45 protein-coding genes (1 of these 45 only partly in view) are annotated in these 57,671 nt (G+C 31.9%); 41 read left to right on the top strand and 4 right to left on the bottom strand.

Going from position 1 to position 57,671, the window contains the following annotated elements; genetic code table 11:
• From DWV06_RS13955 to DWV06_RS13835, 25 genes are all read left to right on the top strand, one after another.
• A protein-coding gene (locus tag DWV06_RS13955; protein ID WP_115482804.1) for a glycogen/starch/alpha-glucan phosphorylase crosses the window boundary here: on the top strand, positions 1–1,279 show its 3' portion. It extends 977 nt beyond the left edge of the window; 1,279 of the gene's 2,256 nt are visible here — the last part of the coding sequence; its start codon lies off the left edge, out of view; the stop codon is at positions 1,277–1,279.
• A gap of 76 nt (positions 1,280–1,355) precedes the next feature.
• Positions 1,356–2,954 carry a response regulator gene (locus tag DWV06_RS13950; RefSeq protein ID WP_115482803.1) on the top strand — a complete coding sequence of 533 codons (1,599 nt, stop codon included), beginning with the start codon at positions 1,356–1,358 and terminating at the stop codon, positions 2,952–2,954.
• Complete coding sequence (locus DWV06_RS13945) at positions 2,947–4,746, top strand: sensor histidine kinase (protein WP_115482802.1); 1,800 nt, start codon at positions 2,947–2,949, stop codon at positions 4,744–4,746. The genes DWV06_RS13950 and DWV06_RS13945 overlap by 8 nt, the downstream gene beginning before the upstream one ends.
• The gene (locus DWV06_RS13940) at positions 4,743–6,002 is read left to right on the top strand and encodes an ABC transporter substrate-binding protein (RefSeq protein ID WP_162300650.1); all 1,260 of its coding nucleotides are present in this window, start codon (positions 4,743–4,745) and stop codon (positions 6,000–6,002) included. The genes DWV06_RS13945 and DWV06_RS13940 overlap by 4 nt, the downstream gene beginning before the upstream one ends.
• Positions 6,003–6,119: 117 nt before the next feature.
• Entirely contained in the window at positions 6,120–7,394 is a 1,275-nt protein-coding gene (locus tag DWV06_RS13935; RefSeq protein WP_115482800.1) for an extracellular solute-binding protein, read from the top strand.
• 21 nt (positions 7,395–7,415) lie between these two features.
• Positions 7,416–8,804, top strand: coding sequence for a carbohydrate ABC transporter permease (locus DWV06_RS13930; RefSeq protein WP_328587647.1), 1,389 nt, complete (start codon positions 7,416–7,418; stop codon positions 8,802–8,804).
• A 17-nt stretch (positions 8,805–8,821) separates the two neighbouring features.
• Positions 8,822–9,664 (top strand): sugar ABC transporter permease, encoded by an 843-nt coding sequence (locus DWV06_RS13925; RefSeq protein ID WP_115483069.1) that lies wholly within the window; start codon positions 8,822–8,824, stop codon positions 9,662–9,664.
• A 72-nt stretch (positions 9,665–9,736) separates the two neighbouring features.
• Positions 9,737–11,734 carry a type I pullulanase gene (pulA, locus tag DWV06_RS13920; RefSeq protein WP_235828971.1) on the top strand — a complete coding sequence of 666 codons (1,998 nt, stop codon included), beginning with the start codon at positions 9,737–9,739 and terminating at the stop codon, positions 11,732–11,734.
• A 1-nt stretch (position 11,735) separates the two neighbouring features.
• The gene (gene malQ, locus DWV06_RS13915; RefSeq protein ID WP_115482799.1) at positions 11,736–13,457 is read left to right on the top strand and encodes a 4-alpha-glucanotransferase; all 1,722 of its coding nucleotides are present in this window, start codon (positions 11,736–11,738) and stop codon (positions 13,455–13,457) included.
• A 20-nt stretch (positions 13,458–13,477) separates the two neighbouring features.
• Positions 13,478–15,436, top strand: a complete 1,959-nt coding sequence (locus DWV06_RS13910; protein ID WP_115482798.1) for an amylo-alpha-1,6-glucosidase — start codon at positions 13,478–13,480, stop codon at positions 15,434–15,436.
• Between the two features lie 55 nt (positions 15,437–15,491).
• Positions 15,492–17,252: a glycoside hydrolase family 13 protein gene (locus DWV06_RS13905; RefSeq protein WP_115482797.1), complete on the top strand. Its 1,761-nt coding sequence runs from the start codon at positions 15,492–15,494 to the stop codon at positions 17,250–17,252.
• Between the two features lie 31 nt (positions 17,253–17,283).
• Positions 17,284–18,615: a radical SAM protein gene (locus tag DWV06_RS13900; RefSeq protein ID WP_162300649.1), complete on the top strand. Its 1,332-nt coding sequence runs from the start codon at positions 17,284–17,286 to the stop codon at positions 18,613–18,615.
• A gap of 1 nt (position 18,616) precedes the next feature.
• A complete protein-coding gene (locus DWV06_RS13895; RefSeq protein ID WP_115482795.1) occupies positions 18,617–18,862 on the top strand; it encodes an acyl carrier protein in 246 nt (81 codons plus the stop codon).
• 14 nt (positions 18,863–18,876) lie between these two features.
• Positions 18,877–20,286, top strand: coding sequence for a Gfo/Idh/MocA family oxidoreductase (locus tag DWV06_RS13890; protein WP_115482794.1), 1,410 nt, complete (start codon positions 18,877–18,879; stop codon positions 20,284–20,286).
• A 33-nt stretch (positions 20,287–20,319) separates the two neighbouring features.
• The gene (locus DWV06_RS13885) at positions 20,320–21,567 is read left to right on the top strand and encodes a hypothetical protein (RefSeq protein WP_115482793.1); all 1,248 of its coding nucleotides are present in this window, start codon (positions 20,320–20,322) and stop codon (positions 21,565–21,567) included.
• A 13-nt stretch (positions 21,568–21,580) separates the two neighbouring features.
• Positions 21,581–23,035, top strand: coding sequence for a class I adenylate-forming enzyme family protein (locus tag DWV06_RS13880; protein ID WP_162300648.1), 1,455 nt, complete (start codon positions 21,581–21,583; stop codon positions 23,033–23,035).
• Between the two features lie 44 nt (positions 23,036–23,079).
• Entirely contained in the window at positions 23,080–23,796 is a 717-nt protein-coding gene (locus DWV06_RS13875; protein ID WP_162300647.1) for an HAD family hydrolase, read from the top strand.
• Between the two features lie 58 nt (positions 23,797–23,854).
• Positions 23,855–24,841, top strand: coding sequence for a BtrH N-terminal domain-containing protein (locus DWV06_RS13870; protein ID WP_115482790.1), 987 nt, complete (start codon positions 23,855–23,857; stop codon positions 24,839–24,841).
• 1 nt (position 24,842) lies between these two features.
• A complete protein-coding gene (locus DWV06_RS13865) occupies positions 24,843–26,579 on the top strand; it encodes a non-ribosomal peptide synthetase (RefSeq protein WP_115482789.1) in 1,737 nt (578 codons plus the stop codon).
• A gap of 21 nt (positions 26,580–26,600) precedes the next feature.
• A complete protein-coding gene (locus DWV06_RS13860; RefSeq protein WP_115482788.1) occupies positions 26,601–27,608 on the top strand; it encodes an ABC transporter ATP-binding protein in 1,008 nt (335 codons plus the stop codon).
• 40 nt (positions 27,609–27,648) lie between these two features.
• Positions 27,649–28,485: an ABC transporter permease gene (locus DWV06_RS13855; protein ID WP_115482787.1), complete on the top strand. Its 837-nt coding sequence runs from the start codon at positions 27,649–27,651 to the stop codon at positions 28,483–28,485.
• 1 nt (position 28,486) lies between these two features.
• The gene (locus DWV06_RS13850; protein WP_115482786.1) at positions 28,487–29,287 is read left to right on the top strand and encodes an ABC transporter permease; all 801 of its coding nucleotides are present in this window, start codon (positions 28,487–28,489) and stop codon (positions 29,285–29,287) included.
• A 65-nt stretch (positions 29,288–29,352) separates the two neighbouring features.
• A complete protein-coding gene (locus DWV06_RS13845; protein ID WP_115482785.1) occupies positions 29,353–30,366 on the top strand; it encodes a hypothetical protein in 1,014 nt (337 codons plus the stop codon).
• A gap of 64 nt (positions 30,367–30,430) precedes the next feature.
• Positions 30,431–30,946 (top strand): NUDIX hydrolase, encoded by a 516-nt coding sequence (locus tag DWV06_RS13840; protein ID WP_115482784.1) that lies wholly within the window; start codon positions 30,431–30,433, stop codon positions 30,944–30,946.
• 44 nt (positions 30,947–30,990) lie between these two features.
• Positions 30,991–31,788, top strand: a complete 798-nt coding sequence (locus tag DWV06_RS13835) for an EcsC family protein (RefSeq protein WP_115482783.1) — start codon at positions 30,991–30,993, stop codon at positions 31,786–31,788.
• Between the two features lie 27 nt (positions 31,789–31,815).
• Here DWV06_RS13835 and DWV06_RS19115 read toward each other — a convergent pair whose 3' ends face one another.
• The 3 genes from DWV06_RS19115 to DWV06_RS13820 form a co-directional block, all read right to left on the bottom strand.
• Positions 31,816–32,376 (bottom strand): YesL family protein, encoded by a 561-nt coding sequence (locus DWV06_RS19115; RefSeq protein WP_408608165.1) that lies wholly within the window; start codon positions 32,374–32,376, stop codon positions 31,816–31,818.
• A gap of 91 nt (positions 32,377–32,467) precedes the next feature.
• On the bottom strand, positions 32,468–33,367 hold the full coding sequence (locus DWV06_RS13825; RefSeq protein WP_162300646.1) for a PucR family transcriptional regulator: 900 nt from the start codon (positions 33,365–33,367) through the stop codon (positions 32,468–32,470).
• 67 nt (positions 33,368–33,434) lie between these two features.
• Positions 33,435–34,547 carry an ABC transporter ATP-binding protein gene (locus tag DWV06_RS13820; protein WP_115482780.1) on the bottom strand — a complete coding sequence of 371 codons (1,113 nt, stop codon included), beginning with the start codon at positions 34,545–34,547 and terminating at the stop codon, positions 33,435–33,437.
• Positions 34,548–34,944: 397 nt separating this feature from the next.
• Here DWV06_RS13820 and DWV06_RS13815 point away from each other — a divergent pair, with 397 nt between their 5' ends.
• From DWV06_RS13815 to DWV06_RS13750, 14 genes are all read left to right on the top strand, one after another.
• Complete coding sequence (locus DWV06_RS13815; RefSeq protein WP_115482779.1) at positions 34,945–35,931, top strand: polysaccharide deacetylase family protein; 987 nt, start codon at positions 34,945–34,947, stop codon at positions 35,929–35,931.
• 31 nt (positions 35,932–35,962) lie between these two features.
• Positions 35,963–36,676, top strand: a complete 714-nt coding sequence (locus DWV06_RS13810; RefSeq protein WP_115482778.1) for a bactofilin family protein — start codon at positions 35,963–35,965, stop codon at positions 36,674–36,676.
• A gap of 12 nt (positions 36,677–36,688) precedes the next feature.
• Positions 36,689–37,393: a UMP kinase gene (pyrH, locus tag DWV06_RS13805; RefSeq protein WP_115482777.1), complete on the top strand. Its 705-nt coding sequence runs from the start codon at positions 36,689–36,691 to the stop codon at positions 37,391–37,393.
• Between the two features lie 17 nt (positions 37,394–37,410).
• On the top strand, positions 37,411–37,965 hold the full coding sequence (frr, locus tag DWV06_RS13800; RefSeq protein ID WP_115482776.1) for a ribosome recycling factor: 555 nt from the start codon (positions 37,411–37,413) through the stop codon (positions 37,963–37,965).
• Between the two features lie 65 nt (positions 37,966–38,030).
• Positions 38,031–38,741, top strand: a complete 711-nt coding sequence (locus DWV06_RS13795; protein WP_115482775.1) for an isoprenyl transferase — start codon at positions 38,031–38,033, stop codon at positions 38,739–38,741.
• Entirely contained in the window at positions 38,741–39,544 is an 804-nt protein-coding gene (locus DWV06_RS13790) for a phosphatidate cytidylyltransferase (RefSeq protein ID WP_115482774.1), read from the top strand. Before DWV06_RS13795 ends, DWV06_RS13790 begins: the two co-directional genes overlap by 1 nt.
• 13 nt (positions 39,545–39,557) lie before the next feature.
• A complete protein-coding gene (locus DWV06_RS13785) occupies positions 39,558–40,700 on the top strand; it encodes a 1-deoxy-D-xylulose-5-phosphate reductoisomerase (RefSeq protein ID WP_115482773.1) in 1,143 nt (380 codons plus the stop codon).
• A 1-nt stretch (position 40,701) separates the two neighbouring features.
• A complete protein-coding gene (rseP, locus tag DWV06_RS13780; RefSeq protein ID WP_115482772.1) occupies positions 40,702–41,736 on the top strand; it encodes an RIP metalloprotease RseP in 1,035 nt (344 codons plus the stop codon).
• Positions 41,737–41,759: 23 nt separating this feature from the next.
• The gene (gene ispG / locus DWV06_RS13775) at positions 41,760–42,815 is read left to right on the top strand and encodes a flavodoxin-dependent (E)-4-hydroxy-3-methylbut-2-enyl-diphosphate synthase (RefSeq protein ID WP_115482771.1); all 1,056 of its coding nucleotides are present in this window, start codon (positions 41,760–41,762) and stop codon (positions 42,813–42,815) included.
• 3 nt (positions 42,816–42,818) lie between these two features.
• The gene (locus DWV06_RS13770) at positions 42,819–47,309 is read left to right on the top strand and encodes a PolC-type DNA polymerase III (RefSeq protein WP_115482770.1); all 4,491 of its coding nucleotides are present in this window, start codon (positions 42,819–42,821) and stop codon (positions 47,307–47,309) included.
• Between the two features lie 277 nt (positions 47,310–47,586).
• Complete coding sequence (locus tag DWV06_RS13765; RefSeq protein ID WP_115482769.1) at positions 47,587–48,309, top strand: LytR/AlgR family response regulator transcription factor; 723 nt, start codon at positions 47,587–47,589, stop codon at positions 48,307–48,309.
• Between the two features lie 94 nt (positions 48,310–48,403).
• Positions 48,404–49,765, top strand: a complete 1,362-nt coding sequence (locus tag DWV06_RS13760; protein WP_115482768.1) for a GHKL domain-containing protein — start codon at positions 48,404–48,406, stop codon at positions 49,763–49,765.
• A 588-nt stretch (positions 49,766–50,353) separates the two neighbouring features.
• Positions 50,354–52,276, top strand: a complete 1,923-nt coding sequence (locus DWV06_RS13755; RefSeq protein WP_115482767.1) for a DNA gyrase/topoisomerase IV subunit B — start codon at positions 50,354–50,356, stop codon at positions 52,274–52,276.
• A gap of 23 nt (positions 52,277–52,299) precedes the next feature.
• Positions 52,300–54,549: a DNA gyrase/topoisomerase IV subunit A gene (locus DWV06_RS13750; protein ID WP_115482766.1), complete on the top strand. Its 2,250-nt coding sequence runs from the start codon at positions 52,300–52,302 to the stop codon at positions 54,547–54,549.
• A gap of 39 nt (positions 54,550–54,588) precedes the next feature.
• Here DWV06_RS13750 and DWV06_RS13745 read toward each other — a convergent pair whose 3' ends face one another.
• The gene (locus tag DWV06_RS13745) at positions 54,589–55,362 is read right to left on the bottom strand and encodes a DeoR/GlpR family DNA-binding transcription regulator (protein WP_115482765.1); all 774 of its coding nucleotides are present in this window, start codon (positions 55,360–55,362) and stop codon (positions 54,589–54,591) included.
• Between the two features lie 219 nt (positions 55,363–55,581).
• Between DWV06_RS13745 and DWV06_RS13740 the strand changes: the two genes are divergently transcribed.
• Both DWV06_RS13740 and DWV06_RS13735 read left to right on the top strand, forming a co-directional pair.
• A complete protein-coding gene (locus tag DWV06_RS13740) occupies positions 55,582–56,433 on the top strand; it encodes an aldo/keto reductase (RefSeq protein WP_115482764.1) in 852 nt (283 codons plus the stop codon).
• A gap of 164 nt (positions 56,434–56,597) precedes the next feature.
• Positions 56,598–57,503 carry a sugar phosphate isomerase/epimerase family protein gene (locus DWV06_RS13735; protein WP_115482763.1) on the top strand — a complete coding sequence of 302 codons (906 nt, stop codon included), beginning with the start codon at positions 56,598–56,600 and terminating at the stop codon, positions 57,501–57,503.
• Positions 57,504–57,671: the final 168 nt, after the last annotated feature.

Raw genomic sequence — 57,671 nt, 5'->3', positions numbered from 1 at the left:
AAAGGTAGTACCACATTTACTTCCGATTATTGAAGTGTTAGACAATAAGGTTAGAAGGAAATTTACAGATGAGAATTTATATATAATAGATAAAGATGAGCGAGTACATATGGCTCATATTGATATTCATTATGGATTTAGTGTAAATGGTGTTGCTGCACTTCATACAGACATTTTGAAAGATGAGGAATTAAATCATTTTTATAAAATTTATCCGGAAAAATTTAATAATAAGACAAATGGAATTACTTTTAGAAGATGGCTGATACACTGTAATCCGAGTTTGGCGGAATATATTACTTCTTTGATTGGAGACGGTTATAAAAAAGATGCAGATGAATTGGAAAAATTAGAGGAATTTTTAAAGGACGATGATGTTCTGTCAAAGATTACAATGATTAAGAAACAGAATAAAGAACAGTTGAAAACGTATATCGAGGAGACAGAAGGTATTGTTTTGAATAGTGAAGCAATCTTTGACATACAAATCAAGAGATTACATGAATATAAGAGACAGCAGATGAATGCGTTATATGTAATTCACAAATATCTGGAAATTAAAAGGGGAAAAATCCCAACAACACCAATTACAATAATTTTCGGGGCAAAAGCAGCACCGGCATATACCATTGCAAAAGATATTATTCATCTTATTTTATGTCTACAAGAATTAGTGAATAATGATGTAGATGTAAATAAATATTTACAGGTAGTTATGGTAGAAAATTATAATGTATCAAAAGCGGAAAAGTTAATACCGGCTTGTGATATTTCTGAACAGATTTCTTTAGCATCCAAAGAAGCCAGTGGAACTGGAAATATGAAACTTATGTTAAATGGTGCGGTGACATTAGGAACTATGGATGGAGCCAATGTAGAAATAGAACAATTAGTAGGAACGGATAATATCTATATCTTTGGTGAATCTAGTGAAAAAATTATGAAACATTATAAGAAAGGAGATTATATTTCCAAAAAGTATTATAATAAAAATAAAAGCATTAAGGAGGCGGTAGATTTTATTGTCAGCACACAGATGATCAAGATAGGGAAGAAAGAGAATCTGAAAAGATTATATCAGGAAATCTTAAATAAGGATTGGTTTATGACTCTTATTGACTTTGATTCTTACTGTAAAAAGAAGGAAGAAGCATATAAAGATTATGAGGATAAAAAAGATTGGGCTAAAAAAATGCTGACAAATATAAGTAAAGCAGGATTTTTCTCATCAGATAGAACAATTGAAGAATATAATAGGGATATTTGGAAATTATCATAAGTTTTACATGAATGAAATAATCAATTAAGTGGGCGATTTAGAAAATAGGTATAATGAATAATCAGGGGGGATTGAGATGAATTTATTGAAACTATTTTTAGTAGATGATGAAACCATTATCCTAAAGGGATTATTGGAGACATACGAGTGGGAAAAAATGGGCTTTCAAGTAATTGGCACTGCTACAGATGGCGAAACAGCACTACAATTAATAAAAGATCTTAATCCGGATGTGGTTATTACTGATGTCAAAATGAAACGGATGTGTGGACTTACATTAATTGAAAGAACAAAAGAATACAATCCGGAAATAAAATTTGTTGTAATCAGCGCTTATAAAGATTTTGAATATGCAAAAGTAGCCTGTAAAAGCGGTGCCTTATCTTATCTGGTAAAACCGATTGACGAAGTTGAACTGGATACGATCATGAAAAAAATCTATAATATCTGTATTGAAACTAAAAATAAACAGAAAAATTATGATATCTGGAAAAAAATCCTGTTAGAAGACAGAGAAAATTTTTTAAATCTTATGGTAAGCCGGTATTTGGAAGATGTCATTGAAGAGAAGGAATTAGATGACTTATTTAAAAGTATTTCAAGAGAAGAGGACATACATAATTATTTTACAATTGTTTGTGCAGACATTGACGTTACATATAAAGTAATTAATCAAAGTAATTTTGATATGAAGCGATATATTTTGCATTCACAATTAGAAAAAAGATTACAGGAAAGATATAAGATATGGACCACTAAAAGTATAGAAGGCAGTCAGATTTATATTATAAATCTCGATCATGATCCCAAAATAGAAGAAGTTAAAAAAGTGATAACAGAGGTCAGAAAGGAAATTAACTTTGAAATGATTTCAGCTATATCTAAATGTTATATGGGATTAGAGGGTATGAAAAATGCTTATAAGCAAGTGTTGAAATTATTTGAAGTTGCATGTGAAGCAGGAGCGGGTATGTTGACATCATCTAAAGATATTGATATAAATTTATATAATAATCGATATTCAATTGATATTGAGACCCAAATTTTAGGGGCAATACGAAAAAACGATGAAGAGCAATTGAAAGAAACTTTTAAAAGATTTATTTATATGCTTCCGACCAAAGAATCCAAAGCGAAAACTTATTTGCATAGGTTAGCGGTAAGAATTGAATTTGCATTAGAAGAGTCATATGGAATGACGGATGATATTGCAAACAGTTTCGGTAATTTCTATCAAATGCTGGATAAGTTTTTGTTGGTTAAACTAGTAGATGTTTTTTATCAATTATTAGTTTCAGTTATTAATTTAAGAATATCAATGTCTGAATCTTCTGCGGAAGAATACTTTAAAGATTACATTTATGTTGCGTTGGATTATATACAAGAAAATCTTCATGATGAAACATTGTCAATAACAACTGTTTCAGAACAAATATATTTGAATCCTGTATATTTTGGAAGAGTATTTAAAAATATGCTAAATATGTCATTTAAAAAATACGTACAAAATGCCCGGATCGAAAGAGCGAAAGTACTTATTTTAGAAGAGATAGAAAGTATATCCAACATTTGTACACAAGTGGGAATCCCCAACCCCTCTTATTTTACAAAACTCTTCAAACAATATACCGGCTTTTTACCTAGTGAGTACAAAAGGAGCCAATTGAATGAATGAAAGACATTTAAAAAAGCATTTATACGGAATTCAAAAAAAAGCCCTTTTGTGGCTGACAATCGTTATTAGTGTAGTCTTTCTTGCTATTATTGCAGGGATTGGAACGGTGGTGATACGAAATACTTACCGTTCAATGACTGCACAATATACGTATGTGAATGACAAATTCTTAAATTCTTTTCAAAATGTTTATGAAGAATTGAACCAATTGACATCCAGCTATGTATTAAACGAATATGTTCAGAAATCTTTGTGTAATAAGACACTATCTGCAAAAGACAAGGTCTTGTTGACAAGAACCTTATTCTATATAAATAAAAGTTATATGGACTACTATTTGTGGCTGGATAATAAAGGGAATACTTATGGACAAAAAGATATCCAATTAGATTTGGAAAAATTTTATAATAGCAGACTTTATAAAAATCTGGGTAAAGATTATTCGAAAACGAAATTGTTTTGGGAGAGAGATGTCTTATTTGGAAGCTATGATATGGCTTTGTTTGTGGGAAGATATGTACATCAATTGGATACGATCCATGAACCTGGAATTATATACATAAAGCTTAATAATCAGATTAATATGAAGTTTACTAAAGAGCTTAAAGATAACTCTCTTGTTTATCTGATTCTGGACAACCAAAATCAGATCTGTTATGAACAGGTGCCCGATGGTTTTCAATGGCAGAAAGAGGAAAAGAATAATGTTTTAAATAGAATCATACTAGAATCAAATGATAAGAAGTTGAATCAGGTAGAAAAGCTTCAGTATGGGATATTGTGTCAAGCATATGATAAAGATACAGGTTTTAAAATTATTACATATGTGCCCAAAAGCATTACCTGGAAAGTGATTCAGGAAATTTTATTCATGTTAGGTATCATATTTTTTGTAACTTATTTAATTGGAATTTGTGGAATTATTATATTTTCAAGAAAACTGACAAAGCCAATAAAAAAAATAAATCAATTTATGATTGAATTTGATGATAGTAAATTAAATGATAGAATTTCAATTAAGACAAATACAGAATTAGATACAATAGGGGAATCCTATAATAAGATGATAGAAAAAGTAGGAATCCTACTGGATGATATTAAGATAAAAGAAAGAAAACTTAGAAAGAGCGAAATGGATCTGTTGTTATATCAGATTCGACCTCACTTTTTATACAATACATTGGATACTATATATATGCTCGCCAGGATTCAAAAAGAAGAAACGATCATGAAAATGATACAAGCTCTTTCAAAATTTTTAAGGATAAATTTGAATAATGGAAGGGATGAAATTACTGTTTCCAAAGAATTAGAACATGTCAGTGCTTATTTAGAGATACAAAAAATAAGAAATAATGATTTATTTGAGTATTATATTGATTGCAAAGAAAACCTAAAAGAATGCGTCATTATTAAGATGATTTTACAACCAATTGTTGAGAATTGTATTAAATATGGATTTCAAGATTTAGAAGAGGGAGGTGAAATTCATATCTGTGTTTACGAGGATGAAGATAATCTTATCATGTCAGTCGAGAATAACGGAAGTACAATGGAAGAACAAAGTTATAGGTTATTGAATCAATTAGAAAGAGTTCCGATAGATGAAATTGGCTTGGTCATGCCAAAAGGTCAAGGTGGTTTTGGGATTATCAATGTAGTGAAACGATTACGATTGAAATATAATAATCAGATTCGTTTTTTTTATATTCCGAAAGATCAAGGAACAGAATGTGTTATAAAAATCAGCAAGGTGTTTATAAATCTGTGGAGACAGGGGGAAGATGGGTGAAGAAGTATAAGATATTATGCATTCTTTGTTGTGTTCTTTTAACTAGTTGTCAGAATACTAGTACGGTAGTAAAACCTATAAATGAAGTGATTACGATTCCGGCTGTTTTTTTAGTAAACCCAGAAACGAATCAAAGCATCCATAAAAAAATAGTGGAAGAATTTAATGAAGCGTATAAGGGACAATATTGTGTGGAAGCAGAATGGCTAACTGATACAGAAGCAGGTTATAGAAATAAAATTAAACAATTAAATGCTTTAGATGAGATGCCTGCTATTATTACTGATGTTGGTTTTGATTCAGATTTTAATGAACTTTTAATACAAAAAGAAAGACTTGTAGATTTGAAGCCTTATATTCAAAATTCCAAAGAATGGTTAGGTGCAATGCAGGAGGATATTTTGAAAGCTTGTACGGAAGATGATGGAAGTATATATTTATCATCTTTGGGAAATCCTGTACATTCTTATGCAGGTTTTGTTTATAATAAAGAATTATTAAAAAGGGCTGGAGTTGAACGTTTTCCGAAAACATGGGAAGAGTTTTGGGAGTGTCTGGATAAATTGAAAGAATGTGGGATCACACCTTTAGCATTACACGGTTCAGGTACCTATTGGGTACCGATGTTGATTGCGACCAGCTATATTTCAGGAACTCCCGAAGGAATGAATTTTTTAAAGCAGAAGTTTCCTGATGATTATGCAGGTGATAGTTTTAAACAGATACTGCAAATGCTCAAAAAATTATTTCTTTATACATATGATGATGCTTTAGATATTGAATATGCTCAGGCAGAACAGAGATTTTTAAACAATCAGGCAGCTATCATAGCAAACGGATATTGGATTAATATTCAAATGGATGAACAATCAAAGGAGAAGTTCGGATTTGCAGCATTTCCCCAAAATACATTGATGGTATCTCCAAGAATGTCTGCCTGGGCTGTTACTGCCGGATATGATAAAAAAGTTACAGATGGAGCTGTTAAATTTTTAGAGTTTAGAGTTTTGCGTGACCAAAAGGAAAGTCAGCAATTTTTGGGTAAGCAAAAGAACTCAATTTTTGACTTTGAGTACAAACAGTCTGTGAAAGAAGTAAAAAATATAATACCGAATTATCAAATCAATTGGGAACAGAAAATACAAAATGAATTTTTTACTGAAAATTTACCGTTTTATATTAGAAATGAAGTAAGCGAAGAAAATATATTAGTCATGCTGAATCAGTTAGTAAGTGAGTTAAAGAGCGAAAAATAAAAAGAGGGTTTAATAATCAACATTTTAGGTTTAGTTATTTATATATGTCAAAAATCTCCATATGCTATAATTTATTACGAAGAATAAGGAACTGAAAAAGTGAAAGGAGATTTTTTTATGCACAAGAAGGTATTATCATTAATCTTAGTAATATCAATGATCGTAACGACTATAGCAGGGTGTGGAGGAAAAGGAGAGACAAAAACTACCGCAGGAACAACGAAAGGCAAAGCAGGTTATGCGAGTGATGCCAAAATTAAACTATGGGGTTCACAAGAAGATCAGGAAATGCTGAAAAATATGATCGCAAATTTTAAAGAAGATCATCCAGAAGCAAAAAATTGGACCATTGACATGAGCGTAATAAGTGCATCGGATGCAAAGACGGAAGTTCTGAAAGATCCATCTGTGGCAGCAGATGTTTTTGAATTTGCCTCTGATCAGATAGCAGAGTTACAAGCAGCAGGAGCGTTATATCGTATTACAAAAAACAAAGATCAGGTAATTAAAAATAGTGTTGAAAATTCCATAGAATCAGCTACGATAAATGGAGAATTATATGGATATCCAAGTACCGCTAACTCTTTCTTTATGTATTATGATAAAAGTAAATTTACAGAAGAAGAAGTTAAAAGTTTAGATAGTATATTAGCAAAAGATTTGGAAAATGGAGTTACTAATTTCTCAATGGATATTGACAATGGATGGTATCTTTCTTCATTTTTCTTTGGAGCAGGCTGTACATTATTTGGAAAAGACGGAATGGATCCGACACAATGTGATTTCAATAATGACAAAGGCGTATTAGTTGGTGATTATATTTTAGACCTTGCAGCAAATCCAAAAGTAAAAAATCATGATGGTGCTTTATTACTTGCAGCTTTTAAAGATGGTAAATTAGGCGCTACATTTTCAGGTACATGGGATGCAAAAGCGATTAAGGAATCATTAGGTGATAATTTCGGTGTGACTACGGTTCCTACGATTACGCTTGAAGACGGAACGGTAGTGTCTCCAAGTACAATCGCTAACTTTAATTTGTACGGAGTTAATGCACAGACAAAATATGCAGCTGAGTCTATGCTGTTAGCAGAATATTTATCCAATGAAAAGTGCCAGAAAATGAGATTCGAAGTAAGAAATTCATCACCAACGAATGTTAACTTATTAAAAAATAAAGAGTTATTGAATACAAGTCCGGCTGTTGCAGTTTTGTCAGAACAAGTAAAAACTTCAACAAATCAACCTTCAATTTCTCAAATAACAAATTTTTGGCAGCCAATGGAAGCCTTTGGTCAGGATTGTATTGCAAAGGCAGTAACAAAGGAAAATATGAAAGAAAAACTAGACTCTATGGTTAAAAGTGTTCTTTCAAAATTAGGGGAACAGTAACAAGACAGGAGGAGATTCTTGGTGAAAAAAAATCCGTTACATATTATAAAAGCAGATAGAAAGGCAGAGCGTTTTGTATTGCCACAAGTCATAAGGAACGGGGATGCCTATACAAAACTATCAATACTTATAATGGGAGCGGCAAACTTATGCAGAGGCCAGATCGTGAAAGGTTTAATATTTCTGGCTATAGAAATATCATTTATTTATTATATGATTGTTACTGGTATCACTTCACTTGTAAACATGACCACCCTGGGTACCCAGACCCAAGGGTGGGTATATGATGAAACACTTGGAATAGATGTGCTGACACAGGGTGATAATTCAATGTTATTACTTTTGTTCGGTGTAGTGAGTATAGTAGTAATCATATTATTTATACTTGCATGGAGGGCGAATTTAAAATCGGCACTGGAAGTACAATCGTTGAAAGAACAAGGTAAAAAAGTTCCGGGGTTTATAGATGATATTAAGGCATATTTTGATTCTAAATTAAATAGAACATTATTAACACTTCCTATGATTGGAATTCTTGCATTTACAGTACTTCCTCTTATATATATGATTCTGGTTGCATTTACAAATTATGACAACGCGCATCAGCCCCCAGGTAATTTATTTACATGGATAGGATTGGAGAACTTCAAAACTATACTGGGATCAGGAGGAACTATTTCAAAAACTTTCTGGCCTATACTTGGCTGGACGATTACATGGGCTGTATTTGCAACAGGTCTAAATTATATTGGTGGTATCTTACTAGCTCTTTTGATTAACCAAAAAGGGATAAAATGTAAAGCTCTTTGGAGAACTATTTTTGTAATGTCTATTGCGATTCCGGCTTTTGTTTCTTTATTAGTTATTAGAACAATGTTACAACCGGAAGGTGCAGTTAATGTGTTATTGAAGCAACTAGGTCTTATTTCAAAAAGTATTCCATTTTTGACGAGTGCGACCGGAGCAAAAATTACTGTTATACTAGTCAACTTATGGATTGGTATTCCATATACTATGCTTATTACTTCAGGAATTTTAATGAATATACCTGCAGATTTGTATGAAGCTGCAAGAGTTGATGGAGCAAGTGTAAGAAAGATGTTTACCAAAATAACGATGCCATATGTCTTTTTTGTAACAACACCGTATTTAATTACACAATTCATTGGTAACATCAATAACTTTAATGTCATTTATCTTCTTACGAAAGGGGAACCGAGTACGTTAGCGTATTATCAGGCAGGAAAAACTGATTTGCTTGTAACGTGGCTTTATAAATTAACTGTAAACAGTAAAGATTATTGTTACGCTTCGGCAATTGGTATTATTGTTTTCATTATTTCGGCCGTATTTTCATTAATAGCATATAGAAGGACATCATCATATAACAATGAGGAGGAATTTCAATAATGAAAAAACAAAAATCTATGTCAAAAAACAAAAAAATAAAAAATATTCTTTCCTATGTTATACTGATCATTTTGTCTATTATATGGCTGCTTCCTGTTTTTTGGGTAATTATGACTTCATTTAGGGCGGAAACAGGTTCTTATACTCCTTATTTCTTCCCGAAAGGATTCACACTTAATAACTATTTGAAGTTATTAACGGAAACACATCAATTTTATTTTGCAAAATGGTTTGGTAATACATTATTTGTGGCTGTGTGCAGTTGTATTATATCAACGTTTTTTGTATTATCGGTATCGTATGTTATGTCAAGAATGAGGTTCAAATTAAGGAAACCATTAATGAATGTAGCTATGATTTTAGGGATGTTCCCTGCGTTTATGTCTATGATTGCAGTCTATTATATTTTAAAAGGAATTGGTATTACACAATCTTTAATAGCGTTAATTATGGTATATTCCGGTGGAGCCGGGTTGATGTTTTTTATCGCAAAAGGTTTTTTTGATACGCTTTCAAGAGCATTGGACGAAGCGGCATATTTGGATGGGGCAACTAAATTTCAAGTTTTCACGAAAATTACCTTGCCGTTATCAAAACCAATTATTGTTTATACAGTGTTAACTTCTTTTTTAACACCATGGGTGGATTTTGTTTTTGCCAGTGTTATTATGGGGGACAATTATAACAATTACACAGTTGCATTAGGGTTATTTAAAATGTTGGAAAGAGAATTCATAAATGATTATTATACGCAGTTTGCAGCTGGATGTGTATTGATTTCGATACCAATTGCAGCACTTTTTATCAGTATGCAGAAATATTATGTAGAGGGGATTTCTGGAGGCGCTGTTAAAGGGTAACAGTAATATAAAAGCTTACTGCTTAGGCAGTAGGCTTTTTAACTCTATTATTAAATTAAGGAGGGTTTTAATATGATGGATCTAGAAAGAGTAAGAAAGCCATTGGAGTGGAAAGAAATTTTTGATTCAGAGGAATTTGAAAAGAATTACCATTATGCTGGTAATGACTTGGGGTTTTGTTATGACAAAGAAGCAACGAAATTTAAAGTATGGGCACCTACGGCAACATCCGTACAATTAAATTTGTTCCGTACGGGAAGTGATGATGAATTAAAAGCCGCCTGTATTGGTGAAATCAAAATGGAACGTGGTGATTATGGGGTCTGGTCTTGCATAGTAAAAGGGGATATAGAAGGTATCTATTATACATATACCATTACAAGTAATGGCTGCACACTTGAGACGGCAGATGTATATGCAAAAGCTTGTGGTGTGAATGGAAAAAGGAGTATGGTAGTAGATTTGTCTAAAACGAATCCGAAGAATTGGGAAAAAGATTATTATCGCTATGATTCCTCTTTGCAGCCTGTTCTTTATGAAATACATATAAAAGATTTTTCGAGTAACATCCATTCCGGTATTAAAGAGGAGTGGAGGGGAAAGTATCTTGCATTTACACAGAAGAATTCAACATTGGATGGAGAAGGAGAAAAACCAACATGTCTGGCATATTTAAAAGATTTAGGCATTACTCATGTTCATTTAATGCCTGTCTTTGATTTTGGTTCTGTTGATGAAAGCAGTGACTCTGATCAGTTTAACTGGGGATATGATCCGTTAAATTATAATGTTCCGGAAGGTTCTTATGCAACGGATGCTTTTGATGGAAGAGTAAGAATACATGAATTTAAGGAAATGGTCAAGTCTTTACATGAAGCAGGAATTGGTGTGGTCATGGATGTTGTTTACAATCATACCCATAATACGGAATCCGGTTTTCAATCTACAGTTCCCTACTATTATTACCGTTTAAATGAGGAAGGTAAATTCTCCAGCGGATCAGGATGTGGAAATGATACAGCAAGTGAACGATATATGTTTCGAAAATATATGGTTGAGTCAGTATGTTATTGGGCTCAGGAATATCATATAGATGGTTTTAGATTTGATTTAATGGGTCTTCATGATATTAAAACTATGAATACTATTCGTACTGCCCTTAATGAATTACCGGGTGGTGAACAAATTATTATGTATGGAGAACCGTGGAGTGCCGGAGATACTCCAATGGGAAAAAGAGCAGTACCTGCTTTAAAGAAAAATGTTGAGTATTTATATGATAACATAGCTATTTTCTGTGATGATACCAGAGATATCATAAAGGGAAGCGTTTTTGATAAGTTGGATCCCGGATTTGTAAATGGGAAAAAAGATTTAGAGGAGAAAGTAGAATCGTCTGTCTGTGCATGGTGTGATGATAAAGCCGATTTTCATCCAAGAAATCCTGGACAGATCATCTCTTATGTCTCGTCTCATGATAATTTTACATTGTGGGATAAACTGGAGTATACGTTAAAACCGGCTCCTCGTTTCTCGGATCATGACAGGAAGATTGTTCAGGTCAATAAAATGGTCGCGGGTATCTATATGACTTGTTTAGGTGCAACATTTTTCCAGGCTGGGGAGGAATTTGCCAGAACTAAGATGGGAAATGACAATAGTTTTAATTCCTCTACACAATTGAATCAATTAGATTGGAAAAGAGCGTATGAGTTTGAAGGATTAATAAAATATTATAAAGGCTTGATAAGTCTTAGAGCAGAGTTCCATGGATTTCGTGAGAAAAATAGAGAAATGGTATCGAATATTAAATTTATTAAAACGAAAAAAGAAGGCATGATTGCATTTCTTATGAAAGGGGATTCCAAAAAGTGTGATAAGTGGAATCGACTTTTGATCATCTATAATGCAAACGAACAAAAATATCATCTTAAATTGCCGAAAGGGAATTGGAATATTTTATCTGATGGCAGGAAGATTTATAAGCACTACGGTTTATTAGAAAGACGGAATCAAATTACAATTTATCCGAAATCTGTCATGATTTTAGGAGAAGAGCAGGAGGAATAAAATGAGAAGTAGTGGAATATTATTAGCGATTACATCCTTACCATCAAAATGGGGAATCGGAACATTGGGAAAAGCCGCGTATGAATTTGTTGATTTTTTAAATAGATCAGGGCAGGAGTACTGGCAGATACTACCAATTGGACCTACAAGTATAGGCGATTCTCCTTATCAATCTTTTTCCACTTTTGCAGGCAATCCATATTTAATTGACTTGGATTTTTTACAACAGGAGGAACTGCTGGATATAGAAGATTACTGCAATATCTGTTGGGGAGAACAGGAAGAAAAGGTTGACTATGGGTTGATTTATAAATACCGTTTTAAGGTTTTGAAGAAAGCATATGAGAATTTTAAAAATATGGACCAAAGAGCATTTTTAGAATTTAAAGAGGCTGAAAAAGAATGGTTGGCAGATTATGCTGTTTTTATGAGTTTAAAGCAAAAATATGATAATCGAAGCTGGCAGGAATGGGATTTAAATTTAAAAAAACGTGATAAGAAAATAATGAACCGGATAGAAGAAGAGTTGAAAGATGAAATAGAATTTTGGTGTTTTGTACAATACAAATTTTATCAACAATGGTTTAAGCTGAAATCTTATGCGAACAAAAAACAAATTAAAATAATAGGAGATATTCCGATTTATGTAGCTTTAGACAGTGCAGATGTGTGGACGAATGCCGAAATCTTTGATTTGGATGAGGATATGTGTCCTGTTCATGTAGCAGGATGCCCGCCCGATGCTTTTTCTGAAACCGGACAATTGTGGGGGAACCCGCTATATTTATGGGAAGAAATGAAAAGTAACGATTTTGATTGGTGGATGAAAAGATTTAAACATGCAATGAGAATCTATGATGTTACTCGTGTGGATCATTTCCGAGGCTTTGACAGTTACTATACAATTGAGGCAGAAGCCTTAACAGCGGAGCAGGGTACTTGGGAAAATGGACCGGGTATGGATTTATTTATTACGATTGAGAAAAATTTCGAACAGCTGGATATTATAGCTGAAGATTTAGGATTTTTAACTCCATCCGTGAAGCAATTGTTAAAATCCAGTGGATTTCCGGGGATGAAAGTATTAGAATTTGCTTTTGATAGTAGAGAATCGGGCGATTATCTTCCCCATAACTATACTCAAAATTGTGTTGTATATACCGGAACTCACGATAATTCCACCATTATGGGATGGCTTAAAGAAGCACCCGCTGAAAGTATCGAATTTTGCAAAGAATACTTTGATATTACTGATGAAGAGAATTTTGCTTGGCAATTAATTAAGCGGGCAATGGGCACAGTCAGTGATTTAGTGATTATACCAATGCAGGATTATTTACAATTAGACAATCGTGCACGTATGAACATTCCATCGACCTGTAGTGGGAATTGGCATTGGAGAATGAAACATACAGTACTTACAAAGCCACTTGAAAATCGAATTTATAAAGTTATGAAATTATATCAACGTACTCAAAGGAGGATTGAAGAAATGAGAACTTATAATGTTAAGTTAAAGGATGTAGAAAGTATAAAAAAATTTGTAAATATTATTACAAAGTTTGAAAATAATTTTGATTTAACTTCAGGAAAATATGTAGTAGATGCCAAGTCGATCTTAGGTATTTTTAGTTTGGATTTGTCCAAAACATTACAATTACATGTTTTTGGAGACAAGATTGAAAGGGTAGAAAAAGAGATACAAGATTATCTGGTTGTATAGAATTTCTGAAGGAGCGTATTGTGAAAATTCAATTAGGAAAAAACGAATGGAAAACATTCGAAAAGGGACAAGAAAAGTGTTATTTATTAACAAATGGATTAGGTGGATTCTCTTCACTTACCATGATTGGTTCTAATGCCAGAAATGATCATGCACTAATGATGACTTCCGTAAAGGCACCTAATCTTAGATTTCATATGATCACAAATGTACAGGAGAAATTGCAGATTGGTGAAAAAATTTATGATTTGTCAAATCAGGAATATGTGAATAGAACGAAAAACCAATATGGATTTACATATCTGCAAAGTGCTTCTTATGAATATTTTCCACAATGGACTTATCAGATAGAAGGCATAGAAATTGTTAAGACAATTGTAATGGTTCATGGTGAAAATACGGTCGGAGTAAGTTATAAAATATATTCACACAACAGTCAAAAGGCAAAGCTTATTTTGACTCCATTGTTAAGATTTACATTAAAAGATCAAATGTTACAAAAAGAACAATTATTTGAGCTAAATCATAATTATATCAAGAGTAACGGACAAATGCTTTATTTTCAAACAAATGGATTACTCGAGCGGAGAGAACCTTGTTATATGAAAGATTTATATTTTGAATATGATGCAAGGGATGGGCGAGAGGCTGTTGGTACCGCATTTGTTAATCATAATATTGTGATTGAGATACAAGAGGCAGAGAAAGAAGCATTTTTAATCTATAGTAATCAATTAGAAGAAAGAAAAATACAAGAAATTTTACACAAGGAAAGAAGCAGGATGGAATTATTGGAAGCGCAGTGTTCTATTCAGAATCCTGCAGGCAGGATGTTAGCCAGAAATGCGGATCAGTATATTGTTTACAGGGAGTCAACAAGAGGTAAGTCAATTATCGCAGGATATCCATTTTTTGGTGACTGGGGAAGAGATACCATGATTGCTATGATTGGATGTACCATTGTTACAAAGCAGTTCGAAGCAGCAAAGAGTATTTTAAGGACCTTTCAATCTTATTGTAGAAATGGGATTATGCCGAACGTTTTTCCTGAGGAAGGTACGCAGCCATTTTATAATACAGTGGATGCTTCTTTACTTTTCATTGAAACAGTCTATCAGTATTATTTGGCGACACAGGATAACGTATTTGTTTCAGAAATGTATCCGGTCATGAAAGAAATTATTCAATGTTATTGCAATGGAACTGAAAATCATATACATATGGATGCAGATGGTCTTATAAAAGCCGGTGCAGATCTGGAGCAGCTAACATGGATGGATGTCAGAGTAGGAGATGTACTTCCGACTCCAAGACATGGAAAGCCTGTTGAAGTCAATGCATATTGGTATAATGCACTTATGGTTATGAGTCAATTTTCTAAGGAATTGGATGATTCTAAAGATTATTATGAAGACTTGGCAGGTAAGGTAAAGGAAAGTTTTATTCAGGTATTTTGGGATGATGAGCTGGGATGCTTGAAGGATGTGATTTCAGGTACTTTGGCAGACAAACAGATTCGTTGTAATCAAATATGGGCGTTGTCAATGTCTTTTTCCATGTTAGATCAAGAGAAGTCAGAAAAAATTTTGGGAAAAGTATATGAAAAATTATATACACCTTATGGTTTGAGAAGTTTAGCTTTTGATGATAATGAGTTTCATGCATTTTGTAAAGGGAGTGCCTGGGACAGAGATATGGCATATCATCAAGGAACAGTATGGGCGTTTCCTTTAGGAGCATATTTCAGAGCCTATTTGCGTTGGTCGAAAGATAAGGTAAAAGCAATACAAACAGTAGAGCGTCAATTACAAGACTTAGAGCCATGTTTGACAGAGGGCTGCCTTGGACATATTGCTGAAATTTATGATGGTATCAATCCAAATGAATCAAGAGGTTGTTTTGCACAAGCATGGAGTGTTGGAGAAATAGTGAGAGTTTATGAATTACTGGAAAGATTCCAAAAAGAAGAACAAAGGTAAGGCAGCATTTTTGGCTGCTTACCTTTTATAAAAGACGAAAGGAGAGAATTGGGTTATGGATTTTAATGCTGTATATCATCGTGCCAATGATAATTTTTGCTATCCATTGGATAAAGAAAGACTAATTATTAATATAAAAACCGGATATGACGTAAAATATGTAAATATTGTGCAGGGGGATCCGTTCAAAGAAGGGATACTTGGAGGAGGAGAAACTTGGACAGGTGAAATTTTAAATATCCCATTTAAGAAAAGACTCAAAAATCAAATTTGGTGGACAACAACATTAGAACCTCAGTTCAAAAGATTAAAGTATTATTTTGAATTACAGACAGAGGATGAACTTTGGTATTATTTTGAAGATGGTTTTGTAAGTCAGAGACAATTAAATATGGAAGGCAGAAGCCGCCAATGTTTTGTGTTTCCGTGGATGAATCCCAGTGATATTCCTGTTGTCCCGCAATGGGTCAATGATACTGTCTGGTATCAGATATTCCCGGACAGGTTCTATAATGCTGACGCATCCATTAATCCATCTTATGTACTACCATGGAGAAACAAAGGGAAAGTTTCCAATGAAGAGTTTTATGGCGGCGATTTACAGGGGATTAAAGAAAAGCTAAATTATTTGCAAGAATTGGGGATTTCAGGTATTTACTTAACTCCAATCAATGAATCTCCCTCTTCCCATAAATATGATACAACCGATTATTTCAAAATTGATTCACATTTTGGAAGTGAAGAGACATTTCAAAGTCTGGTGCAAGAAGCACATCAAAGAAATATCAAAGTAATGTTAGATGGTGTATTCAACCATTGTGGATCAAAATTTGAACCCTGGCTGGATGTTGTTGAAAAGGGACCAGATTCAGAATACTGGGAATGGTTTCTCATAGAAGAATGGCCATTTGATTTTTCCAAAGGTGCAGCGAGAAATAAGCAGTACTATAGTTTTGCTTTTTGTGATCAAATGCCGAAACTAAATACAAATAACCCAAAAGTCCGCGACTATTTTATTCAAGTATGTGAAACATGGATCAAAAAATATGATGTGGATGGAATACGATTGGATGTAGCGAATGAATTGTCGCATACTTTTTGTAAAGAACTTAGAAAAGAATTGAAAAAGATTAAGCCGGATGTCTATATTTTAGGAGAAATCTGGCATGATGCCATGCCATGGCTTCGTGGAGACGAATTTGACGGGGTCATGAATTATCCGTTAGCCGAGAGCATTAAGGACTTTTGGATTGATAAAAGCTTGAGTAAAGAAGATTTTGAATTTATGATAAATCGATGCTACACCGGTTATATGCAACAGACCAATGATGTCTTATTTAATTTATTAGATTCTCATGACACAAAAAGATTGCGATCGGAAGTACATAGTATAGATGAATTTTATCAACAACTGGCGACCCTATTTATTATGCCCGGAAGTCCTTGTATTTTTTATGGGACTGAAATTGCAATGGAGGGTGGGCACGATCCGGATTGCAGAAGGTGCATGCCTTGGGAAGAAATTGAACAGGGTATTTATGATGAATCAATAGAGATTTTAAAACAGCTAATTTGTCTGCGGCAGCAGGAACCATTATTGAAAAGCAGGAATTTCCATTTCCCCAATTTTTATGAAAACCCAAGAGTAATTGAAATCTCTAAACTTGGGTGGATTGATAATGCAGTCGATATTATCATGAATTGCTCGGAGGAAGAAATTTCTATCGAAGAAGAAGGGGAGATTTTATTTCATAGACATTTTTCGGAAGGAATTCTAGGGAAAAATGGAATCTTGATTCGAAAAGATATCCGTTAGAAGAAATATGTTAATTAAGAAAGGGAATATAATGAACAAGATAGAAAAAGTATTAAAAACTCAGGCTAAGCTGGGATATTGGCCAGGTTTTACTATGGCTATGTATCCCAGCCAATTTGCATATGATCCTATTAATGTTGATTTTGAAAAGATATGGAGTGATAGAAATGAGGTTAATTTATATTATCATATTCCGTTTTGTAAAAAAATATGTCCGTATTGTGGGTTTTTTACAATAGCACAAAGTGATAAAGATTATATTATTAAATATGTTGATAAAATTAATGAACAAATGAAGGTATATTCGGGGTATTTTCATAATAAGGGACTAATAAAATCAATATGTTTTGGTGGTGGTACTCCAAATTATGCTCCACTTGAAGCATATTATCGAATATTTAACACTTTAAATACAATTAATATTGATCTTGATGATAAGTTAGAACCATCTATGGAAATTTCACCAGAATTAGTAGATGAGGAGTATATACTGGGATTAAATAAAGTAGGAATTAAGAGAATAAGTCTAGGTGTTCAAAGTTTGGATTTGGATCTTAGAAAGACAATTAATAGAGATAATAATTATAACTTACTCCAACTGGTTGAGGTTATGCGTAAATATGATATGAATATAAATATCGATGTAATTAATGGTATCGTAGGACAAACACCTAAACTTTTTATGAAAACTTTAGAAAGGCTAATGGAATTTAAACCAGAAACTATATCCATTTATCCTTTAGCTGGAAAAGAAAGTAGCATCTTAAAAAAAGATAATAATACTATGACAAATAAAGAAAAATATGATTTATTTCGTGTGTTACATGACTACTTATTAGAAGAAGGTTATTATTGTGAATCAAATGTAAAATTTGTTTTAAAAAATCAGACTTCTACACATCAACAAAAAATTTATGAATATCAGGGAATTGATACACTTGGTCTAGGATGTGCAGCAAGATCTTATAATTATCATACTCACTATAGTGTAGAGGAAAGATTTAATCCAACTATGAGAAAGAGTTTATTAGATGAATATATATCTAAAGATTTTAGAAATTTAAAGTATTATGGTATTCATATGAATGAACAGGAAAGAAAATGTAGGTTTGCCATATATGGTATATTTATTGGATGTGTAGATATGAATAAATATTTTAAACAATTTAAATCCTCATTTAAAACTGATTTTGCCGTTCATGTTGAAGCTATTTTAAATTTAGGTTACGTAAGAGAAACTCAAAATAATGAGCTGATCATCACAAAAGAAGGGCGTGTATATACGGATTTAATATGTACGCAGTTTTGGAGTGATAAAGTAAAGGAATTATATAAAAATACAGATAAAACGGGAGTAAAATAAAATGAATGTAAAAAACAAAATTTATAATTTAGTAATTCTAAAATCAAAAATAAAAAAAGAAAAAACAGATATGAAAGATTCTGATGATTTAATTTATGATTTAGGTTTGGGTTCCCTAAGTTTAGTAGAACTTATTGTTGATATTGAATGTGAATTTGATATTGAAATTGATGAAGATGATATTGAACAAATTTATAAATTTGGTGATTTAGTTAACTACGTGACAGAGAAAGTAAATTTCAGATAGGGAGAAGAAAAAATATGAAAACTAATGTTGTCTTAGTAGGTCTGGGACCACATGCCAAACGAATTTATATGCAGTGTTTTAAGGATAATCATATTCAACCAGTTCTAATTATAGAGGTACAGTCGAAAGCTAATGAGGTTACAAATTATATTGAAGTAAATAAGTTGCCAATCAAAACGTATTTTATTAATGATAAATATAGGTATAGTTCAAAATTATCTAAAGAGGATAACAGAAAAATTATAGAAATAATTCAAAGCATGAATATTACTCATGCTATTATTTCAACAGAACCAAAAGCTCACTATATGTATCTTTGTTTTTTCTTAAAGCATAATATTAATGTATTAGTGGATAAACCGCTTACAGCTCCAATAAACGTTAGCACTGATGTAAATAGAGCGATGCAAATTGAAAAAGACTATAAGATCATTAAGAAATTGTATACTAAAGCTAAAAAGAATAATACTATTCTACAAATACAATGTCAGAGAAGATGGCATAAAGGATATAGATTTGTACATAATTTAGCAAATGAAATTGTTGAAAAATATCAAATTCCAATTACTGCAATTCAGTTATCACATTGTGATGGAATGTGGAATATGCCGGATGAGTTTATAACGAGAGAAAATCATCCGTATAAATATGGATATGGTAAATTATTTCATAGCGGCTATCATTTTATTGATTTGCTTTCATGGTTTGAAGGAATAAATGATATTCTTGAGGACAAAAGACCGAATAATATTGAATTATATGCTTCAGCAGTAAAACCAAGTGATTTTATGCAAATTATTAACAAAAACAATTATAATAATATATTTAATAGTCATAAATATGATAGTATTTTTGATAATATTGACAAGTATAAATTTGAGAAATTTGGTGAACTAGATATATATAGCATTTTGCAATTTAAGAAAGATGATAAAGTGATTTCCACTGCCAATATTAGTCTTATGCAGGATGGATTTTCAAGAAGGAGCTGGGAAAAACTACCTGAAGATACATATAAAAGTAATGGACGTGTAAGACATGAGTATATGAACATAGAAATAGGACCGTTAATGAATATTCAAATTCATAGTTATCAGTCAAAGGAAATTAAAGATCGAATCAAAGGGAAATTGGACATTGGTGAAGTAGAACATTTTAATGTATATGTATTTAAAAATATTGATTTAATTGGTGGTCAACCATTAGAAAAATATACATTAAGGGATTTTTTCGAAAATGAAAAACAGATGTTAGGGTATAATGAATCTGCTCGAGAAGCCTGCTTTAGAGAGTTTGTAGAAAAAAAAGTTACAAGAGATACTTTTTTAGATCATGAATTAGGTATTCGTATTTTAGCAAAAGAATATGAAGCTTTGAGTAATAAATATGAAGGAAAAACTAGCTGTTTATGCTTTAATATTTAGATATAATAATTAATAAAAAAATAGGAGATAAGAGTGAAAAATCAAGAAGAATATTTTGAACAATATAAAGATAAAATATATCGTTTACTAATTCATTGTAAAGAAGATGTAGAATACTATAAAAGTAATTGGGATTTTAAATTAGATTCTATTGATGATATGACTTATGATGTTTTTTGTAAAAAAATTCCAATATTAGAGAAAAAAATCGTTCGTAAAAATTCAGAACAATTTTTAATAAAGAATGTTAGTATGGATAACTTATCAATTGATTCCACTAGTGGTACAGATGGAAAGCCAATTATCTGCTATAGAAGTAAAAAAGAAAGATTTATATGTTCCGATTCACTATGGAGATTAAGGAGAAGATTCATTCGAGACATAAGACCTTCAGATAAATTTGCAAGATTTTATGCTTTTAGAAATAAAGATAATGAAATGATTACGAACGTAGTTTTATATAAAGAAAATGATATTTTATTACCACTATTTGATTTGAGTGACAAAAAGCTAATTAATTATTGGAATGAGATAGTTAAGTTTAAACCTAGGTGGTTACATGGTCCTTCTTCAACGATATATAATCTCTCACTGGTTATCAAAAAGTACAGTTTAGAGCAGTTTCATTTTGAATTTATAGAACTTAGTGGAGAATATGTACAGGATAAACATTTGAAATTAATCGAAGAAGTATTTCAATGTCCCATTGCTAATCAGTATGGTTGCAGAGAGTATTGGCCAATGGCATATTCCGACTCGAATGGAAAATTAATGGTAGAAAAAAATAATATTTTTATTGAACAATTATATAACGAAGGACATCAGAAAAATGAGATATTAATTACTTTGTTAAAGAATAATACCTGGCCACTTGTCCGATACAGATTAGAAGATTTAGGAGAATATTGGTTTGAAGATGGGAAAATATATTTATCGTTACATAGAGGTAGGAAGGCAGACTTTTTTGTAATGGATGGAAATCGAAGATTTAATGCGATTATTTTTTCTGGAATTGCAAGGGCAATTTGTGAATTGTATGGAATGAATGTTATTTTACAATTTCAAATAAGAAAACAGTCTGAAAATGATTTATTAGTGCTACTTAGATTAAATCCAGATGCAAATAAAAAAGAAGTTATGGTGAAATATAAAAAGGAACTGCAAAAAATAGTTGGTTTTAATATTAATATTAATTTAGAAGAAGTAGAATACATAAAACCTGAAGAAAAGACTGGAAAAACGAAAGAATTTATTAATGAAACTATAGTTAATAAAATGTAAGGGGGAAATGAAATTGTATAATATTTATAAAGAAGGAATGATTATTAATCCAGATGGGGTAGCCATTGATTGCAATGAAGAGAACTATAGTTATAGAGAGTTCGATATGAAAATACAAAGATTGGCTTATAAAATTAGAGAGGAAGGCATAATGCAAAATTCAAAGATTTTAATGGTAGTAGATCATCCTTTGATTTTTGTAACAACTTTTTTTGCATTGAGTTATCTTGGAACAGTAATTATGCCTATATATACTAAAACAGGACTAAATAAAATGGAAGATATAATTGATACCTACGATATTAACTACATAGTAAAAGAAAGTAAGCTTGAAAAATTAAAGTTTAATAAAAAATATCAATATATAAATGATATAGAAGAACTAACTCTATATAAATGTAGTGAATGTATTGATGCGACTTTAGAATCAGTAAAATTAATATTATTTACGTCCGGTACTACTAATATACCTAAATCTATAATGTTATCTAATGATAATATTTTAAGTAATGTTAAGGCAATTAGTGCATATTTAAAACTTAATAGTACTGATAATATTCTTTTAATTAAAGATTTAAGTCATTCCTCTAGTATTATAGGTGAGCTGCTAGTTGGGATTTTTAATGGTTGTAAAATTGTTTTGAATTATAGTCTTCCAAGAATTAATAGTATTCTTAAATTAATAAGTACAAAAAAAATTAGTATATTTTTTGCTGTTCCTACTTTATTAAAAGGTATTGTTGAATATTCAAAGCTTAAAAAATATGATATGTCGAGCTTACGTATTATAAATTTTTATGGTGCATCTATGCATAGCAAAGATATTATGAAGGTCATAGAAAAATTTCCAAAGGTCAATTTGATTTATTCATATGGACAAACTGAGGCGTCCCCCAGAGTAACTTACATAGAAAAAAAAGATTTACTTACACATTCTTCTTCTAGTGGAAAAGCAATTGAAAAAGTAATAGTAGAAGTCTTAAATGAATCTGGAGATGTAGCAGCTCCAATGGAGATTGGTGAAATTACTATAATTGGACCGAATGTGATGCTCGGTTATTATCGAAATGAGGACAAGACGAGAAAAACAATTAAAAACAATCGACTATATTCTGGTGATTTGGGTTATATGGATGATGAAGGTTTTTTATATGTTATTGGAAGAAAAGATAACATGATCATAAGTGCTGGTAAGAATATTTATCCAGAGGAAATAGAAGGAGTACTTACATCATACAAAGATATTAAAGAAGTACTTGTAGTAGATAAGAAAAATGATAACGCAACAAGTGAACTAATTGCATATGTGGTATTGAATGAAAATGTACATTTAAATAATGAAGCAATTTATGTTTACAGTAGAATTCATTTGGAAAATTATAAAATTCCGAAAGAAATCATTGTAGTTAAACAACTAGAAAAAACAGCTAGTGGAAAAATAAAAAGAATTAACAAAATAAAAGAATAAATACTATGAAAATATAATAAACGTACTGCGAAATGGAGGGAACTATGAAAAAACCTAAAATGATTATTTTTGATTATGGTAATACGCTGGTAAAAGAGACAATTTTTAATAGTAAAAAAGGAATTGCTGCATTGGAAAAATATTTTGTATTTAAAAATAATAAGGTGGATTTAGATAGATTGGCAGAATTTTCAGACAAGATGTTTTTAGATTTAGTGAAAAAGGCTTTGGAAAATGGCGTAGAAATTCATAATATATCATGTTTGAAATTTATGTTTGAATATTTTGAAGTAGAATGTTCTTTAAATTATATTGAGATGGAAAAAATATTTTGGGATCATGCAGCATCTGGTATTAAAATGGATTATGTAGATGAAGTTTTAGAATATTTGAAAAAGCATAATATTAGAACTGGAATAATTAGTAACATATCATTTTCGAGAGAAAATGTTTTACGAAGAATAAATGAAATATTTAAAAATAATAGTTTTGAGTTTATTGTTACATCCAGTGAATATGTTTATAGAAAGCCTAATCGGTTGATTTTTGAACTTGGATTAAAAAAAGCTGGTTTGAATGCAAATGATGTATGGTATTGTGGGGATAACTTTAATAATGATATTTTAGGTGCAAGTGCTACTGGAATTTTTCCTGTTTATTTTGATTCTTGTAATAAATCAAATAATGAAAAAAATAATATTGAGTATTTATACATTACTTCATTGAAAGATTTAATTAGTAATTTAGAGGAAGCTGAATAGAAAATAATTTTATAAATAAGATTAATAATAGTGTATCGTGAATGGCAGGAGGAATCAAATGATTTTTGAAAATGAATATAGGACTATGCAAAATTATGAGTGCCTAAGTTCTTGTATCAGTAATTATTTAATATTTAATAAACATTTGATTAAGGGTAGTGATATAATTTTTTTGGGAGATGGATTTAAGATTACATACAATAATGATACAAAAACAATTAATTCAAATATGTATAGTGCAAATACAAAATTTTTAAATAATTACAATATACAGTATGAAGATGGACAATTGGAAGAGAGGTCATCTGCAATACAGTTTTTGGAACATGCAGTTAAGAAAAACGAGAGATTAATTTTAAAAGTATCTACTTTAAATTTAAATTATAATCGTGTATTTAATCAAACTGATGATTCTCCTCATTATATTAATGTAATTGGATTAGAGGGAAATGAGGTTCGAATTAGTGATGGCTGTGTTCCTACGATTGTACCTTCTAAATTTGAAGGCTTGGTTCTTTTAGATGATATTATTAATTCGTGGGAAGAAAAACATTATAAATATCTTGTAATAAGAGATGATTACATAAAATTAGAAAATATAAATATAAAAAATATAGTGAATGTTAAGGTGCAAGAAGGAATTAGTTCTTATCTTCGAGGAGGAAGCGAAAATAATTTTTATTATGGTTATGATGCAATTAAACGATGTATTAGTAATTTGTATGAATTGATAAAGAACGATAATTTTTATGTATACATTTTAGAACTGAATTATGAATTAAGAGTATATGGTTTTTTCACTCTCAAAAATATACTATTAGATAAAATGAAAGATTCGGGTATTTCTCAAAATTTATGTTTTGCATATGAAGAAATTATAAAGAGATGGAATTACATACTAATGCTATTAGTTAAATTGGGAGTGTCAAAAAATATATTTTTATTAGATAAATTAAAAAATAAAATAAATCAATGTAACATTGAAGAAAAACGTATATTGGAAGAACTTGTTTTATTTTGGAATAAAGATAAATGTGAGGATTAATATGTTTGGAGAATTAGAAATAACAGGAAATGTAGAATTTCAAGGGGATATATATGAAACAGATGAAATTATTAGATATGTACAGATTATTAAATTCAAATTTATAGAAAAAAAACTTCAAAAAGGAAAAGATGTAATTGGCATTGTACTGCGTAGAAGTCAATATATGATTTCAGTTATGTTAGCTGCTTTAGAAAGTAATATTGCATTTATAAATATAGAATTAAATATGCCTTATGATAGAATTGAGTATATGATTAAGGATTCGGGAATAAAGTATCTAGTTGTAATGGAAGATATAGGAAGTGAGTTTGCACATTATGATAAGATTTTTTTAAATGATATAGAAAATTATTCATTTAAAGATAAAAAAATTGGGGGAGAGGAATCATATAGTAACTATGAAATTGATTTTGAAAATATTGCTTATATAATTTATACATCTGGTACTTCTGGGAAACCCAAAGGAGTAGAGATAAAACGAAAAGGTATTTATAATTTAATTCAAGGTGTATGTAATCTTATACCTTTTAGAAAAAAAAGCAGAATAGCTAGTTTTACAAATAGTACTTTTGATATATTTATTTTGGAGACAATTTTAGCTATGTATGCAGGGTTAATAGTTGTAATGGCTGATGATAACCAAAAAGATAATCCTAAAAAAATCGTAGAGTTAATATTAAAACAAAAGATTGATATATTACAAATGACACCTTCAAGATTAAAATTAATTAAATTGATAGACAAGGAATGGGATTGCTTGAAAAATTTAAGTCAGATATTAATTGGAGGAGAACAGTTTCCAGAAGAATTACTACCTGAAATTAATAAAGCTACAACAGCAACAATCTACAATATGTATGGACCTACAGAAACTACAGTTTGGTCTTCAATATGTAATGTATCTGAATCAGAGTATGTACATTTAGGAACTCCAATTAGAAATACAAGATTGTATATATTGAACGAAAAAAAATTACCTATAAGCAATAAAGAAGACTTTGGTGAAATCTACATTGCTGGTGACGGACTTGCAAGGGGGTATTTAAATAATCCCAATTTGACAGAAAAATCATTTTGTAAATTAAAATGTGAACCATTTGAATGTATTTATAGAACAGGAGATTTAGGAAGATATGATGAAAATGGTAATATTAAATGTCTGGGTAGAATAGATGAGCAGGTAAAGGTACGAGGTTTTCGAATTGAATTGAGTGAAATTGATGTTAATATTGAAAAAATAGATGAAGTTAAATCATCTATTACTTGTTTCATAGAAGAGGAAGAAATATTAATTAATTTTTATGTTTCTGATAAAAATGTGGATATTAGGACACAGATAAAAAATTTTTTGCCTTCATATATGTTGCCTGCACTCTATTACAGAGTTGATAATGTGTTATTTACTGCAAGTGGAAAAACAGATAGGAAAGCGATGTTAAAAAAATATTATGAACAGAGTAATTTGAATATTTTTATTAAAAATGATGATGAAATAGAAAAAAGAGTTTTTGAAATTATTTCAAAAAGTATCCAAAGTGATGCAGCAATAAGTTTGGAAAATAAATTTTATGAATTAGGCATTGATTCTTTGAAGTTTGTATCATTGATAGTGAATTTGGAAATGGAATTTAATATTGAATTTTCAGATGATAAGTTAGTTAATTCTGCATTTAATAATGTAGGAAATTTAATATTTTATATTAAAGAATTAGTATCTACTAAAGTTGGAATTTAAAAGGATTTATGGGTGAAAGTAATGATTGAAGTTAATAATATTACTAAGGAATTTATTTCAGCAAAAAAGTATCCAGGCTTTTTTGGAGCAATAAAAGGATTGTTTTCAAATGAAAAAGTTATAAAAAAAGCTGTGGATAACGTTTCATTTTCTATTTTAGATGGTGAAATTGTTGGATATATTGGAAGTAATGGAGCAGGAAAATCAACAACAATTAAAATGATGACAGGAATTTTAACACCTACTTCAGGAAGTTGTATGATAAATGGAGTTAATCCATCTACGCAACGAAAAAAGAATGCAAAAAATATAGGAGTTGTTTTTGGGCAAAGAACGCAGTTGTGGTGGGATCTACCTCTTAGTGAAACTTATTCAATTTTAAAAGAGATCTATCAAGTAAAAGATATTGACTATAATAATAGAATTGAATTTTTAAATGAAGTGCTTAATATAGGAGAATTTTGGGACAAACCAGTTAGAGTGTTATCTTTAGGGCAAAGGATGCGAGCCGATTTAGGGGCGTCTCTTCTTCATAATCCATCTACCTTATACTTAGATGAACCAACTATTGGTCTTGATGTAGTTGTTAAAGATAATATACGTAAGGCCATAAAAGAAATAAATAGTGAGTATAATACAACGGTTATTCTAACAACTCATGATATTAAAGATATTGAGGAATTGTGTAATCGTATTATTATAATTGATATGGGGAAAAAAATTTTTGATGGTTCATTAAAAGAGTTAAAAAGTAAGCATGGATTTTATCGTAGAGTGAAATTTGAAGTTAAAAATTTAGATAAAGAATATGAAAAGAAATTATATAAAATATTAAAAATTATTAATGAAGAAATAAAAATAGAATTTGATTTGGAAAAAAATCTATTTTATGTTTTTTTTGATAAAAAGTGTATTCAGGTAACAAATATAATTAAGAATGTTATGAGTTTAGTAGAAGTAAATGATATTGTTATTCAGGAAGAGGAATTAAGTGATATAATTAGACAGATTTATAAACATAAGATATAAAATTTTTAAAAAAATTAAATAAGGAGAAAAAACGACAAAATTGTTGTTAGTATTTGAAATGAAAACATTTGTAAAAATATATGGGAAATTTACATTAAATGAAATAAAAAGGCAATTTGTATATAAAGGCAGTTTTTATTTGTTTATTGTTTGCAGTATGTTTGCATCATTTACAAATTTTTTTTTATGGAAGGCTATTTATTCTAACTCTAAAAGAGCAATAATTGGTGGGTTGAGTCAAAATGAAATGATAGTATATGTGTTCATATCATACATAACGAGTACTGTAGTTATGATTGATGTTTCCAGATATATAAATAATGATGTTATAAAAGGTAATATATCAATGAGTTTGATAAAGCCAATTAATTACAGAAATACATTAATTGCGAAAGCATTTGGTAATTTCATTTATCATTTTTTTGTACCTAATATAGTTATTGGAATCGCGATTGAAATAGTAAAGGTTTTCTTTTTGAAAATAAATATGATTAGTATAAAGCAATTGACGCTTTATTTATTGAGCATTTTTTTTAGTTTTTTAGTATATGTTCTTTTTGATTATATTTTAGGAATAATTAGTTTTTTTACTAATTATATTTTTGGGTTAAGTTTAGCAAAAATCGCAATAATTTCATTTTTTAGTGGTAGCTTAATTCCATTAAGTTTTTTTCCTAAAGTGATAAGATTAATATTAGAAATTTTACCTTTTTCAGCAATGACGTACGATCCAATAATGATATACATTGGAAAGTATAGTAATAATTATATTTTGTATATATATGGAAAACAAATTTTTTGGATTGTAGTTTTATATGGTTTGGGAGAGTTGATTTGGAACTTGGCTATAAAGAAAATGGTAATTTTAGGAGGTTAATATGAGAGAGATAAAACAATATCTGCATTTATATAAAGTATTTACATTTCAATTTATTAAAGGTATATTACAGTCAAAGGTAGACTTTCTCATTGGGTTATTTGGATTTTTTATTGTTCAGTTCACAAACGTCTATTTTTTGTTTTTGATTTTTAATAAGATTTCAACAATTCAAGGTTGGTCTTTTAATCAAGTTTTATTTATATATGGATTTTCATTGATTCCAAGAGGAATAGATCATTTTTTTACAGATAATATATGGACATTAGCCTGGCAATTAGTCTTGAATGGAGATTTTGACCGTTATATGCTTAGGCCATTAAATTTATTGTTTCAAGTTATTTGTGAGAGAATCCAACCAGATGCATTTGGTGAATTAATTGTTGGAATATTGTTGTTAATAAGTTCGATTTCTAAGGACGTTGTTCAAGCAAATCTCTTAAATTGTGTTGCCTTTGTTATATCAATAATTGTGGGAACTATTATCTATACGTCGATTAAGTTAATTTATGCTTCATTAGCATTTTGGTTTAAAATTAGTGGTCCTTTTTTGTATACAGCCTATCAAATAGCTGATTTTGCAAAATATCCTATTACTATTTATTCAAGAGTAATTCGTATTATTATATCATGGATTGTGCCATTTGCATTTGTTGCTTTTTATCCGTCAACTTTCTTTTTGCATAATAATACTTTTTTACAGACAATAGGAATCGAATGTATCATAGCGGTAATATTTAGTATTATTTCTTATTATATTTTTATTAAGGGTACAAAAAATTACGAAAGTGTGGGTAATTGAGATAATGTTTGTGAGTATTATATAATTAAGAAAGGATTTGGATTTATAATTATATGAGAAATAAAATGAGAAATGTTTTAGATATGAAGTTTATAGGAAATAGTCAGGATGGAGACTGTTTTATTAAATGTTTGCAAGAAATATACTATTGGTATGGTTATCCAATTAATACATATAAAATCTTAGGTATTACTAATTGTTTGAATTTTAAAGTAAAAGACGAAGGAAATGGGAAACTGAAAACAATCCGAGAAATGGATCGTATTAATAATCGTATGATTAATTCAGAAATAAGAAGTGGTGCAACACTAGATGAATGTTTTGAATGCATTTTTTCAGAAATCGATAAGCAAAATCCATTAGTAGCTTTAGTAAATACATTTTATCTGTACTATACAGGAGATTATCTAAAAAGATCAGGAGGATTTTTCAAGGGATATCACGGTTTAATTATTAATGGATATGATAAGGTAAATAAAAAAATAGTAGTTACAGATTTGGTATATGATAAGTATAATGTAGAAATTGCTTTTGAAGAGTTTGCTTTAGCTTGGACGTATACAAAAGATGCGCCATTTTTTAAGCCACTAAAATATATCGTATACTCTTGTGACATTTTTGATTATGATTATAGTAGCCTAATGAAAGAGTCTTTAGTATATTCTTTGCAAATATATCTCAATGATTTAGAAACTTGGAATCAAGATAAAAAAAAGTCCATTAATATCTTTTCAATGCTATTTGAGTTTGATAAAATAGTAAAAGGTGAGTGTCTTGGTAAAGAAAGAACAGAATTAGTGGAAAATTTATCGTATTCAATTTTTCATGAAGTCCGATGGAGCAGAAAAAGTATGGGATTATTTTTGGCTTCTGAAGAAATATGTGAAATGTATGATTTTACATCGTATTCAAAGAGCTTTTATTTACAATTTGATAAATGGACATTGGCACATAATATGTTATTAACAAGTATAAGAAGTAATAATGAGAAAAGATTTTTTAAAACTCAGAATTTGATTAGGAGTCTAATATTTGAGGAGAATGATTTGGTGAAGGATTTAATGACTTTGTTAAAATAGAGATTTTAGTTGTTCTATAGGTTATAATTAGATAAAATAATACTAAAAGAGAGGAAGGAAAGATTTGAAAGAGAATTATAATTTACTGTGTTGTTTGGATGAGAAGAACTATAAAGAAAATGGTTCGAAATTTCAAAGGACGGCTGTCCGAGCAGTTATTAGAGATGGAAATAGGATTGCAATGATACGCAGCTCAAAATATGGAGAATATAAATTTCCGGGCGGTGGTATGGAGAAAACCGAACAGATTAAAGATACCATTAAACGAGAAGTAGAAGAGGAAACAGGGCTGACTGTAATTAGTGATTCATTGAAATACCTTGGAAGTGTTGTAGAACGTAGAAAAGGAGAAAAAGAAGATATTTTTGAAATGCTTTCTCATTATTATGAATGTATGGTCAAAGATTCAAATGGAATGCAAAAATTAGATGCTTATGAAGCAGAATATGGTTATAAATTAGAATATATATCGTTAGAAGAGGCTATTATAAATAATGAAGGTATTAAAGATATTTCCAATATTCCCTGGATAAAGAGAGATACAGAGGTAATGAAATTGTTAACAAAAGCTGCAACTTAATTATCTAAAGGATAAATACAACATTTTTAGAACTGAGGGCTGATATGAAGAAAAGAAAAAAGCAAGCGATATGGGAGAGAGAATGGGAACTCCTTGAAAAAAAAGAAAATCTATTGTTGATAAAATATCAAAAAGAAAAGGCATCAGTCATAAACAAAAAGCTAGAGGCGATAGTTCCTTATAAATTGCAGGAAAAATTAGATTTAGCTTTTTATAAAGCATTTCAATTGGTATTTGAAAAAGGGACTAAGATTATTGAAATGACTTATTCGAAAGAAAAGCAGGAGAATGATTATAAAATAAGAGCATATTCTGCCAATATCAGAAAAAACAAAAAAAGTGTGAAAGCTTTTTCGAAACAAGCTGGGATTGTTAATTTAAGAAATCTTATGTTCTCAGGAATAGAAGGAATAGGCTTAGGTGCTTTAGGCGTTGGAATACCGGATATTCCTCTTTTTGCAGGATTGATAATAAAAAGTATGAATGAAATTGCGTTGAGTTACGGTTTTCCTTATGATACGGATAAAGAACGAATTTTTATTTTAAAGCTGGTAGAGACTGCTTTATATCGTGGAGAAGAGTTTAAAAATGCAGATGCAAACATCATTCAACTGATAGAAGGTAGTAGATCAATTGAAAATGATTTATCTGAGCAGATACGTTTTACTGCGAATGCATTATCAAAAGAGATGTTATATATGAAGTTCCTTCAAGGAATTCCTATTGCAGGTATCGTGGGAGGATTGACTGACGCAGTTTATTTAAAAAGAATTACAGATTATGCCGAATTGAAATATAGGAGAAGATTTTTTCAAGAAAAGATTAGGGTGTCAAAAGTTTGATTTTTGACATCCTAATTTTGTGTTTTATCAATGAATGTATCGAGAAAAAATCTTATGAAATATATAAGAACTCAAATATGCGGTTAATGAAAAACCAATAAAACAAAAAAGTAAAAGTAAATGTACAATCGTAGAAAAATTCCACATTAATAAAATGAGTGGTGACAGATAGAGGGTTAGAAGTACGATTGTCCAAGGTAAATGTTTGATAGCTATAAAAAATGCATTTTTTAATGTTCCGGTGATAGAGTTCTCAAACTTTGCAAGGAGTGGAAAAACATAGATCATCGAAATAAAGCTAAAAATACATAAAAGCTGGATAATATATGTAAAAATTATTGAGAATGGAATTGTTATATGATTTAAAATAATCAAATCGGCCGCAAAAAAAAGATTAAGAAAGAAAAAGAGCAGCCATAATATTGTTGCCTGCTTAAAATTTGATTTAAAAGAAGAAAAAAATTCTTTTATAATATAAGTCTCTTCATTTTGATTCATTTTTAATGTTACATAGGAAAGAGATGTGAGCGAAGCTCCTATCGTAATAATAGGGAGACAACATAGAATAAATAAAATGTTCAGTAACATTAAATCTGCAACTTTGGAAAGATATATAAATAATTTATTGTCCATATTAAAAATGTTTTTCATGTAAACCTCTTTTCTTTAAATGTTAATTCTATCGAGATTTTAAATGACGAATTATCATAAGTGCTATTTTAATAAGAACAGCATCATCAAAAGAACGGATATCTAAACCGGTCAGTTTCTGTAATTTTTCAATTCGATAAATTAATGTGTTGCGATGAATGTATAATTTACGTGCAGTTTCTGCAATATTTAAACCATTATCAAAAAATATATTGATTGTAGTTAGAGTTTCTTCATCAATAGAATTAAGAGGATCAGTACCTAGTATTTCTTTTAAAAAAGTTGTACTTAATGATTCAGGTAAATGATAGATGATTCTTCCTAATCCAAGAGAAGAGTGGCAATGAGTGGCTTTATTCGTATAAAACAAATTCCCGATATCTAGTGCCAGACGGGCTTCTTTATATGCAATTATAAGTTGTGATAAGTCTTCAATGATAGAACTGTATCCTACACGAACTTTAGACATAGCTTCTGTGTTAAGCATGTCAACAATCGTATTTGCAGTCTGCTCCAATTCCACTTTGGATTTTTTAGAATAAAATGTTTTTACAAGTATAATATTGTTAGGGCTAAATTCAATAATAAAATCATCTGTTAAATTTGTAAATAAGTTTTTTAGTGTTTCAAGCAGCGTAGAATCTTTCGCATTTTTCGTTTCAATGATGTAAACTGCTCGTTTCGCATGAAATTCAATGTGAAGTTTCTGTGCACGATAAAAAATATCTGAGGATGAAAGCTCTTCGATAAGTAATTCCTGAATAAAACCTGATTTATTATATTTTTCCCGATAAGCATGCGTTAAATGTTTGATTTGTTCCAGAGCTTGTTTCGTGTCAAGTTCCGGATTAGATAGTAAAGAAAATTGAAGTCCGGTAACGTTATATAATTCTTTCAAAGCCTGATTCAGTTTATTTTCTTGTGACAAAGCCTTCATCCCCTTTTAGTCTGTATTTTAAAATTTTGGCCCCTTTGTATAATATTATATTAAAACATTAATTTGTAATCGTCAATTCTGTTTCTTTGTCAAAGATATGAGCTTTTTCCATATCGATAGCAAATCTTGCAGTATCACCATTTCGAATTGTAGTTCTAGGATCCACTTTGGCAGTTATCTGCGTTCCTTCCAAATTAAAATGTAAATTAACTTCAGAACCTAATAATTCATAAATTTTAATTTTGGATTCAAAAACACTGCTGGGTGAAGTTTCAATAAATACCTCTGAGTCATAAATATCTTCCGGGCGAATACCAAGAACAACTTCTCTGCCATTGTAATTTCCGTCAATCAGCTTCTTACCTTTCGCAGGTGGAAGAGCAAAAGAATGTTGGCCTACTTGTAAGGAAACGTTATTATCAACTATTTTTACAGTTGCATTTAGGAAATTCATTTGTGGTGATCCAATAAATCCGGCAACGAAGAGATTACTTGGATAATTATATAAATTCTCCGGCGTATCTACCTGTTGAACAACACCATCTTTCATAACAACAATTCGGGTTCCGAGAGTCATGGCCTCTGTCTGATCGTGTGTTACATAAATAATAGTGGCATTCAATCTTTGATGAAGCTTAGAAAGTTCCAGACGCATCTGTACTCTTAATTTTGCATCCAAATTGGAAAGAGGTTCATCCATTAGGAATACTTTAGGATTACGAACGATGGCACGCCCCATGGCAACACGCTGTCTTTGACCTCCGGATAAAGCCTTAGGTTTACGTTTTAATAAAGGTTCTAAGTCCAAAATTTTAGCAACTTCTTTTACTTTCTTTTCAATTTCGGCTTTCGGTACCTTATTGATTTTAAGTGCGAATGCCATATTGTCATAAACTGTCATATGTGGATATAGTGCATAATTTTGAAATACCATTGCAATATCTCTGTCTTTTGGTTCCGTATCATTCATAAGTTTGTCATCAATTTTCAACTCACCGCTTGAAATTTCCTCTAATCCGGCAATCATTCTTAAAGTTGTTGATTTACCACATCCTGAAGGTCCTACAAATATGATAAATTCCTGATCTTCTATATCCAAATTAAAATCTTTAACAGCTTCAAACCCATTCGGATAAACTTTACAAATATTTTTTAGTGATACACTAGCCATTTTTAATTCCTCCTTATTTCTTATCTAATTCCATTATACAAAAAGAAAATAAAATGAACATGACACTACTGACCAAAAATATTTTTTTGTAATGTACATCTTAACTAAAAATAATTCAATGATAAGATGGAGGAGGATAGGATCCAAACGGTAAATATTTGTTAAAATCACTAAAATTGTTTGCAGTTGTTTGAAAATTATTAAAATTTTTTTAACAGGAAAGAAGTTTTAATTGAAAAAACTAAATTTATACTGTATAATATTATGGAAAAAAAGTTTCTATCATATATTAAGTTGCATAATAATTGCCAGCACAAATATGAAGAATTCCTTATACAATTTCATCAAAATATGATACAATATCACCATGCATTTGTATTCATTGGGAGGAAAGTAGATGCAAGAAGATCAAATGTTGGCTTTTAAAGCTCAAAGGCAGCGTGATAAAAGAATTGCGCAGTTTAAAAGAAATTTATTAATTTTGGCAGTGATAGCTATTATTTTACCAACCTTGTTATGCATTTATTTATTTTTTAAAGTAAACTCTCTTGAAGACAAGCTTGCAGCATTGTATAAAGAAGGAACGGCAGCAGTTAGTCAGAAAAGAACTGATGATAATACTGTGTATGCCAGTCAGGATTTGAAACCGGATGAAGTGAATGCAGTTGAGAATCCATCTTTAAATGAGCAGAAAACTTTGAATCAAGAAACTACAGGTGTGCAGACACCTGAAACAAATGACTCCAAAAAGGAAAAAAAGATAGTTTATTTGACCTTTGATGACGGACCGAGTTCTAACACAAAGAATATTTTAAAAGTTTTAAAAGAACATAATGTAAAAGCAACATTCTTCGTTGTTGGAAATAAATATAATAGTGAAGAATTTGAAGCTATGTATAAACAAATTGTAGAGGAAGGGCATACAATAGGTATGCACTCATATTCACATCAATATAGTACGATTTATCAATCATTAGATGCCTTTAAAGAAGACTTGAATTTATTACAGGATTATTTGAACAAAACCATTGGCATGTCTCCGGCGATTTATCGTTTTCCGGGTGGCAGCAGCAATAAGGTAAGTGATACCAAGATGGAAGTCTTTATCAATTATTTAAAGGAGAAAAATCTTACATATTTTGATTGGAATGTTTCAAGTGGAGATGCAGCCGGACAAAATCTTTCTGTAGAGGAAATAGTGAATAACACTATGGAAGGAGTTTCAAAAAACCAGACATCCGTTGTATTGATGCATGATTCCGAACATTTGGATTCTACAGTAGAAGCATTAGGTAAAATTATTGAACAGTTGAAAGAACAAGGAATTGAAATTTTACCAATTGATCAAAAAACAACGCCGGTACAGCAATTGAAGGCGAAATAAATTAAAAAATAAACTAATGGAGGAAAATGAAATGAGTTTTTTCAAAGATTTTAAGGAGGATTTATCTCAAGCAGTAGATGAATTGATTCCGGATACAAAGGTACCAATGGAGTCAGATGATATGGTAAATACTTTAGATGAAGAGGTAAAACCATTAGTAAGTGAGCCTATTAGCAGTATTTTAGAGGCAGCAAGCCAGCAGGTGGAGGTTCCGGTAGAAAAACCGGCTGTAGAGACGATAAAAGCAAGAACGGAACCGGTTTTTAATAATCGTTTAGACGCTGTTCCATCTGATGAAGTAACAATGATCACTGCAGGTACTAGAATTTCGGGGGATTTAGAATCTCAAGGTTCTATTGAAATTCAAGGTGCAGTGAATGGAAATGTAGTTTGTGAAGGAAAATTAGTAGTGACAGGTATGATAAGAGGAAATTCAAGAGCTTCTGAATTTTTTGCTGATTCAGCGAAAATTGAAGGAGAGATTGATAGTAATGGAACCGTTAAAGTTGGTCTGGGTTCTGTTATTGTAGGTAATATAACTGCCAATTCAGCAGTGATTGCAGGTGCCGTGAAAGGTGATATTGATGTGCAAGGACCAGTTGTGATTGATACATCAGCAGTAATTATGGGAAATATTAAGTCACGCTCTGTTCAAATTAATAATGGAGCTGTTATTGAAGGTTTCTGTTCACAATGTTATGCAGAAATTGATGTGGCTAGTTTATTTGAAAGTGCAGCAAAATAGAAAGGGCGTAAAATGAAGAGAGTATTGTTAAAATTAAGTGGAGAAGCATTAGCAGGAGAGAAAAAAACCGGATTTGATGAAATGACCGTTACTGGTGTGGCCAGACAAGTCAAACAGTTGATAGACGAAGGGATTGAAGTTGCAATTGTAATTGGTGGAGGCAATTTCTGGAGAGGAAGAACAAGTGAAACGATTGATAGAACCAAAGCAGATCAAATAGGTATGCTTGCAACTGTTATGAATTGTATCTATGTATCAGAGATTTTTCGATATGTAGGAATGGAAACAGAAGTGTTGACACCATTCCTTTGTAGTTCTTTTACAGAATTATTTTCAAAGGATCGAGCAGTGAAAGGTTTAACAGAAAAGAAAGTGATTTTCTTTGCAGGTGGTACAGGGCACCCTTATTTTTCAACCGATACTTCAACTGTATTAAGAGCAATTGAGATTGAAGCAGATGGAATTTTATTGGCAAAAGCCGTAGATGGTGTTTATGATAGTGATCCTAAAATTAACCCAAATGCGAAGAAATATGATGAGCTTTCAATTCAAGATGTAATTGATCAAAAGCTTGGTGTAGTAGATATGACAGCATCAATTCTTTGTATGGAAAATAAAATGCCGATGCTTGTATTTGGCCTGGAGGAAGAAAACAGCATTGTTAATACAATAAAAGGTAAGTTTTCAGGAACTAAAGTAGTTGTATCCGAAACATAAAATGGAGGGAAGTAATCATGGATCAAAGATTAAACGTTTATGAAGAAAGAATGAAAAAATCAGAAAGCAATTTACTCGAAGAGTATACTACTATTCGTGCAGGAAGAGCGAATCCACATGTATTAGATAAAATCAGAGTCGATTATTATGGAACGCCAACAGTTATTCAACAAGTTGCGAATGTGACAGTTCCGGAAGCCAGAATGATACTTATACAGCCATGGGAAGCATCTATGGTGAAAGAAATTGAAAAAGCTATCCTGACTTCAGATTTGGGACTGAACCCAACGAATGATGGAAAAGCGATCCGTTTGGTATTTCCTGAATTAACAGAGGAAAGAAGAAAGGATTTAGTGAAAGATGTCAAGAAAAAAGGTGAACAGGCTAGAGTTGCTGTCCGGAATATTCGAAGAGATGCGAATGATGCATTAAAGAAAATGTCAAAAGCGAATGAAATTTCTGAAGATGAAGAAAAGCAGTTAATGGATCAAGTTCAGAAAATGACAGATAAATTTATTGCAAATATAGATAAAGCAGTTGATGACAAGTCAAAAGAAATACTTACCGTATAGAAGTAATGGGGACATAGTTATAGCTGTGTCCCCATTTGAGCTAAAAAAAGTGGAGGAAGATTAAAATGAATGTTCCACAGCATATTGCTATAATATTAGATGGAAATGGCCGTTGGGCAAAGAAAAAGGGTATGCCAAGAAATTATGGGCATGCACAGGGGACTAAAAATGTAGAAGTAATATGTAAGGCTGCACATGATATGGGTATAAAATATCTAACTTTGTATGCCTTTTCTACAGAGAATTGGAATAGACCCAATTCTGAAGTAGATGCACTTATGAAACTGCTTAAGAGTTATTTAAAGACTTGCATAAAAACAGCTAAGAAAAATAATATGAGAGTCCGTGTTTTAGGAGATAAAACGAAATTATCAGAAGATATCCAGAAAAGAATTAAAGAACTTGAAAAAAGCACCAAAACTTACGATGGGTTGAATCTTCAAATAGCAATTAATTATGGGAGCCGCGATGAATTAGTCCGCAGTATGAAGAAAATTGCTGAAGACGTGAAAGAAAGCAAGCTGCAAATTGAAGATATTAATGAACAGCTTATTTCGGAATACTTAGATACACAAGAGATACCGGATCCGGATTTGATGATTCGAACCAGTGGTGAGCTTAGGATTTCAAATTATTTATTGTGGCAGCTGGCTTATGCTGAACTTTATTTCACGTTAGTCCCATGGCCGGATTTTTCCGAAGATGAATTAAGAAAGGCTGTAGAGGACTATAATAATAGGAGCAGACGTTACGGAGGATTAGAGGAGGAAACATAATGTTTTGGACACGATTTTTTAGTGGAATTGGTTTAGTGCTGATTGCATTATTTACCATTATTTTCGGAGGAAATATATTGTTTGCAACTTTACTCCTAATTTCTTTGATTGGACTTTCAGAACTTTACAAAGTTTTTGGTATAGCCAATAAATCTCTTGGTATTGTCGGATATTTAGCAGGACTTACGTATTATGTCTTTTTGTATACAATGAATCAAGAAAAATTCTTAATGTTATTTATTGCATACTTAATCGTATTAATGGTATTCTATGTATTTTCTTATCCTAAATATAATGCGCTCCATGTAATAGCGTCATTTTTTGGTTTGTTTTATGTAGGAATTATGTTATCCTTTGTATATCAGGCTAGAATGTTAGAAAACGGAATATACTTAGTATGGTTAATATTTATCTGTTCCTGGGGATGTGATACGTTTGCTTATTGTGTGGGAATGCTTTTTGGAAAGCACAAACTGGCACCGAAATTAAGTCCGAAAAAATCCATTGAAGGAGCAATAGGCGGGATTTTGGGAGCGGCACTTTTAGGTGGACTTTATGGATTTATTATAAAGGATTATTTGCAGGGGGCAGATAATATTGTTTTGAGTTTTGCTGTTATATGTGGTATTGGCGGAGCTATTTCACAGGTAGGGGATTTAGCTGCTTCTGCTATTAAAAGAAATTATGATATAAAAGATTATGGAAATTTGATTCCGGGTCATGGTGGAATTTTAGATCGTTTTGATAGTGTAATTTTTACAGCACCGATCATTTACTATTTAGCAGTATATTTGATAAAATAGAAAGGGATTATGAATGAAAAAAATAGGGATTTTAGGTTCCACAGGTTCTATTGGAACACAAACTCTGGAAATTGTGAAAGAACAGAAGGATTTGCAGGTCTTGGCTTTGGCAGCCGGAAATAATATTGATTTGTTAGAACAGCAAATTAGAGAATTTAATCCAAAGATTGCGGGTGTCTGGCAAGAAGAAAAAGCAAAGGAACTAAAGATAAGGATACGTGATCTGGATATAAAAGTAGTATCAGGTATGGAAGGGCTTTTAGAAATTGCAGTTATGGAAGAAATGGAAATTTTGGTGACAGCAATTGTAGGAATGATAGGAATCCGTCCTACAATTGCTGCATTACAAGCCAAAAAAGATATAGCTTTAGCAAATAAAGAAACTCTGGTGACAGCAGGTCATATTATAATGCCTATGGCAGAAAAAAATGGCTGTAAAATTTTACCGGTCGATAGTGAACACAGCGCGGTCTATCAGTCTTTAAATGGTGAAAATCCAAAAGAAATAAGTAAAATTTTATTGACGGCTTCCGGTGGTCCTTTCAGAGGTAGAACCAGACAGGACTTGGAAGAAGTCCGTTTGGAGGATGCATTGAAGCATCCTAACTGGTCAATGGGAAAGAAGATTACGATTGATTCAGCAACCCTTGTGAATAAGGGGCTTGAGGTTATGGAAGCCAAGTGGCTTTTTGGAATGGAATTAGAGCAGATTCAAGTTTTAGTTCATCCACAAAGTATTATTCATTCCATGGTAGAATTTCAAGACGGGGCAATTATTGCTCAATTAGGTCTTCCTGACATGAAATTACCGATTCAATATGCATTGTATTATCCCGAAAGACGTCCAATGCCGGGAGATAGAGTTGATTTTTCCGCATTAGGTGCTATGACATTCGAAAATCCGGATATAAAAACGTTTCCCGGGTTACAATTAGCATATGATGCAATGACCGCCGGCGGTTCTATGCCGACTGTATTTAATGCAGCGAATGAGCGTGCGGTTGCAAAGTTCTTAGACCAAAAGATACGATTCTTAGAAATTTCTGAAATGATACAATTCTGTATAGAAGAGCATAAAAAAATTGAGAATCCGACAGTGCAACAGATTTTAGAAACGGAACAAGCAACATATGAGAGGATAGAAAGCAGGTGGTAGGATGAAAATAATTATAGCAATTTTGATGTTCAGTTTTATCATACTTGTCCATGAATTTGGACATTTTATATTGGCAAAGAAAAATGGAATCGTTGTAAATGAATTTTGCTTAGGACTGGGACCGACTTTAGTAGGGGTTCAAAAAGGTGAGACAAAGTATTCCATCAAACTTCTTCCATTCGGAGGGGCATGTATTATGCTTGGTGAAGATGAGGAGTCTGTTTTAGAAGGGGCCTTTAATCAAAAATCAGTTTGGGCCAGGATTTCTGTTGTATTGGCAGGACCGGTCTTTAATTTTGTTTTAGCATTTGTTCTGGCAATTATCCTTTTGTCAAATATTGGATATGATGCACCGGTCATTTCTGAAATAATAGAGGGATTTCCGGCACAAGAAGCTGGATTACAAAAGGGAGACCGTATTGTAAAAATCAATGACAAGGATATTCATTTATATCGAGAAGCATTGTTTTATAGTCAATTTATGTCAACAGATAAAGAGACTAAGTTAGTATATGAAAGAGACGGAAAGAGATACGAAACTTCTATTATGCCGAAACTGGATAAAAAAAGCGGCAGATATTTATTAGGTTATAGTTCAGGTGTCAGAGTGAAAGGAAATCCTTTGACAACATTGAAATATAGTGCTTATGAGGTTAAATATAATATTTGTACTACGATTGATAGTTTGAAACTTCTTGTGGGAGGGAAGGTGAAGGTAAATCAACTTTCCGGACCGGTAGGTATTGTGGATATGATAGGAGATAGTTATGATGCCACAAAAGAATCAGGAGCTTTTTCTGTGTGGTTGACGATGATTAATATATCTATTTTTCTGACTGCTAACTTGGGAGTTATGAATCTACTTCCTATTCCGGCGTTAGATGGTGGAAGGCTCGTGTTCCTTTTGATAGAAGCAATTCGAGGAAAGAGAGTGCCGGAATCAAAAGAAGGTATGGTACATTTAGTAGGAATGGTATTGCTTATGGGGCTGATGGTTTTCGTACTATTCAATGATATTCGAAAAATATTTTTTTAACCGATTATGGAGAGGATTTTAATATGTATAGAAATAAAACAAAAACAATTCAAATTGGAGATTGTGTAATTGGTGGTGGAAATCCTATCTTAGTACAATCGATGACAAACACAAAGACAGAAGATGTAAAAGCCACGGTAGAGCAGATTCGAAAGCTTACGATAGCCGGATGTGATATTATTCGATGTGCAGTTCCTACTATAGAAGCAGCATTTGCGCTAAAACAAATAAAAGAACAGATTGCAATTCCGCTTGTTGCAGATATTCATTTTGACTATAAGCTTGCAATTGCAGCTATGGAAAACGGTGCTGATAAAATACGTATTAATCCTGGAAATATTGGTAAGATAGAACGTGTCAAAGCGGTAGTAGAGGCAGCTCAAGAACGGAATATACCGATAAGGGTAGGTGTTAACAGTGGTTCTCTCGAAAAACATTTAGTGGAAAAGTATCATGGAGTTACAGCGGAAGGAATTGTTGAAAGTGCACTGGATAAAGTGAAGATAATTGAAGATTTGGGATATGATAATCTAGTGGTAAGCATTAAATCTTCTGATGTATTAATGTGCGTAGATGCTCATAAACTTATTGCGCAGAAAATTAATTATCCGCTACATGTAGGGATTACAGAGGCAGGTACTTTATTGTCTGGAAACATCAAATCAGCAGTAGGATTAGGTATTATTTTAAATGAAGGAATTGGAGATACGATTCGAGTGTCATTAACGGGCGATCCGGTAGAAGAGATCAAATCAGCAAAATTAATTTTAAAGACTTTAGGTTTAAGAAAGGGTGGGATAGAAGTAGTATCCTGTCCAACTTGCGGAAGAACCATGATTGATTTAATCGGACTGGCAAATCAAGTCGAAGCACTGGTTGCAGACATTCCTCTTGATATAAAAGTTGCAGTAATGGGTTGCGTTGTGAATGGACCTGGTGAAGCCAAAGAAGCAGATATAGGAATTGCTGGAGGTAATGGAGAAGGAATTCTTATCAAAAAAGGGAAGGTTATTAAAAAAGTACCTGAAGATCAACTTTTAAATGCACTGAGAGAAGAATTATTACACTGGGGTGAATGATCAATGGCCAAAATGTTTTTTGAAGTATTTCCGACTCTTTCGTTGGAAAAAGAAATACGGGACTTGCTGGAACAAGTAGAGGTAACGAAGGTATCGACCACGAGTAAAAAAGATTTTATACGTATTTACATAAACAGTCGTCGTTTAATACAAAAGAAAAGTATATTTGCATTAGAACAAGTGATTCGAAACCAATTGTTTCCTCATGGCCGGATGATAATTAAGATACTGGAAAAATATCAATTGTCTGGGCAGTATACACCTGAAAAACTGATGACAGCTTACTATGAAAGTATTTTATGTGAATTGAAAGAATACAGCATATTGGAGTATAATTTATTCCGTAGTGCCAAATGGAAATTTAATGAACAGAATCTTTTAATGTTAACATTAAAGGATTCTGTTATCTCTTCCAGTAAAACGGATGAATTAGTACGCATTTTAGATAAAATATTTGCAGAACGTTTTGGATTTCCTATTTCAGTACAGGTCGATTATGAAGAAACACAACCAAGTAAAGCTAGAAAAAACAGTGAGTTAAAAATTGAGCAGGAAGTGCTCAATATAGTTCGTCAGTCAAAACTGGGACAGTCCAAAGAAGAATTCGATGAAACTATAATGGAAGATGATAGTTCAGATCATATAAAAGGATCATCTATCAATGGTACACAGAAAGATGAAAGCCATGGCAAGAAAGAAGCTTCTTCGGTTTCTAAGGTTAAAGAAACAACGAAAAAAATAATCCCCAAAAGAGAATTTAACTTTTCAAAGTCTAATTATAAACGTTCCGATAATCCGGATGTAATATATGGAAGGGATTTCGAGGAAGAGGAAGTAATTTCCATAGAACAAATCCTCGGTGAAATGGGAGAAGTAGTAATCAGAGGTAAAATATTAAGCCTTGATACTAGAGAAATACGTAACGAAAAAACGATTATCATGTTTAGTGTCACTGATTTTACAGATACCATTATGGTAAAAATGTTTGCTAAAAATGAGCAGCTTCCAGATATTTTAGAAGGTGTCAAAAAAGGAGCTTTTATAAAAATTAAGGGTGTTACAACAATTGATCGGTTTGATAGTGAATTGAACATAGGGTCTGTAGTAGGCATAAAAAAAATCCCTGATTTTACGACAGTTAGAATGGATACAAGCCCGGAAAAGAGGGTGGAGTTACATTGCCATACCAAAATGAGCGATATGGATGGAGTTTCGGATGCAGCAGCTATTATTAAAAGAGCCATAAAATGGGGACATAAAGCAATTGCCATTACAGATCATGGAGTTTTACAAGCGTTCCCCGAAGCTAGTCATGCTTTGGATAAAGACTCTGATTTTAAAGTGATTTATGGAGTGGAAGCTTATCTGGTAGATGATTTAAAAGATATTGTAACCAATGTTAAAGGTCAGAGCCTGGATGATACATATATTGTTTTTGACATCGAAACAACAGGATTTAGTCCTCTTCAAAATAAAATTATAGAAATAGGTGCAGTAAAAGTTGAGAATGGTTCAGTAGTTGATCGATTTAGTACCTTTGTTAACCCGGAAGTGCCGATTCCCTTTGAAATAGAAAAATTAACAGGCATTGATGATAACATGGTATTGGATGCGCCAAAAATACAACAGGTATTACCGAAGTTTTTAGAATTTTGTAACGATGCGGTAATGGTAGCGCATAATGCAGAATTTGATATGAGTTTCATTCATAAGGAATGCGAAAATCAGGGGTATAAAAAAGAATTTACTATTTTGGATACAGTAGCCTTGGCGCGGATACTATTACCAGGCTTAAATCGCTACAAATTAGATATTGTAGCAAAGACATTAGGAATTGTATTGGACAATCACCATAGAGCTGTTGATGATGCAGCTTGCACAGCAGAAATATTTATAAAGTTCATTCAAATGTTAAAAGAGAGAAACACACAAAATTTAGAAGGTGTGAACCATTTAGGCAGCCTGACGAAGGATGCGGTCAAAAAGATGCCTTCCTATCATGCAATTATATTGGCTGCAAATGAAATTGGACGTATCAATCTATATCGCTTAGTTTCTCAGTCTCATATTGACTACTATTATAGAAGACCTAGAATTCCTAAAAGTGAGTATTTGAAAAATAAAGAAGGACTTATTATAGGTTCGGCCTGCGAAGCGGGTGAACTGTATCAGGCAATATTGTATGGGCGCTCCAATGCAGAAATAGCAAGATTAGTTCATTTTTATGACTACTTGGAAATACAGCCATTAGGAAATAATGAATTTATGCTGCACAGTGAAAAGGTGCCGGTAACTTCCAAAAAAGAGTTGGAAGAGATTAATGAAAAGATTGTAAAACTTGGAGAACAATTTCATAAACCGGTAGTGGCGACTTGTGATGTGCATTTTCTTGATCCAGAAGATGAAGTCTACCGCCGTATTATTATGGCAGGAAAAGGATTTAAAGATGCAGACGACCAAGCACCATTGTATTTTAGAACTACGGAGGAAATGCTAGCAGAGTTCCAATATTTAGGAAGTGAGAAAGCGGAAGAAGTAGTTATTACCAATACCAACAAAATTGCTGATATGTGTGAGAAAATTTCTCCCGTAAGACCAGATAAATGTCCTCCGGTCATAGAAAATTCTGACCAGGATTTACGAAATATATGCTATACAAAGGCACATGAAATTTATGGAGAGAATTTGCCGGATGTAGTAGTAGAACGTTTAGAAAGAGAATTGAATTCTATTATTTCTAATGGATTTGCTGTAATGTATATTATTGCACAAAAACTAGTTTGGAAATCCAATGAAGATGGATATTTAGTGGGCTCCAGAGGAAGTGTTGGTTCTTCTTTTGTCGCCACTATGGCAGGAATCACAGAAGTTAATCCGCTTCGACCACATTATTACTGTTCGAACTGCCATTATAGTGATTTTGATTCCGAAGAGGTCAAGGCATACGTAGGAGGCGCCGGTTGTGATATGCCGGATAAAAATTGTCCTGTTTGTAATGAGCCGTTAAAAAAAGAAGGATTTGACATTCCTTTTGAAACCTTCTTAGGATTTAAAGGGAACAAAGAGCCTGATATCGATTTGAACTTTTCAGGAGATTATCAGAGTAAAGCTCATAAATACACAGAAGTAATATTTGGGGAAGGGCAGACGTATCGTGCAGGGACGATTGGTACATTGGCTGATAAGACAGCTTTTGGTTATGTGAAAAATTATTACGAGGAAAGAGGAACAAGGAAAAGGAACTGTGAGATATCAAGAATTGTAGACGGGTGTGTTGGAGTTAGAAGAACGACAGGACAGCATCCCGGAGGGATTATTGTACTTCCTCATGGAGAAGAGATTTATTCGTTTACTCCTGTACAGAGACCTGCGAATGATATGAGTACAGATACCATTACAACACACTTTGATTACCATTCGATTGATCACAATTTACTTAAACTTGATATTCTGGGACACGACGATCCGACCATGATTCGTATGTTGGTGGATTTGACCGGACTGGATGCGCAGACGATTCCATTCGATGATAAGGAGGTCATGTCCTTATTTCAAAGTACAAAAGCTTTGGGTATCACACCGGATGATATTGGCGGCTGTCCTTTAGGAGCGCTTGGTATTCCAGAGTTTGGTACAGATTTTGTAATTCAGATGTTGATTGATACGAAGCCCAAATCTATTTCCGATTTGGTAAGGATATCAGGTCTGTCTCATGGAACCGATGTGTGGTTGGGAAATGCCCAGACGTTAATTCAAGAAGGTAAGGCTACAATTTCCACCGCTATTTGTACCCGTGATGATATTATGACTTATTTGATCAATACCGGAGTGGAAAGTGAATTATCTTTTACCATTATGGAAAGCGTACGTAAAGGAAAGGGGTTAAAACCCGAATGGGAAGAAGCTATGATAGAGGCAGGAGTACCCGATTGGTATATATGGTCCTGTAAAAAAATTAAATACATGTTTCCAAAAGCCCATGCAGCAGCTTATGTTATGATGGCATGGAGAATTGCTTATTATAAAGTAAATTACCCATTGGCATATTATGCAGCATATTTTAGTATTCGGGCATCCGCATTTAGCTATGAGTTAATGTGCCAGGGACAGGACAGGCTCGAGTATTATTTAGCAGATTACAAAAAACGGAGTGATATCCTTAGTAAGAAAGAACAAGATACCCTGAAGGATATGAAGATTGTTCAGGAAATGTATGCAAGAGGATTTGAATTTATGCCAATTGATCTATATCGGGCGAAGGCCCATCATTTTCAAATTATTGATGGTAAATTAATGCCAGCTCTCAGTACAATAGAAGGTTTGGGTGATAAGGCAGCCGATGCAGTCGTAGAGGCAGCTGTTCAAGGGAAGTTCCTTTCTAAAGATGACTTTAGACAAAGGACAAAAGTCAGTAAAACTGTGATTGATTTAATGAGTGATTTAGGGTTAATGGAATCTCTTCCCGAATCCAATCAATTATCTTTATTTGATTAATAATATTTCTATTTTTCTTAAATAAACGTGATGTTATCTTAAAATGATGATATCACGTTTTTTTTGTCGATTAAATTTTAATTATTATCCTTTCATATTTTCTTTATCTAAGAAACAAATATCAAAATTTTCTATACAATAAATCCTACCATTCGTAACAAAAAAATGCCATTCACAACATAGTTCTTGTTTTTATTTCTACGTAAAGTTATAGTGTACCTATAAATGATAAACATGATTTCAAACCGAGATTATTTGTAATAGGAGGTGTGTCGGAGTGAAAATAGGGATATGTACCCAACAAATGAATTTAAGGAATCATATTTTAGAGTTATGTAGAAGATATGAGAGAGAAAAAGGCATGAGTTATGAAATACTGAATTTTACATATGAAGATGAGGTTTTGGAATACATAGAAGCATCCATGCAGCTTCTGTTTTATGATATTGATTTAACGGGAAATAATAAAATTCAAATAATGAAAAAATTACATAATTATGATCCAGAATTAAGAATTATTTTTGTTTCGAATCAAGAGAAAGTTGCTTGGTCAGTGATTGACCAAATGATATTAGACTTTAGTTATAATCCTATACCGTATAAGAAAATTTCGAGGTGGCTGGATATTGCTTGTGCTGAAGCAAGAGAGGATAGAATTATTAAATTTGATGATAAAAATAAAAATAAAGATCTACGGATCAATCAAGTGATTTACGTAGAATCAAAAGGGAATTATGTTAAAGTTGTAGCCAAAGAAAAACAGTTTCTAGTCAGAGGAACGATCAAAAGCTGGGAAGAGAAACTGACGATGGATTGTATGACCAGAATTAATGATTCTTATATTATTAATATGAATTATATTGATGAATTTGGTGATAAGATTAAATTAAAGAATCAGGTCAAAATACCGATAGGGAAAGTTTATAAGGAAGATGTCTGGGGGAAATATCAAGATTATATTTTAGAGAAGGTTGGAAGGCGGCTTCCGGTTTATTCATAGTTACCAATGAGGGAAAAGTAAACACATTGAAGATATTCTTTCTTTAGTGTGTTTTTAATTTGTAGTGAAAACTAAATAAGAAGGGAAGATAGACTTGATTCAAGAAACTATAAAGTACAGTCTATTAGATAGTATAGATCTGTTTCAAAGTGTTATAATTATGTATGCAATTTTTCAATATAAACGAATAAAAGGAAAAAGATACATAATAAAAGCACTTATCCTCAATCTATTATTGATATTATCAATCGAGATAATATCGAATGGCTTACTTATTAGAGAAATAGTGATTCCAAATCGTCTCACGTTTATAATAGTAGCAGGGAAGTTATTTATATTTGGAATATTTAATGCAGTACTTTTGTTTAAAGGTAAGTTGTTTAAAACCATTTCGCTTTATTTAATAAGTTTTATCTTTAAATTTTATATGATAGAATTAATTCTTCTTTTGGGAGATTTATTATCTGATAAAAGCATGTTAAGAAGTTCACAGATGGAAGCTAAGCCAATTGTACAAATTATTAGTCTTGGAATTATAGGAGGCATTATGATATTCCTTCATCATAATGCAAACTTAAGAAGGAAAATCGCAGATATATTAGATAGGCATTATGGGATATTTATGATAAATGGGTTAATCTGTAGTTTTATTTTACAAAATATCATTATAGTTTACAAAAATAACTCAATTAATCTAATAGGACCTGTTTCCGTTTTTTGTACACTTGGAATTTGTTTTATGTTTGGTTTCAGTGGATTTGTTATTGTTTGTATTGATAAATCAAGAAGATTTTATCAAGAACAGAACCGCTTGAAGGAACAGTATATTAATATGCAGAAAGAAGTTTATAATACAGCATATCAATCAGAAAAGTCTATCCGCGAGTTTCAAAAAGAAATATCAAATTCTTTGGGAATTTTTCAAAATCTAGTGAAAGAAAGAAAAATGGAAGAGAGCATAGAATATCTTAATTATATGACAAAAAGTCTGGATAATAAAAAAACGAAATCGTTTATTAGTAATAGACCAATTGTAGATGCTTTATTTAATAGATTGGAAGAAGAAGCGAAAAAGAATCGTATAAAGTTACATTTAATAGGTTGCTTTGGTGAAGAGTTATTAATTAAAGATTACGATATATGTAGTATTTTGTATAATGGAGTAGTGAATGGTATAGCGGCATGCAAAGAGAATCTTGATAGAGGGAAGAGCTCTATTTTAATTGAAATAAGTAGATTTAAAAATAGTCTTAATTTAAGAATTAGTAATGTCATACAAGGGGAAGAAGTTTTAAAACAATATGATATAGAAGATAATGCAAATAGAAGTGTTTGTTGTCGTTATGGTATTAATCATATAAAAGATATTGTAGAAAAATATAATGGAATGATTGAATTTTATTCATTAACTAATAATTTTCTTGTAGAAATTGTGTTTTTTGATATATATCAATAGAATCTAAAAAAGTCGAAAACTGTATGATTTTTAACAGTTTATAACATTTTTATGCGGTTCGCATCAAAAATAGTTTGTATAAAAAAATTGGTGCTATACTGATAGTGAATTTGCTGATGTTTAATTTCCATATGGAGTGAAAAATAGTTTTTTGTGGCAGGGGTGCACGAAAAATGTTTGAATTAACAGAAAGCAGATTGTGTGTAGCTACATTAAAATTGAGGTGGAAAGGAGGAGATAGTTTAGGTTTGAGGAATTATATATTTCGGTTTAAAAATATGTGTGTGGAGTAGACGGAATATCGAGACAAGAAAGGAGAGAACATATACAGATTTTTAATTTAATAGAAATAATTTTTAAGGGTTATTAAAAAGTATCAAAGATGGGGTAAGGAGTATTGATACTTAGTTATTAAGGGTTATTAGGTTTATAGGAATTGTGGAATTAAGAAAAAATATGTGAATAGGAGGCAGAGTGTTTCAAAGAAGCACTCTGCTAGTTTTATTATAATGAACTTTGAAAACCACAATATGTTGTGGTATAATAACCAATAATATAATAGATACAATTGGGAAAGGGTAGTAAGAGATGACAAAAAAAGTCAAGTATGATGCAGATAGTATTTCGGTCTTAGAGGGATTAGAAGCAGTCCGGAAAAGACCGGGGATGTATATCGGGAGCGTCACCACGAAAGGTTTAAATCATTTAATTTACGAAATTGTAGATAATTCAGTCGATGAGCATCTGGCAGGTTTTTGTGACAAAATATTTGTAACTTTAGAGGCAGATGGTTCTGCAACCATTTCAGATAATGGACGAGGTATTCCTGTTGGAATGCACAAGAAAGGGATTTCAGCTGAAAGACTTGTATTTACAACTCTGCATGCAGGTGGAAAATTTGATGATTCAGTATATAAGACCAGTGGTGGTCTTCATGGGGTTGGTTCTTCAGTTGTAAATGCACTCTCTACTTATCTTGATATTGAAATATGTAGAGATGGTCTCATTCATCATGATAGATATGAAAGAGGAAAGCCGGTAGTAGAATTAGAAAATGGTTTACTGCCGACGTTAGGTAAAACAAAGAGTACTGGCACGAAAATCAATTTTTTACCAGATCCGTTAATTTTTGAAAAGACTAAATTTAAAGCTGAGGATGTAAAAAGCAGACTTCATGAGACGGCTTATCTTAACCCTTCTTTAACCATTATTTTTGAAGATCGCAGAAAAGAAGAAATTGAACATATTGAATTTCATGAAGAAGATGGAATTATTGGTTTCATTAAGGATTTAAATAAGAAAAAGGAAAAAATACATGATACCATTTATTTAAAAGGGGAAAGTGAAGGCATTACGGTAGAGGCAGCATTTCAGTATACCAATGAATTTCATGAAAATGTATTAGGCTTCTGTAATAATATTTATAACGCTGAAGGTGGGACTCATTTAACCGGTTTCAAAGCTATATTTACCCAGATCATAAATCAATATGCCAGAGAACTTGGGATTTTAAAAGGAAAAGATTCCAATTTTACCGGTGCAGATGTACGTAATGGAATGACAGCAGTGGTTTCTATTAAACATCCTGCGCCAAGATTTGAAGGGCAGACCAAGACAAAATTGGACAACCAGGATGCAGCAAGAATTACAAGTAAAATTGTAGGAGAAGAAATCCAGCTCTATTTTGATCGTAATTTAGAAACATTAAAAAATATTATTGGTTGTGCTGAAAAAGCAGCTAAAATTCGTAAAACAGAAGAAAAGGCTAAGACAAATTTATTGGTCAAACAAAAATTTTCTTTTGATTCCAATGGAAAACTTGCAAACTGTGAAAGCAGAGATGCCCAAAATTGTGAGATTTTTATCGTAGAAGGTGATTCTGCAGGTGGTTCTGCAAAAACAGCAAGAGATAGAAATTATCAGGCCATTTTACCTATAAGAGGTAAAATTTTAAATGTAGAGAAAGCAACTATCGATAAAGTACTTGCCAATGCAGAGATTAAAACAATGATAAATGCGTTTGGATGTGGTTTTTCAGAAGGATATGGAAACGATTTTGATATAACCAAGCTTCGTTATAATAAGATTATTATTATGGCAGATGCTGATGTAGATGGAGCACATATTTCAACCTTATTGCTTACGTTATTTTATCGTTTTATGCCAGAATTAATTTATGAAGGACATGTATATTTGGCCATGCCTCCTTTATATAAAGCAATGCCTTCGAAGGGGAAAGAAGTTTATTTATATGACGATAAAGAATTGGAAAAATACAGAAAGACCCATAAGGGCCCCTTTACTTTGCAGAGGTATAAAGGCTTAGGAGAAATGGATGCACAACAGTTATGGGACACTACATTGAATCCGGAGACTAGGATGTTACAGCTTGTTGAAATAGAAGATGCAAGAATGGCATCAGATGTAACAGAGATGTTAATGGGAACGGAAGTACCTCCGAGAAGAGCATTTATTTATGAACATGCACAAGATGCAGAATTAGATATTTAAGAAGGAAAGGGAAAAAGAGATTTATGGAAGAACAAATCATTAGAACCGAGTATTCTGAGTTAATGCAAAAATCATATATCGATTATGCGATGAGCGTAATTGTAGCAAGAGCTCTTCCGGATGTAAGAGATGGATTGAAGCCAGTGCAAAGAAGAACTCTATATGATATGCACGAATTAGGAATACGTTACGATAGACCATATAGAAAATGCGCACGTATTGTAGGGGATACCATGGGTAAATATCATCCTCACGGCGATGCATCCATTTATGAATCACTCGTAGTCATGGCCCAAGAGTTTAAAAAAGGTCTGCCGTTAGTAGATGGACATGGAAATTTTGGTTCCATTGAAGGGGACGGGGCAGCAGCAATGCGTTATACAGAAGCAAGATTGGAAAAAGTGACACAAGAAGCGTATTTGGCTGATTTGGATAAAGATGTAATCGATTTTGTACCTAATTTCGACGCAACTGAAAAAGAACCGGTAGTTTTACCATCAAAAATCCCAAATTTATTAATCAATGGAGCAGAGGGAATCGCAGTTGGTATGGCTACCAGTATTCCACCTCATAACTTTGGAGAAGTAATCGATGGGGTAAAGGCTTATATGAAAAATCCCCATATTTCAACAAAAGAATTAATGGAATACGTGAAAGGACCTGATTTTCCTACGGGTGGAATCGTAATCAATAAAGATGATTTATTCAGTATTTATGAGACAGGATTAGGGAAAATACGCCTTCGTGGTAAAGTTGAAGTTGAGAAGTTAAAAGGTGGCAAAGAGCAGCTTGTAATAACCGAGATACCATATACCATGATCGGAGCTAATATTGGAAAATTCTTAAATGATGTTTATACCCTGGTCGAGACCAAAAAGACAAATGATATTATCGATATTTCTAACCAGTCGTCGAAGGAAGGCATCCGTATCGTTTTAGAATTAAGAAAAGGCGCGGATATAAAAAATCTTTGTAATATGTTATATAAGAAGACCAGGTTAGAAGACACATTTGGCGTAAATATATTGGCTGTTGTGAATGGAAAACCGGAAACAATGGGAATGAAGGATGTGATTCATCATCATGTAACATTTCAATACGAGGTAAATACGCGTAAATATAAAAATCTTCTAACAAAAGAATTAGAAAAGAAAGAAGTTCAGGAAGGTTTGATAAAAGCGTGTGATGTCATAGATTTAATTATTGAAATCCTTAGAGGAAGCAAAAATATAAAGGATGCAAAAGAGTGCTTGATTCATGGGACAACAGAAAGTATAAAATTCAAATCAGAAGAGTCAAAGAAACAGGCTTCTATGCTGGCTTTTACAGAAAGACAGGCATCCGCAATTCTGGAAATGAGATTGTACAAATTAATAGGATTAGAAGTACAAGCATTAATGAAAGAACACGAGACAACTTTAAAAAATATAAGCTTATATGAAGATATATTAAGTAATAAAAATGTCATGGCAAAAGTCATAATAAAAGAGTTGGATCGTCTAAAAAAAGAATATGCAAAAGAAAGAAAAACAGCGATAGAAAATGCAGAAGAAGCGGTATTTGAAGAAAATAAATTAGAAGAAATGGAAGTTGTTTTTATGATGGATCGTTTTGGATATACGAAAACGGTAGATAAAACAACCTATGAAAGAAATAAAGAAGCGATAGAAAGCGAGAATAAATATGTATTCCTATGTAAAAATACAGATAAGATATGTATCTTTACGAACACCGGTCAGCTACATTCTGTAAAAGTAATAGATATCCCGTTTGGAAAGTTCAGGGATAAAGGAAAACCAATTGATAATGTGAGCAATTTCAATTCCAGCGAGGAATCGATCTGCGGTATATATAGTTTAGCAAGTCTGCTTCAGCAATATACGTTATTCCCGACCAGAGTTGTTTTTGGAACACGGACAGGTATGGTCAAGTTGGTGCAGGGATCAGAATTTGATGTTTCAAAACGAAGCGTTTTGGCAACTAAATTACAACCGGGAGATGAACTTCTTTGTGTAAAAGTATTAAAAGGGAAAGAAACAATTGTTTTTAAGACTAAGAAAGGGATGTTTTTAAGGTTTTTGGCAGGAGATATTCCAGAGAAGAAAAAAGGAGCAGTTGGAGTAAGAGGAATAAAATTAGCGAAAGAGGATGAAGTGCAGGATATATATATCTTAGAAGAAAATGAAGAAAAAGTCGTTGAATATAAGGAACAAAAAGTGGCACTCAATCGGCTTCGTATTGGAAATCGAGATACCAAAGGAGTGAAACGATAAAAGTTTTTGTAATAGGACTCAAGCTTTTAAAGCTTGGTCCTAATTTTTATCAATTACTTGGAGTTCAATTCCATTATTTTCAAAAAATTCAATAAAATTAGCGGATGGTGTTTTATCTGTAATAATACAATGAATTTTATCCATATCACAGAATGTCATCAGTGCAACTTTGTTGAACTTAGAATGATCTGCAAGTAAGATAATTGTTTGACTCTTACTAACAGCAGTTTTTTTAATGTCAAACTCTTCTGCAGAAGCATTACATATACCATTTTCTATTGATAGACCGGTACAAGACATAAAAGCTTTATTAATATTGAATGTCTGCAGGTATTCATAACTTCCCGAACCTATAAAGGAATAAGTAGGACGTTTCAAAACTCCGGGTAAAGAAATTACTGTTATTTCAGGATATTGAATTGCTTTAATTACAATCTGAACACTATACGTGATAATAGTGAGATTTTTTTTATCCTTTAACTGATCGATCATATTTAGGGGAGTTGTACCGGAATCTATGAAAATAGTATCCCCATCATTGACATAATCTGCAGCTAATTTTGCAATTCTATTTTTTTCATCCATATTCGTTAGATGTCTGGCCTCAAAAGAAACTAAATCGCTGATGTTTGAAGACTCATTAATCGTAACGCCGCCATATACTTTTTTTATTACACCTTTTTCTGTTAAGTAATTAATGTCTCGTCGTATCGTGTTTTTTGATACCTTAAATTTTTCACATAATTTATCTAAGGACACAGATTTGCATTCATAAATATATTGTTCTATTAAATCTATTCTTTTTGCACGCATAAATTTCCCCTTTCCAATAAAGCTTAACTTATATTATAAAACAACTTTTAAGAAAAATAAAGTACAATTTAACAACTGCTAGTAAGTTATTGAGTATCTCCTTATAAAAATGGGTATATTTATTTTGACAATATTGTATGCTCAAACAGAATATGTTAGAATAGCACAAATGATATTAAGAAAGTAAATGCGAATTATAACGAAAAGGAGAATAATTAGATGAAATCTTTACAAGATTGCTACACTTTAAACAACGGTGTTGAAATTCCATGTTTAGGATTGGGAACTTGGAAAGTACCTTTCGAACAAGTGGTTCCGGCAGTCAAAGAAGCAATAAAAATTGGCTATCGACATATTGATACTGCTACATCTTATGGAAATGAAGCAGGGGTTGGGCAGGCAATCCAAGAATGTGGAGTTCCAAGAGAACAATTGTTTATAACGAGTAAGCTTTGGAATCCTCATCAAGGTTATGAATCGACTCATGAAGCTTTTCAGAGAACTCTTAATGAATTGGGGCTGGATTATCTAGATCTATATCTAATTCATTGGCCAATTGGAAAAGAGTTTCCTAAAGAACAATGGAAAGAACTCAATCAGGCAACATGGAAAGCTTTTGAAGAATTGTATGAGGCAGGGAAAATCAGAGCAATAGGAGTCAGTAATTTTTTGCCCCATCATTTAGAAAATTTAATGGAGTCAGCTAAAATTCAACCCATGGTTGATCAATTGGAAATACATCCGGGAATGCTGCAAGAAAATGCAGTCTCTTATGCCAAAGAAAAAAATATGTTGGTTGAAGCATGGAGTCCTCTTTCTACGGGCAAACTATTTGAATTGAAGGAGTTAAAAGATCTTGCATCGAAATATAATAGGACAGTTGCACAGGTATGTTTACGATGGAATTTACAAAAAGGACATCTTCCAATACCCAAAACAGTGACTCCGAGTAGAATGATTGAAAATAGCAAGATTTTTGAGTTTTCGATTTCTCCGGAAGATATGAAATTGATAGATGAACTAACGGATTGTGGCTGGTCTGGTTTTGATCCGGATCACTTGGTCTATTGAGTTTCTAGGGAAAATGCATACGAGTCAAATTTAACAAAAGTGAAAAAGCGTGCACGGATACAAAAAGTAAAAATTAACAAGAATTTAGTTGAATTTATTTGTTTCAGATGTTAGGATTAAAACGTAATAGGCAAAATATTAGTTATTTTTCGGAGGTAAAAATTATGAAAATTGCATTTGACGTAGACGTTTTGGCAAAACAGATGAATATCAATGATATGGTACATCAAGTTGCAGATTGGGGATATAAATATATTGAGCAATCTCCACATCCTCAAATTAATCCATTCTACAAACATCCACTTTTTTCGAAAGAAGTTGAAACAGAATACCGCAAAGCTTTAGCAGAGACAGGAGTAGAAATTTCTTCTTTTATTGTTGTTTATCGCTGGTCTGGCCCTACAGAAGTACAAAGACAACATGCAGTAGCAAACTGGAAGAAAATCGTAGAAATTGCTGTTAACATGGGAGTACAAGTTATTAATACTGAATTATCAGGAGATCCAAATCAGGCGGAAATATGTAATGGGATGTGGTTCCGTTCTATGGAAGAATTACTTCCACTATTTGAAAAAGAAGGAATTCGTGTTGAAATACAATCTCATCCCTATGATTTCTGCGAATTAAATAATGAAACCGTAGATATGGTAAAATCCTTCCGTTCTGATAACTTAACCTATGTATATTCTTCTCCTCATGGATTTTTCTATGATCAGGGCAAAGGAGATGTGAGATCAATGTTAAAATATGCAGGGGATTCATTGAGCCATGTATTGTTTGCGGACACATTTAACCAAGAATTAGATTGTCGTTATATCTTAAATCCTCCATTTTTAAATGCAAGAGGAAAATCAGATGCTGTTATTCACCAACATTTGGGATTAGGTGAAGGAGATGTTGATTTTGACGGAATTTTTGAAACACTTCGTGAAATGAATTTTGCTAATAAAACATTTAAAGTTGGTGGTGAATCAATTTCTTGTGTATCTTTATTTGGATTCCCGGAAAAAATGAATAAGCAGGCACCGGAAACTCGTGAGCGTATAGAAAGGGAACTTCTTGGGAAATAATATATTATAAATGTAATGAGGTAATCTGTCTTTTTCAATAAAAGAAGAATGATGGAACGCCTCATTTTTTTGTAAAATAAAGGTCATGTACGCAGATTATATTGACAAATTAATCAAAAAGTGATAAAGTATAACCAAAATATAATCATTTTAAATGATATAAAGTTA

The organism is Anaerosacchariphilus polymeriproducens (genome assembly GCF_003363435.1).
Taxonomy (GTDB): Bacteria; Bacillota; Clostridia; order Lachnospirales; family Lachnospiraceae; genus Anaerosacchariphilus; species Anaerosacchariphilus polymeriproducens.
Note: the sequence above shows the minus strand (reverse complement) of the source record. Positions and strands in the feature narration are given on the sequence as shown.

What these genes read in the sequence shown, in the direction of transcription:
- DWV06_RS13850 (WP_115482786.1), top strand. Translation starts at nt 28,487, where the DNA reads ATGAGAGAGATAAAACAATATCTGCATTTATATAAAGTATTTACATTT.
- DWV06_RS13865 (WP_115482789.1), top strand. Translation starts at nt 24,843, where the DNA reads ATGTTTGGAGAATTAGAAATAACAGGAAATGTAGAATTTCAAGGGGAT.
- DWV06_RS13845 (WP_115482785.1), top strand. Translation starts at nt 29,353, where the DNA reads ATGAGAAATGTTTTAGATATGAAGTTTATAGGAAATAGTCAGGATGGA.
- DWV06_RS13890 (WP_115482794.1), top strand. Translation starts at nt 18,877, where the DNA reads ATGAAAACTAATGTTGTCTTAGTAGGTCTGGGACCACATGCCAAACGA.
- DWV06_RS13945 (WP_115482802.1), top strand. Translation starts at nt 2,947, where the DNA reads ATGAATGAAAGACATTTAAAAAAGCATTTATACGGAATTCAAAAAAAA.
- DWV06_RS13950 (WP_115482803.1), top strand. Translation starts at nt 1,356, where the DNA reads ATGAATTTATTGAAACTATTTTTAGTAGATGATGAAACCATTATCCTA.
- DWV06_RS13810 (WP_115482778.1), top strand. Translation starts at nt 35,963, where the DNA reads ATGAGTTTTTTCAAAGATTTTAAGGAGGATTTATCTCAAGCAGTAGAT.
- frr (WP_115482776.1), top strand. Translation starts at nt 37,411, where the DNA reads ATGGATCAAAGATTAAACGTTTATGAAGAAAGAATGAAAAAATCAGAA.
- DWV06_RS13785 (WP_115482773.1), top strand. Translation starts at nt 39,558, where the DNA reads ATGAAAAAAATAGGGATTTTAGGTTCCACAGGTTCTATTGGAACACAA.
- DWV06_RS13735 (WP_115482763.1), top strand. Translation starts at nt 56,598, where the DNA reads ATGAAAATTGCATTTGACGTAGACGTTTTGGCAAAACAGATGAATATC.
- DWV06_RS13900 (WP_162300649.1), top strand. Translation starts at nt 17,284, where the DNA reads ATGAACAAGATAGAAAAAGTATTAAAAACTCAGGCTAAGCTGGGATAT.
- rseP (WP_115482772.1), top strand. Translation starts at nt 40,702, where the DNA reads ATGAAAATAATTATAGCAATTTTGATGTTCAGTTTTATCATACTTGTC.
- DWV06_RS13740 (WP_115482764.1), top strand. Translation starts at nt 55,582, where the DNA reads ATGAAATCTTTACAAGATTGCTACACTTTAAACAACGGTGTTGAAATT.
- DWV06_RS13875 (WP_162300647.1), top strand. Translation starts at nt 23,080, where the DNA reads ATGAAAAAACCTAAAATGATTATTTTTGATTATGGTAATACGCTGGTA.
- DWV06_RS13870 (WP_115482790.1), top strand. Translation starts at nt 23,855, where the DNA reads ATGATTTTTGAAAATGAATATAGGACTATGCAAAATTATGAGTGCCTA.
- DWV06_RS13815 (WP_115482779.1), top strand. Translation starts at nt 34,945, where the DNA reads ATGCAAGAAGATCAAATGTTGGCTTTTAAAGCTCAAAGGCAGCGTGAT.
- DWV06_RS13925 (WP_115483069.1), top strand. Translation starts at nt 8,822, where the DNA reads ATGTCAAAAAACAAAAAAATAAAAAATATTCTTTCCTATGTTATACTG.
- DWV06_RS19115 (WP_408608165.1), bottom strand. Translation starts at nt 32,376, where the DNA reads ATGTTACTGAACATTTTATTTATTCTATGTTGTCTCCCTATTATTACG.
- ispG (WP_115482771.1), top strand. Translation starts at nt 41,760, where the DNA reads ATGTATAGAAATAAAACAAAAACAATTCAAATTGGAGATTGTGTAATT.
- malQ (WP_115482799.1), top strand. Translation starts at nt 11,736, where the DNA reads ATGAGAAGTAGTGGAATATTATTAGCGATTACATCCTTACCATCAAAA.
- DWV06_RS13895 (WP_115482795.1), top strand. Translation starts at nt 18,617, where the DNA reads ATGAATGTAAAAAACAAAATTTATAATTTAGTAATTCTAAAATCAAAA.
- DWV06_RS13835 (WP_115482783.1), top strand. Translation starts at nt 30,991, where the DNA reads ATGAAGAAAAGAAAAAAGCAAGCGATATGGGAGAGAGAATGGGAACTC.
- DWV06_RS13905 (WP_115482797.1), top strand. Translation starts at nt 15,492, where the DNA reads ATGGATTTTAATGCTGTATATCATCGTGCCAATGATAATTTTTGCTAT.
- DWV06_RS13935 (WP_115482800.1), top strand. Translation starts at nt 6,120, where the DNA reads ATGCACAAGAAGGTATTATCATTAATCTTAGTAATATCAATGATCGTA.
- DWV06_RS13820 (WP_115482780.1), bottom strand. Translation starts at nt 34,547, where the DNA reads ATGGCTAGTGTATCACTAAAAAATATTTGTAAAGTTTATCCGAATGGG.
- DWV06_RS13745 (WP_115482765.1), bottom strand. Translation starts at nt 55,362, where the DNA reads ATGCGTGCAAAAAGAATAGATTTAATAGAACAATATATTTATGAATGC.
- DWV06_RS13795 (WP_115482775.1), top strand. Translation starts at nt 38,031, where the DNA reads ATGAATGTTCCACAGCATATTGCTATAATATTAGATGGAAATGGCCGT.
- DWV06_RS13755 (WP_115482767.1), top strand. Translation starts at nt 50,354, where the DNA reads ATGACAAAAAAAGTCAAGTATGATGCAGATAGTATTTCGGTCTTAGAG.
- DWV06_RS13750 (WP_115482766.1), top strand. Translation starts at nt 52,300, where the DNA reads ATGGAAGAACAAATCATTAGAACCGAGTATTCTGAGTTAATGCAAAAA.
- pulA (WP_235828971.1), top strand. Translation starts at nt 9,737, where the DNA reads ATGATGGATCTAGAAAGAGTAAGAAAGCCATTGGAGTGGAAAGAAATT.
- DWV06_RS13860 (WP_115482788.1), top strand. Translation starts at nt 26,601, where the DNA reads ATGATTGAAGTTAATAATATTACTAAGGAATTTATTTCAGCAAAAAAG.
- DWV06_RS13770 (WP_115482770.1), top strand. Translation starts at nt 42,819, where the DNA reads ATGGCCAAAATGTTTTTTGAAGTATTTCCGACTCTTTCGTTGGAAAAA.
- pyrH (WP_115482777.1), top strand. Translation starts at nt 36,689, where the DNA reads ATGAAGAGAGTATTGTTAAAATTAAGTGGAGAAGCATTAGCAGGAGAG.
- DWV06_RS13790 (WP_115482774.1), top strand. Translation starts at nt 38,741, where the DNA reads ATGTTTTGGACACGATTTTTTAGTGGAATTGGTTTAGTGCTGATTGCA.